Below are 56,987 nucleotides of genomic sequence, written 5' to 3' on the forward strand. Positions count from 1 at the left end.
GATGGCGGCCTAGGCGGCAAAGGCGGCGTGGGTGGCACTGTTGGTTTCGCCGGCCGCGGCGGCAACTCCTATGGCGGTGGCGTTGGTGGCAACGGCGGCAACGGTGGCCACGCCGGTAATGGCGGTAAGGGTGGCGACGGCGGTAACGCCGGATTTGGCGCTTCCGGCGGGCGCGGCGGTACCGGCGGCGGGGCCGGGGCGGTAACTGCTGGGGGTGGGATCGGACTTCCCGGCGGAGCCCCCGGTGAGTTTGCCGTTCCTGGAAGCCGTGGGCTGGACGGTAAGTGGGGTCAGAACGGCTAAGCGGCACTGACATCGATACGCCCACGCGACTCGAGATTGGCGGTAACCGGATGTGTTTGAGTCACTGAGTCAATGATTACCGTGCAACGACGGTTGGTTAATCCGACGTGTTAGTGAGCGGTTCTGACGCGCGCCGGCCACGGCAGCAAAATGGGTTGATCGCTTCCGCGTCGGTGGGACTGAGGGCGACGGCGGCAGATGGCGCTGAAGGGCACCGAGGTGCAGGGTGCCGTGTCCTACGTGTTGTAGGCACCCCTTGCCTGCGGTGTGTTCTGGGGACGGTTGTTGTTACGGGCTCACCCGTACCGGCGTCGATAGGGTAGCGGCATGACCCGGGTCCGACCGTTCCTCATGTTCCAGGGCGGCACCGCTGCCGCCGCGATCGAGCTGTACCTGGCCGCGTTCCCCGGCGCTTCAGTCGTGTCCTCGACCCCGCACCCCGAACCGGCCACCGGCATCATGCTGGCCGAGCTCGATCTGGCCGGGCTACGAGTGCTGGTCAGCGACAGTGCGGTCAAGCACGGCTTCGACTTCACCCCGTCCAGCTCGCTGTTCGTGGATGTCGCCGACCGCGCGGAGCTGGAACGGCTGGTAGCCGAACTGGGGGATGGCGGCGCCACCCTGATGCCGCTCGGCGACTACGGCTTCTCCACCGCGTTCGCTTGGGTCAACGACCGATTCGGGGTGTCCTGGCAGCTCAACCTGCCCTGAGCTGAGGAGCTTGTATTCACGCCGGCCAGCGCCAGCGATACCTGCAGTGGCTAGGTCTTAGGCCCAGGTGCCGACTTTTCGGCCGGGGGATGTTCCATTCCCGCGGGGCACGGTTCTCCGGCGGCGGTGTAGAAGGGTTGACCCGACGGGGCGTAGCAGGGCGGAAGGCCAGCGGTCTGCTGCGCGGCGATTTCGTCGTGGCTGGCGAGGGGCCGGTCGATCGCGCCGCCGACGGCACCGGCGGTGGCACCGGCGATGACGTCATTGGCGACGGCGCCCAGCAGGCCTGGACCGCAGGGGCCGGGCACGAAGATCGGGCCCAGGATGCCGGGGCAGATCCCGGCGTGTGCTTGAGGCGCCACCCCAGCCGGCGCAACGGCCAGGGCGGCAGCCGCTGAGGCGACCGCTGCCAAGAGACGTGTAATACGGCGTTTGCCGTGCATGGCATGCCTTCCTGGTGGGGGCTGATCGGCCGATAGATTACCCGACACCGGATCAGTCAGTAGGCGTCTCGGACGCCGTCGATTCTGAGCTCGCTGGATGCTGACCGAAACCGTATTCTCAACCTAGACAGCCGATTTCTCGACGACGCTGGCAGCACGCAGAATCAGCTCTCGCGAGCTTGGTCGGCATGCAATGCCTTGATGCGCCGCTGCTCGCGCAGGACTTCTTGGTAGCTCTCACGTTCGGCGACCAGCCACTCCGGCTTCTCCTCGAGCAGCGCAGCGATCTGCTCGGTGGTCAGCACATTGTCCACGCCGCTCCGGGTGAGGCCGGAGATCGAGATGCCCAGCTTGGCGGCCACCAGGTTCTTCGGGTGCGGCCCGTTCTTGCGCAGGTCTTTGAGCCATTGCGGCGGTTCGGCCTGCAAGGCGGCGAGCTCGGTGCGGGTGATCGCGTTCTCCTGGAACTCCGCGGGCGTCGCGGGCAGGTACACGTCCAGCTTCTTGGCCGCCGTGGCGGGTTTCATGGACTGCGCGTTCGGCCTGCTCATGGGGCCAGCCTATCGGTAGCCTGATGCGGTGAATTCGCCTTCCCTCACCCTCGGGTACGTCCCCGGCGGGACGCCGGCGAAGTGGGCACGCGTCTGGGCGGAGCGGCATCCGGACGTCCCGTTGCTGCTGCACACCGTTGAGGCCGCAGACGCGGCCGCCGCGGTGCGGGCCGGCACCGTCGATGTGGCGCTGCTGCGGCCGTCGTCCGACACCGCGGGGCTGGCTGTCATTCCGCTCTACGAGGAGACGACGGTGGCCGTGGTACCGAAGGACCACGTCTTCAACGCCGTCGATGAGATCACCTCGGCGGATCTCGGCGACGAGCCGCTACTGCTCCCGCTCGATGATGTGGTCGCCTGGGCGGACGCTCCCGGCAACCCGATCGACCATCGCCCTGAAACCACCAAGGACGCAGTAGAACTCGTGGCGGCCGGGTTGGGTGCGCTGATCGTTCCGCAGTCGCTGGCTCGGCTGTATCACCGTAAGGACCTCACCTACCGTCCGATCAGCGATGCGCCCACCTGTCCGGTGTCGCTTGCCTTCGCCGAAGGCCCGCAGACGGCGCTGGTTGAAGAGTTCGTCGGCATTGTGCGCGGCCGCAAACCCGGTTCGTCGCGAGGACAGAGCGAGCCGGCACCCAAACGCAGCGCGCGGGAGAAAACCCTCGCCAAGCAGGCGGCCCGGGCGGCCGCGGGCAAGGTCGCTCGCAAGCCGGGCGGGGCTGGTCGCGGTCGACGCTGAGGCGCCGACGCACTACCCGCGTCTGGGAATCTGCCGGCGCCCCACCGGCGTGGCGCGTCGTGAGATTCCCGCTCGGCGCGGGGGCCGCGGGGGCGCGTCGGCGCGTCGGCGCGGGGGAGCCGGGCCTCAGTGCGTGTGCGCCGGCCCCTCCTGGCCCTTGTACAGCCGGGCGAGCATCAGATCGCGGAATCGCGCGTTGTCGAGCAGCTTGAGTCCGGCGTTGGCCAGCGTTGGCTTACCGGCCAGCTTGTGAAAGAACCGGCCGCGCTTGTACTCCCGGCCCCAGGCCGCTTCCATCCGCTGCGCATAGTTGGTGAAATCGTCGGGTCCGCCGTTGGTCAGCGCCGCGACCGCGCACTCGCCGGCGGCCAACCCCGACTCCAGCGCCTTGGAGATCCCGGCACCCGAGGTCGGCCGGCCCGCACCCAAGGAGTCCCCGGTGAACAGCACGCCGGGCCGCCACGGCGGCCACGCGGTGAAGCCCATCGGCAGTCGCCAGGCTCGCACGGTCTTGGACTGCTTGAGTTCGGTGATCGACGGCAGTTCCCACTCGCGCGGCAGCGTCTCCAGGAATTCGCCGAGGAAGTGCGTGGCGTTGATGGCCTGCCAGTTCTTGTAGCTGTTGACGTAGCCCAAGCCGATGTTGACCCGGCCGCCGCCCAGCGGGAACACCCACCCATAGCCGGGCAGCTGGTCGCCTTGAAAAACCAGCTTCATGTAGATGTCGAGGGAGTCGACGTCCGGCCGGACGGCGGGCATTTCGGCGCGGATCGCGATCGCGGAGTAGCCGTTGTAGTCCGAGTCCAGCTTCAGCGCCCGCTTGATCGGCGAGTAGGCGCCGTCGGCGGCGATCACCGCATCCGCCAGCACCTTCTCACCGCCCTTGAGTAGCACCCCGGTCACCCGGCCGGTGCCGTCGAGTACCGGGCCGGCGGCTTCGGCGGACTGCCGAATCTCGGCTCCGGCCGATTCGGCGTGCTTGAGCAGCAACGTGTCCAATTCCGGGCGGCGGGCGACGTAGCCGTGGTTGGGCATGCCGGGTCGGCGCGGAAACGACAGCTCCCACTCGCTGGGGCTGAACACCTTCACCCGGTTGACCCGGTGGAACTTGTCCACCTGCTCGGCCAGGCCCATTTTCTGCAGGTAGCTGACGGCGCGCGCGGTCAGTCCGTCACCACAGGGCTTGTCCCGCGGGAACTCCGCCTTGTCCAAGACCACCACGCTCGCGCCGGCCTGCCTGGCTTGCCAAGCGGCCGCTGACCCTGCTGGACCTCCGCCGACAACTGCAAGGTCGAATCGCTGCACCACAGCGGCGATGGTAGCCGACGGCCGGTCTGCCCAGGTCAGCGACGGCAACGCTGTAAGGTGCTTGACGTGCGCGGAACGACGAGACCTAAGCCGACCGAAAACGGTGGGAAAAAGGTCGACGCGCGCAGCGAACGTTGGCGCGAACACCGCAAGAAGGTCCGCCGCGAGATCGTCGACGCCGCCTTCCGGTCCATCGACCGGCTCGGCCCCGAGGTCAGCGTGCGGGAGATCGCCGAGGAAGCCGGCACCGCCAAGCCCAAGATCTACCGGCATTTTGCCGATAAGGACGACCTGTTCGAGGCGGTCGGGGCTCGGCTGCGCGACGACCTGTGGACGGCGATCTTCGCCTCTATCGACATTGCCACCAACTCGCTGCGCGACATCGTCCAGCGCAGCGTCCAAGAGTACGTTGCCCTGGTCGACGAGCACCCCAATGTACTGCGGTTCTTCATCCAGGGTCGGGCGCGCGCGCAGTCCGAATCGAGGATGCGGGCACTCGAGGAAGGCCGGACCATCACCCTGGCGATGGCCGAGATGATCAACAACGAATTGCAGGACCTGGAGCTCAACCGAGGGGCGCTGGATCTGGCCGCATTCGCGGCTTTCGGTAGCGCTACCTCGGCCACCGATTGGTGGCTGGGGCCGGAATTGGACAGCCCGCGGCGCATGCCCCGCGACACGTTTGTGGACTACCTGACGACGATCATGATCAGCGTCGTCGGTGGCACCGCCCAGAACCTCGGCATCGTGATGGACCCCGATCAGCCGATCCGGTCGGCGGTCCGGCGTCAACCGGTCGCCTGATCAGCGATCCGCCCGAATCACGCCCGACAACCTGATAAATGCCGTATAAACGGCTGAATGACACACAATAACGTCTGGTGGATGGGGTCCGGACTGTTGTCGGCGGTCACCGCAGCAGCACTGGTCGTGCCGGCGCCGCAAGCGACCGCGGCGTCCGAGGTAACCGCGGCGTTGGCGGTCGCGCCGACAGCGTTGCCCACCTTTCCGTTCGGGGGACCGCCGGGTGACCCGTACGCATGCATGACGGTGGATGTGGTCGGGTGCTCGATCGTGTTCGGCGGCAGCGGCATTCCGATACCGCACCAGGACTACATCGACGCGGTCAACGAGCGCTTCATTCAGCCGTTGCATCCGGGGTTCACCCCGCAGGCCCTGTTCACTCCGGAGGGACTGCAGCCGTTTACCGGTGTCAAGACGTTGCCGCTGGACGTGTCGATGGCACAGGGATTGACCATGCTGCAGTTGGCCGTCCAGAACCAGTTCGACTTGGGTCATGCGGTTAACCTCTACGGCTATTCGCAAAGCGCCTCGATCGACACGCTGCTGATGCGGCAATATCTGGCGTTGCCCGCTGATCAGCGACCGGACGCTGACCAGCTGACGTTCACGTTGCTGGGCAACCCCAACAACCCCAACGGTGGGCTGATGCAGATCTTCAATCTGCCGGAGTTCGGTGGATCGGTGCCCATTGCGTCACTGGGTTTGACGCTCAATGGCGCAACCCCGGACGGTCCTTGGGAGACCAACAACTACACGCTGGAGTACGACGGGTTTGCCGACTTTCCGCGCTACTCGATGAATCTGCTTGCCGATCTGAATGCGGTAGCCGGAATCCTCTACACGCACAACCAATACCCGATGCTGCCGATGACTCCTGATGGCCAGCTCGCCAACGCGATTCTGTTGCCGGGCTCGGTGGACTACGTCGGCGAGCTGCCCGACGGCGTGACGGCCAGCACCGCGACCAACTACTGGATGATCCCCACCGAGAACCTTCCGCTGCTGGAGCCGTTCCGCGGCAGCCCATTCGGGAACGCGATCGCCGACCTGGTGCAGCCGTCGCTGCGGGTGCTGGTCAACCTGGGCTACGGGCAGATCGAACACGGCTGGGACACCGGGCCGGCAAACGTACCGACCACGATGGGGTTGTTCCCGGACGTCAACCCCATGGATGTCTTGACGGCCCTGGTCAACGGCGCGCAACAGGGCTGGCAGGATTTCGTTCACGACTTGGGTTCGCTGTCGTCGGCCGTTGCAGACGGGCCCGACCCGGGCGTGGACATGGCGGCGTTCACGATGCCCAGCCTTATCGACATCGCCAACGCGTTCAGCGGCTCGATCTCCGCCATCAATGGGGCGTTGATGGTGACCGGGGACATCCTCAATGCCCTGACGACCACCCTGCCGGCTGCCATGGCGCAGGTCTTCTTCTCCGAACTCTCCCAGGGGGACCTCGTCGACGCTTTCGGTCTTCCGCTGGGCGCGGCCACCGGGCTGGGCTCGCTGGCGGCGGGCTTCGAGTTGATCGGAATCATGCACGCGACGTCCCAGATTCAGGCCGAATTCGCGGGCCTGTTCGGCTGAGTTGGGCGGGCCTTAGAACCCGAGATCGAGCAACGCGCTGATGGCGTCCAGCGCCAGGGGTTTGGTGGCCTCCAAGAATTGGGTGGTGGTCGCCGTGATGAAGTCGGACAGCGCGGTGAACGCCTGCTGTAGCGGCTCGGGCAGCACTTGGTAGATCGCTGCGACGATGGCGTTGGGGATGATCAGCCCCTGATTGATCACGCCCGCGACCATGGTGGCCAGCTGGACGTATACCACCTCGGCGTCGGGCAGCAGGGGAGCGGTGTAGTCCGGCAGGGTGCCGTTGGCGTTGGCAGCGATCAGGTTGGCCAGCACCTCGGCAGCCAGCTTGGGCGTGCCGTCGTCGGTGAACAGCCCGAAATTGGCTTCGTGGTTGAGTGCCCCGGTCACCAAGTCTTGCGCGCTGTAGACAAATGCCGGCCCGGCGAACGGGAGCTTGGACCAGGCGACCAGGAAGTCTTCCAGGAAGTTGGCCTGTACGGTCTCGCTCACTCCGAACACCGGGGTGGTGGCATTGCCGTACTCGGTGGCCCAGATTTTCAGATCGCCGTCGCCGTTGGCGGCCATGATCGCATTCAATGCCTGGACTTGCTCCAGGGGTGAGTTGGTCACGCCCAGGCCCGCGGAGAACGGCAGCGTGTAGTGGTAGGGGTGGTAGCTCAGCGCGTCGAAATAGCCGTGGGCCCCGCTGGCGTACATCTGCTCGAGAAACTCTTGGGGACTGACGCTGAGCCCCGCGATGGTGGTGGTGGCGCCCAACGCTCCCGCCAGCACGGTGGCGTCGGGGTCGACCGCTTTGATCGCGGTGTAGGCGGCCTGCAGCACGGTGGTGTAGGTCTCGGCGCTGACCGGGGAGTAGAAGATCACCCCGTTGGGTTCGTTCCAGATCTCGTACGACGAGATCTCGCTGCCGTAGCGCTCGGCGACCTCGGCGGCGAAATTCGCGTACGCGGTCGGGTCGGGTGCGCCCGAGATGAGGGCGCCGTCCCAGGCGGGGTTGCCGGTGATGGCGGCGGTGATCGTGAAGCCCATCGAATGGGCCGTGTTGATCACGTTGTCCATCTGGGCCCAGTCGTAGGTGGTGGCCGTGGGTTGGATGTAGAGCCACGGCACGCCTAGGCGCAGATCGGTGACCCCGAGGTCGCGGATCTCGCTGAGTTGGGCGACGAGGTCGGACTGGTTCAGGTTGTACAGGTCAGAATCCGCCACCCCGAAGACCTGGCTGGTGACATCGCTGGTCGCTGCGTTGACGAGGGTGATCGTCTCCAGGTGGATCACCTGCGGTGCCGCGATCGGCGGCGCGGCGACGGGGTTGGCTGCCGGCACGCTGGCGGCGCCGGTCAGGGTTGAGACGGTCAGGATGGCCGCGGCAAACGCCGTTTGGATGCGACGCACAGTGATCAACTACAGGACCGCCTCGACAGTGATGGTTGGGGTTGAGCGTATCGCCGGTGCGGGGGAAATTTCAGGTCAAGCCGAAGACACTCTCAGGTGAGGCGGCACGGGCGTTGACGAGACTGCGGCCCGCCAAACACACTGAACACCAAGACCCCAACAGGGAGGGATAAGCGATGACGCTGACCGATCCCACCGCCGAGGACGCCGGGAGCCGGGCGCCGGTCCGCACCCGGGCACTGATCATCGGGACCGGGTTTTCCGGCCTGGGCATGGGCATTGCGCTGCAGAAGCAGGGTGTGGAGTTCCTCATCCTGGAAAAGGCCGACGAGATCGGCGGCACGTGGCGGGACAACACCTACCCGGGCCGCGCCTGCGACGTGCCGTCGCACCTCTATTCGTTCTCGTTCGAGCCGAAGGCCACCTGGAGTCGACTGTTCTCCCCGCAGCCGGAGATCCTGGACTACCTCAAGGACGTCACCGACAAGTACGGCCTGCGTCGCCAGATCCGATTCGGCTCGAAAGTGACCCGTGCGGCGTGGGACGACGACGAATTCCGCTGGCATGTATTCACCGAGGACGGCGGCGAATATGTGGCCCAGTTCCTGATCTCCGGCGTCGGTGGCCTGCATATCCCACGCCTGCCCGATATCGAGGGAATCGACGAATTCGCCGGTGCCGCATTCCACTCCGCGCAGTGGGACCACAACGTGGACCTGACCGGTAAGCGCGTCGCGGTGATCGGAACCGGCGCCAGTGCGATCCAGATCGTGCCCGCGATCGTCGACCAGGTGGCCGAATTGCAGCTCTACCAACGCACTCCGCCGTGGGTAGTGCCGGTGCCACATCACCCGCTGCCCAACGCGGTACGCCAGGCCTTCGCGGTGGTGCCCGGACTGCGGCTGTCGGTGCGGGCGGCCATCTACTGGGCACTGGAAGGTGTCGGATTCGCGATGACCAGGCGCCCCGGCCTACTGCGTCTGATCGAGGCCGTCGGCAAGCTCAACATCCGCCGACAGGTCCGCGATAAAGAGCTGCGGCGCAAGCTGACGCCGCGGTACCGGGCCGGTTGCAAGCGAATCCTCTACTCCGGCAACAACTACTACCGTGCGGTAGCCGATCCGAAGACAACCCTGATCACCGACCGGATCACTCGCATCACCCGGGACGGCATCGTCACCGCCGACAACGTGCAACACGCAGCCGACGTCATCATCTACGCCACCGGATTCCATGTCACCGACTCTTACACCTACGTTGGCGTCATCGGTCCCAACGGAGAGGACCTGGTGCAGCGCTGGAACCGCGAAGGGGTCCAGGCGCACCGCGGCATCGCCGTGGCCGACATGCCCAACCTGTTCTTCCTGCTCGGCCCCAACACCGCGCTCGGCCACACCTCGGTGGTGTTCATGATCGAGTCGCAGATCCGCTACGTCGCCAAGGCGATCGCCGCGGCCGACCAAGCCGGTGCGCAGGCGTTGGCGCCCAGCCGCGCCGCCCAGGACCGCTACAACGCCGAGTTGCAAGACAAGCTGGCCGGCTCGGTGTGGATCACCGGCGGCTGCAACAGCTGGTATCTCGACGAGCATGGTGTGAACCGGACTTTGTGGAGTGGCATGACCTGGCAGTACTGGCAGTCCACCCGCTCGTTGCGGGTGGGCGAGTACCGATTTTCCGGAGTGGGCTGACACGACACGCAGACCACAACTTCTTGTGTTGGCACGGGTTGTCGGCCCCCAGGGGTAGTGTCGGAGGCCTAGATTTCGGCGGGTGAAATGGGGTTCTGGTGTCCGAGAACATAAAGCTGATCGACCGCACTTCGGCGATCAACTGGAACCGGGTGCAAGACGACAAGGATGCCGAGGTCTGGGACCGCTTGACCGGCAATTTCTGGCTGCCGGAGAAGGTGCCGGTCTCCAACGACCTGCCGTCGTGGGGGACCCTGACCGATCACGAGAAGCAACTCACCATGCGGGTGTTCACCGGGCTGACGTTGCTGGACACCATCCAGGGCACCGTCGGCGCGGTCAGCCTGATTCCCGACTCGCTGACCCCGCACGAGCAGGCGGTCTATACCAACATCGCGTTCATGGAGTCGGTGCACGCCAAGAGCTACAGCCAGATTTTCTCCACGCTGTGTTCCACCAGTGAGATCGACGACGCGTTCCGCTGGTCGGAGGAGAACCCCAACCTGCAGCGCAAGGCCGAGATCGTCATGCAGTACTACCGGGGTGACGAGCCGCTCAAACGCAAGGTGGCTTCCACGCTGCTGGAGAGCTTCCTGTTCTACTCCGGCTTCTACCTGCCGATGTACTGGTCGAGCCGGGCCAAGCTGACCAACACCGCCGACATGATCCGGTTGATCATCCGCGACGAGGCGGTGCACGGCTACTACATCGGCTACAAGTATCAGCGCGGACTGGCCCTGGTCGACGAGGCCAAGCAGGCCGAGCTCAAGGAGTACACCTACGACCTGCTCTACGAGCTCTACGAGAACGAGGTCGAGTACACCCAGGATCTGTACGACGATGTCGGTCTGACCGAGGACGTCAAGAAGTTCCTGCGCTACAACGCCAATAAGGCGCTGATGAACCTCGGCTACGAGGCGCTGTTCCCGCGTGAAGAGACCGACGTGAACCCGGCGATCCTGTCGGCGCTGTCGCCCAACGCCGACGAGAACCACGACTTCTTCTCGGGTTCTGGATCGTCGTACGTGATCGGCAAAGCCGTCGTCACCGAAGACGAGGACTGGGAGTTCTGAGGTTCTGAACGGTTGCTTGCTCCAGGGCTTGCGGGGCAGCGGCCGCAAATTCGCGGAAACTTGACGGAAGCGCTGACGCTTCTCCGGTGGCCTGTCGCTCCGTTCCGGTAAAGTCTGCCCACTGACGTAGTGACCGGGGTGGCAGGGAAAGGGGCGGTCGTGGTCGAGATCGATCCCCCCCTCGTCGAAGTGGCTAGAACCTCACCCAACTTCGGTGCTTTGGCCACAATCGAGCCACTCCTAGCAGTCTATGGAGCTGGCGCGGAGTCGTCGCTCTATTCCGACCCCAACGGAGCCCTGATCAAGTGCCGCCAGTTCGGCGAGGTGATGGCCGAGCAACTCGTGATTCGCACCCGAACCAGGTGTGACGGCGATCGCCAGATCGATCGAATCGCAGCGCTCGAGCGTGCCGGGGTTCTCACCGCCGACACCGCAGGGGTCTTTCACGACATCCGGAAGCGCGGAAACGACGCAACCCACAGTCATCTGTTCGATATCCGGAGCGCCCTATCTGCGCTCGAATGTTGTTGGAAGTTAGGCGATCTCCTCCAGCGGGCGGTGTCCGGAGATAGAACACCTCGCAGCTTTATCGCCCCTGAGCCCGCAGCGGTGCCCGCAGCCGGAGCAGAGGACGAGCGCCTCGTTGTTGTGGAGATCGAGGCAACGTTGGCCAAGTCCCGAGCTGAATTGAGCGACACGCTGACAGTGCTGGACGCGACGCGCTCAGCGCAGGAGTCGGAAGCTCAAGCACGGCGGGCTGCCGAAACCGAATTAGCCCGCATCCGCGAGCGGGAAGCGGTGATGGCAGCCTCGATGGCCGAACTGCAAGCCCAGATCGCTGAGCTCGTGCAGGCCGGCGCGGTTGCTTCTGGCGTCGGGTCCGTTGTCGCCGGAGATCCGAAGACGTTCACGAACGAGTTCCGCCGCCGACCACCGCTGAACGAAGTTCAGTCGCGTCGTGTAATAGACGCGCAGTTGAAAGCCGCCGGCTGGCTTATTCAGGACTATGCGGCCATGAACCCGATGGCGGGCGGCGGTGTCGCTGTGCGCGAGTTCCATTTGGCGAGCGGCTTCGCAGATTACATCCTGTACGTCGACGGCCGAATCGTCGGCGTGATCGAAGCTAAACGCGAGGGCACGGCACTTGTCGGTGTCGAGCAACAGACCCGCAAGTACGCCGAGGGGCTTCGCGCCGAACACCAGATCGCCGCGCGGCGGCGCGGCGAGCCACTGCCGTTCCGCTACGAGGCGACGGGCGCCGAGACCCGGTTCACCAACCAACTTGACCCTAAACCACGGTCACGCGAGGTTTTCGCCTTCGTGCGACCCGAGACCATCCGCACCTGGATGCACGCCGCCGACGCGAATCCAGACGCGCCCACCTTCCGCGCACGCTTGTTGACTCTGCCGATGCTGGAACCGGACGGGCTGCGGCCCAATCAGATTCAAGCCGTCGAAGGCATCGAGAAGTCGCTGCAGCACAACCGTCCGCGAGGGTTGGTGCAGATGGCCACCGGCGCCGGAAAGACCTTCACCGCAGTGACATCGGCATACCGCTTGATCAAACACGCAGGGGCATCCAGGGTCTTGTTCCTCGTCGATCGGAACAACCTCGGTGAGCAGGCTGAAGCTGAGTTCGCGAACTACACGCCCCGCGACGACGGCCGACGCTTCGGCGACATCTACAACGTTCAGCGGCTGGCCGGCCGGGCCGTGCTCGGCTCCACCAACGTGGCGATCTCGACCATTCAGCGGCTGTTCATGCTGCTGCAAGGCCAGGAGATCCCCGATAACGACGACGACATCGATGGTGACGACGATCAAACGTTCCCGGTCGACGTGGTCTACAACCCGCAGGTGCCGCCGGAAGCCTTTGACCTGATCGTCGTGGATGAATGCCACCGGTCGATCTACGGCCGCTGGCGGGCGGTCCTCGACTATTTCGATGCCCCGATCATCGGTCTGACGGCAACCCCGACCAAGCAGACCCTGGGATTCTTCGACCAGAACCTGATCAGCGAGTACACCTACGAGGAATCGGTGATCGACGGGGTCAATGTTCCATTCGACGTGTACCGGATGCGGACACAGATCACTGAGCGGGGCAGCACCATCGAGGCCAAGACGGTCGTCCCGATGCGCGACCGCAAGACCCGCGTCCAGCGTTACGAAGAACTTGACGAGGACTACGCCTACACCGGAAATGCACTGGGCCGCGATGTGATCGCCGAAGACCAGATTCGCACCGTGTTGACCACCTTCCGAGACAGAATGTTCACCGAGATCTTCCCTGGCCGATCGGCGGTGCCGAAGACGCTGATTTTCGCCAAGACCGATGCGCATGCCGACGAGATCGTTCAACAGGTTCGCGAGGTGTTCAACGAGGGCGCCGATTTCGCCACCAAGATCACCTACAACGCGACGAACCCCAAGGATCGGCTCGCCGAGTTCCGCAACAGTCCGTCGCTGCGGGTCGCGGTGACGGTCGACATGATCGCAACGGGTACCGACGTGCGCGCCATCGAGTGCGTGTTCTTTATGCGGTCGGTTCGATCAGCGGTGTACTTCGAGCAGATGAAGGGACGCGGGGCACGGATCATCGATGTTGACGATTACGCTGCGCTGACCCCGGACGCGCGCCCGGGGTTCACCAAGGAACGATTCATTATCGTCGATGCGGTCGGTGTGACCGATTCCGACCTGGTTGACGCGACCCCGATGGAACGAGAACCGAGTGTCTCGCTGGAGCAGTTGCTCGCAAAGGCCGGCCGACTGACGCTCACTCCCGATGAAGCATCGACACTGGCGGTGCGTCTGGCGAAACTCGCCTCGCAGCTCACACCGGATGAGGCGGCGGAGACAGCAGAAGTTGCCGGCGGCACCGCGCTGCGTGACATTGCACGGCAGATTGCGGCCGCCAGCGACACCGACGCCGTCATCGCAGCGCAAGATCAGGGTGGTGGCGCCGCGGTCCGTGACCTGATCGACGGCGGGGTGGCCCCGCTGACCACGAATCCCGAGCTGCGGCAACGCATCCTCGACATCCGGCGGGCCAAGGATCTGCTGTTCGACCAGGTCAGCAAGGACGCCGTGACCGGTATCGCGCGGATTGACTACGCCGAAGCCTCGCGCGACCGCATCGAGTGCTTCCGCGAGTACCTGGCCGAACATCGCGATGAGATCGCAGCACTGCAAGTCATGCACGGCAGTGGATCGGGACGTCCTCGCTATCGCGATTTGAAAGCATTGGCAGAGAAGGTCGCTCGTGTTCCGGCGATCGGGAGCATCGAGTCGATCTGGAGGTCCTATGCCGAGCTGGGCGAGCTGGCCGACCCTGGTCACGAGGTCGGCATTCCGGATCTGGTGACGATCCTGCGCCACGAACTGACCAAAGATGGTGTGGATTCCAAGATCCCGCCTTTCGCGTCCGTCGTCGAGGCGAAGCTGGCCGCCTGGCTCGGTGAACAAGCGCGTCGTGGGGCGACCTATTCCGAGCAGCAGACGCGGTGGCTTTCCTCGATTGTTGACGTAATGAAGACGAACATCGGGGTTGACGTTGACGATCTGGATCAGCTTCCACTGTCATCACTGGGCGGAGTGGACCGCTTCGCGCAGGACTTTTCGGTGACGACGTTGGAGGAAGCGCAAGCCCTGCTTGATGAGCTCAATGCAGAGCTGATCGCGTGAGTGGCCTGCCGAAGGGCTGGGCGTGGACGACGCTGGGGGAGGTATGCGCACCGGTATCGAAAGCGGACCCAGCTACATTCGCGAGAGATCAGTTTCAGTATGTCGACATCGCGTCCATCAATGGTGAAACCCAAACCCTCTCAGAAGTTGCAATTGTTGACTGTGACAAGGCAGCGTCGCGTGCACGACAAATACTGCGTACCGGCGATACGGTGTTCTCGACAGTCCGGCCGTATCTGCGGAAAATCGCGTATATTCCGGAACGTCTCGACGGTGAGATCGCATCGACAGGTTTCTGCGTGCTCCGTCCTACAAGCGCGATCGACGGCCGATTCCTGTACTACACAGCCATCTCCGATTGGTTCATCGCTGAAGTCAGTGCGAAGCAGCGTGGCGTTAGCTATCCAGCGGTCCGTGCGGGCGAAGTGCTAGAGACTCCGATCCCACTACCGCCGCTTGCGGAACAGCTCCGGATAGTTGAGGTGCTGGAGGACCACCTGTCGCGGCTGGACGCGGCTGACGGGACGTTAGCAGCGGTCGCACGCCGTATCGATGCGTTGACCGACGCCCTCGCGATCGACGCCGTGGGCGTTGCTCCTGGGGCCATGTTGCCTCAGGATTGGGAGTGGCGGTCGCTGGAATCCCTCAGTAGCGGATCGTCCTATGGCACGTCAACGAAGTGTGATCCGCAGGGTCAGGGGACGCCTGTCGTACGTATACCGAACATTCGGGGCGGCGCACTGGACTTGGCCGATATGAAATATGCCGTAGATCTTGAGCTTCATCTGGACCAACTTCATCTCAAGGCTGGCGATCTTCTGTTCGTTCGCACCAACGGAAGCCCAACGTTGATTGGCCGCACCGGTGTAGTCAAAAGGGATGTGGCGATCGCGTTCGCGTCGTACCTCATTCGATTCCAGTTGGGTTCGGTCGATGTGGCTGATTGGGTCCATTTGGTTGTTTCATCGCCCCGGTGGCGGGAGCAGATTGTCAAAGCCGCGGCTTCGAGTGCGGGGCAGTACAACTTGAACCAGACTTTCCTGAAGCGATTGCAGATTCCGCTTCCTCCGGTTGATATGCGTACGGAAATTCTCACCGCTCACTCGGATGCTTACGGAGACTTGGCGCGACTGCTGCAAGACAGCCATATCGCACTTTCTCGCTCTGCCGCCCTCCGTCGCGCCGTCCTGCGGGCCGCGTTCAACGGCGAACTCGTCGACCAGGACCCGAACGACGAGCCGGCCGCGGTTGTTCTTGAGCGTCTTCGGGCGGAGTCGAAGCCGCCCCGGAAGCGCGCCGCAAAACGTACCGCTGCCGCATCGACCCGGGGTTGACGTGTTGCCGGCCCGGTGGGAGTCGATCACCGTCGATGACTGGCTGCGGGATGGCGATGGTCGTATCTCCGAGGAGCCATTGGGTGGTAAGGAGAAATTCTGGATCATCGGCCCCGACGGACACGAATACCTCTTCAAATACGCCCGTTGCGATGAGGACGGCACCAACGTCCGCGGCGAGGATTGGGCAGAATGGGCGGTTCATCAGCTGGCTGAGCTCATCGGCGTGCCGACGGCCGTCGTGCTCCCGGGTACACATGATGGCCGACGCGGCAGTCTGTCCCGTGCGGTGTGGCACGTGCGTGAGCGACTCATCCACGGCAACGAACTGCTCGCACGCCAGGACTCGGCTTACGACGCCGGCGCGCAGCGGGAGAACCCGGGCTACACCGTCGAAGCGGTGCATGGCGCGCTCGATGGGGTTGCGGCACCGGTGGCCTGCGAGGCGCCGGTCATGACCGGATTCGATGCCTGGGCTGGCTACCTGATGCTGGATGCCTGGGTGGCGGGCCGCGACCGCCATCATTTGAACTGGGCGGTGATCGATCACGGCGGCTCGCTGCGCCTGGCGCCGTCATTCGACCACGGCAACGCCCTGGGATTCCAAGAACCTGAACATCAGGTTGTCGGGCTCGCGAGCGACGATGCCCGGCTCGCCCGATGGAGCCGGAGAGGCGCCAGCTTCCACTTCGCCGGTAGGCCACCGCTGGTAGAGGTGGCCAATTCAGCATTACGGCTGGCCGGCGGTGGGGTTGAGGCCCATTGGCGCAGTAAAATCGCGGAGGTCACCGTGGACGACATCACGGCAGTCTTCGACCAAGTTCCGGACGCCTTGATGTCAGACCAGGGACGTACATTCCGAATCAAGCTGCTCACCCACAACCAGGAAAGGATCGTCGATGACCGCTAGCTCATCCTTACGCGTTGCTGCCGCACCGGCCATCGATGCGAGGCGGCGGCTTTTCCTGATCTGGCAGAACCCAGAAACCAGGCAGTTCATCCGCGTTGGCATCCTCAGTGAGCTGGTGGATGGCCGGTATGCGTTCGCATACACCGATGGAGCGCAGTCCGACGGCTTTAACCCACTAGTGCAGTTTCCGGACGTGAACGAGACCTACGTCTCAGGTGCGCTGCCCGCGTTCTTCGACAACCGGGTGATGTCTCGGCAGCGGCAGTCGTACCCGGACTATTTGAGCGCGATCGGTATCGACGCTGCTGAACTAGACACCCCGATGGAGTTGTTGGCCCGCACCGGTGGCCCCCGCGCGACCGACACCTTTCACCTGGTTGACGACCTCGCTGCTGACCACGATGGCCGGGTAGTCAGCCGGTTCCTCGCTTCAGGCGTACGCCATGTCGACGGCGCGGCGGATGCGCTCAGCCGCGTTCGGCCGGGTGATCGGTTGGAGCTTCGTGCCGACCGCGACAACGCGGTCAACCCGCGTGCCCAACTGGTCTGCGAGCAGAGCGGTGATGCCCTCGGCTACGTTCCGGACTGGCTCCTCGATGACCTGGATAGCCTCCTGGCGAGGGCGGACTCGCACCGTATTGTCGCGGAGCGCGTTAACCCGCGGGAACATCCGCACCTGCGCCTGCTATGCCGCATCGAGGCTCACGTTTAGCTGGTCAGTTACCCTCGGCTGGTGCCGAACCATGCCGAACTGCGTCGTCTCGTCGACAAGTTGTGGAGCTACTGCGACGTTCTTCGCGATGCTGGTGTGTCCAACATCGACTACGTCGAACAACTCAGCTACTTGCTGTTTCTCAAGATGGCCGATGAGCGGCAGAAGGGGCTGCGTCGCGAACAGATTTTGCCGGCGGGGCTTGACATCTCCTGGGACCGCCTCCTCGAACTCGACGGCTCGGCTCTCGAAGACGAGTATCGGCGGGTTCTCAGCGAACTCGGCAAGGAAGCCACCAACCTCGGCGTGATCTTCCGGAAGGCGCAGAATCGGATTCAAGAGCCGGCGTTGCTGCGCAAACTGATCGTCGACCTGATCGGTTCGGAAACCTGGTCGATCGGTGGGGACCTCAACGGTGACGCGTATGAGGGGCTGCTCCAGAAATCCGCATCGGACGTTAAATCCGGTGCAGGGCAATATTTCACGCCTCGTACTTTGATTCACGCGATGGTTGACGTGATGCGACCCGCCCCGACCGATACCATCATCGACCCCGCGTGTGGCACCGGCGGCTTCCTTCTCGCTGCGGTTGAGTATCTGAATACTCACTACGCCGCGTCCATGACCCCTGAGCAACGGAGGGCGCTGAGCGAGGGGCGCACAGTCCATGGCGTCGAACTGGTCGACGCCACCGCCCGGCTTGGCACCATGAACATGTACCTGCACGGCATCGGTCAGGCCACCGGAGAGCCCGTGATCGCCGTCCGGGACGCGTTGGCCACCAAGGCTGATCCGGTGTCGATGGTGCTTGCAAATCCACCCTTTGGTCGCAAATCGTCGGTCACCGTCGTCGGCGCCGACGGTCGGGCAGAACGCGAAGACATTGCCTACAGCCGTCCCGACTTCTGGGTGACGACCACCAACAAACAGCTCAACTTCGTCCAGCACATCGCAACGGGGCTGAAGATCGATGGTCGTGCTGCCATTGTCGTCCCCGACAACGTTCTGTTCGAGGGCGGCGCCGGCGAGACGGTCCGCCGACGACTTCTCGCCGAGTATGACGTTCACACCCTGCTGCGGTTGCCCACCGGAATCTTCTACGCCGGCGGTGTCAAGGCCAACGTACTGTTCTTTGACCGCAAGCAGGCACGTCCAGGAAAGCCCTGGACCGACAAGCTGTGGGTCTACGACCTGCGCACCGGGTCACACTTCACCCTCAAGCAGCGACCGATGCGCGACGAGCACCTTATCCCGTTCATTGAGTCATTTAACGCTGACAACCGTGGCGCCCGCGCCGTCTCCGAGCGTTTTCAGTCCTACGCGTATGACGAACTGATCGCACGCGACAAAGTGAATCTCGACATCACCTGGTTGAAGGATCCCTCTGCAGGCGACCTGGACGACGGGGTACCGCCGGAAATCATCGCGCAAGAAATCGTCGACGACCTCACCGCGGCACTCGCTGAGTTCAGCGCGGTAGCTGACGCGCTCGCTGCGCGGGCAGCAGGTATGACCGTTACTGAGTGATCGACAACGCAGTGGTTGCATAATCCGGTGGTGAGCACGGATAGACCCGGTAGCGTCGCCGGCCCGGGTGTGCAGCTGGCCCTGGCCACCTGGGTCTCGGTGATCTGCTTCTGGGCGTGGACCTTGATCGGTCCGCTGTCGACGCGGTACGCCAGCCAACTGTCGCTCAGCTCCAACCGTGAGGCGCTGATGGTTGCCACCCCGATCCTGGTCGGGGCGCTGGGCCGGATCGCCACCGGACCGATGACCGACCGCTTCGGGGGCCGCACCATGTTCATCGGGGTCTCGCTGGCCTCGATTCTCCCGGTGCTGGTGGTCGGGTATGCGGCGAAGATCGGTTCCTACCCGCTGATGCTGGTGGCGGGGTTCTTCCTCGGAGCGGCTGGCACCGTCTTTGCTATCGGAATCCCGTTCGCCAACAACTGGTTTGCCCCACAGCGCCGCGGCTTCGCCACCGGGGTGTTCGGCATGGGCATGGTAGGTACCGCGGTCTCGGCGTTCTTCACCCCGCGGCTCGTGAAGTGGCTGGGGCTGCTCACCACCCACCTGATAGTCGCGGTGGCCCTGGCGATTTCGGCACTGCTGTGTGTGGTGCTGATGCATAACGGCCCGCGCTTCGTGCCCAACGCCACCCCGGTGCTGCCGAAGCTCAAGGCCGCCGCACGGCTGCGGGTGACGTGGGAGATGTCGCTGCTGTACGGGCTGGTTTTCGGCGGCTTTGTGGCCTTCTGCAGCTATCTGCCCATCTACATCAAGAAGGTCTACGACTTCTCCGCCGTCGGCGCCGGGGAGCGCACCGCGGCGTTCGCCTTGGCCGCAGTGCTGGCCCGGCTGCTCGGCGGGACGCTGGCCGATCACATCGCGCCCAAGTACGTCGTGTTGGCCTCGCTGGCCGGTATCGCGGTGCAGACGCTGATCTCGGTGTTCAAACCGCCGGCCGATATCTGGTCGGGCCTGACCTTTCTGCCGCTTGCCGTCGCACTCGGTGTCGGCACCGGTGGGGTGTTCGCCTGGGTGTCCCGCCGTGCCCCGGCCGGTTCGGTCGGCTCGGTCACCGGGATCGTCGCCGCGGTCGGCGGCCTGGGCGGTTACTTCCCGCCCCTGGTGATGGGCGCTACCTACGATCCGGCACGCAACAGCTACGCGGTGGGACTGCTGCTGCTGGTGGCCACCGCGGTGATCCTGTTTGGCTACACCGCGGTATTCCTGCGCGCGCAAGAACCGATCGCTGCACCATCACCGTCGAGTTGAGGGAGACCTGATGACGACCAACGCCGATCCCACCACGCCGCGACGTTCTCGGGCGTGGACCACCGGAGCCGTGATCACCGCCGTGCTGGGACTGTTCTTCGCGTTCGACAGCATCCCAAAGATCCTCGGCTTGCCGTTTGCCCGGGAAGCCACCGAAGGACTGGGGTTTTCCCCCGACAAGACCGCGGTGATCGGCTGGGTGCTGCTGGTATGTCTGGTGGTCTTCCTGATTCCGCGCACCGCCGTGTTGGGTGCGCTGGGCCTGACCGCGTATCTGGGTGGTGCGGTGACGATCAACATGCATGCCGACAAGCCGTTGGCCGGCTTCGTGTTGTCCGGGGTGTATGTCGGGGTGTTGATGTGGATCGGCCTCATCTTGCGGCGACCGGAACTGTTGCGGGTGTTGGGGCTTCGGCGCGACTGAGCGCCTCAGCGGGGCGGTAGCTGCTCCAGCAGCTCGTCGAGGAATCCGCCCGCCTCACGCCCGGCCGCCTCGACGTCGGCCGCGGCGATCGCGTCCACCAAGCCGCGATGCCGGATCTGGTCCGCCTGCACCGGTTTTCCGCTCGTCGTGGCCACACTGGCCATCAGCGCCTCGGTGAGCCCGCAGTACAACTCGGTCAACACCGGATTGTGCGAGCAGCGGACCACCGCGAGATGGAACTCGGTGTCGGCCCGGACGAACTCGTCGTGTCGGCCCTGCTGCTGGTGGTTATCGCGGCGATCCAATAGTGCGCGTAGCTCGGCCAGATCCTCGTCGGTGCGGGCGGCTGCGGCCAGGCGTGCCCCTTCCACCTCCAGGCAACGCCGCACCTGGAGCACGTCGCGCAGCTGCGGGCCGCACAGCCGGCGCACCGCGCCGGACACCTCGCTGGTGGCGCGCACGTAGGTGCCATCGCCCTGGCGGACCTCGAGGATGCCGCTGTGGGCCAGCGCCCGGACCGCCTCACGCACGGTATTGCGGCCGACGCCGAGGGCGTCGGCGAGCTCTGACTCGGTGGGAATTCGCGAATCGACCGGCCATTCCCCGCCGGCCACCGAGGCGCGAATCTGCTCAATCACCTGATCTACCAAACCGGTGCGGCGGGTGGTGACCAACGGCACAGCATTCTCCCTTCATCCAATCATAGGATGTATGCGATCCTACTTTAGGTGACCCGCACCGCCCGCAACGAAACACTCGCCCAGTACGAGCACGACCTTGAACTGGAGCTCGAGGGCGCCGCCGAATTCCGGCCGGCGACGATGGCGGCCGGCGGTGCACTGCTGACCGTCGCGGTGGTCTTGACCGCGCTGAACCTGCGCCCCGCGATCACCAGTGTGGGGCCGCTGCTCCCGGAGATGCGTGGAGCGTTGGGCGCCTCGGACACCTGGGCCGGCATCCTGACCACGTTGCCCGGCCTGTGCTTCGCCGCAGCCGGGCTGGCCGCACCGTGGTTGTCACGGCGGATCGGGCTGGGGCGCACGGTGTCGGCGGCGCTGCTCATACTCGTTGCGGGACTGTTGATCCGGGTCTGCGACGGGCCCCTCGTGGTGCTCGGCGGAACACTGGTGGCCACCGCGGGAATCGCGTTGATCAACGTACTGATCCCGGTGATCATCCGAGGCTCCTTCCCGGCGCAGGTCGGGCTGATGACGGGGATCTACACCGCGGCGCTCCAGGGGGGCGGGGCATTGGGTTCCGCGGTCACCCCGGTGCTCGACCACGCGCTGGGAGGTTGGCGATCGGCCCTGGCTGCCTGGAGTGCGCTGGCGTTGGTGGCGCTGGCGGCGTGGGTGGTGGGGGCCCGCGGATTCGACCGGCCTGGCGCCGCCGCACCCGCGGCGGCGACGAGCGGCCGGTCGCTGCTGCGCAGCAAGCTGGCCTGGACCGTCACGCTGTTCTTCGGCACCCAGGCGTTCATTGCCTACGTGGTGATGGGCTGGCTACCGGCAGTGCTCATCGACCACGGAACCAGCGAAACGGGTGCGGGCCTGCTGCTCGGCCTGATTTCGCTGATCGCCGTCCCGATCAGCCTGATCGTCTCGCCGCTGGCCGCCCGTCACGACAGCCAAAGCGGATGGATCGTCGGGCTCGGAGGACTCGGCATCGCCGGAATACTCGGTCTGCTGATCGCCCCCGCGGCCGCACCGCTGCTGTGGAGCGTGCTGGTGGGCCTGGGGATGAGCGTGTTTTCGTTGGCGCTCACCGTGATTGCGCTGCGAGCCCGCGACGCGCAGGACACGGCGAGCCTGTCGGGGATGGCGCAGGGCTTCGGCTACCTGCTTGCCGGCATCGGCCCGTTCCTGTTCGGTCTGTTGCACCACGTCAGTGGTGGATGGACCGTGCCGTGGCTGATGATGCTGGCGGTCTACCTGGTCCAGATACTGGCCGGCGCACTGGCCGGGCGCGACCGCTACGTGTGAATCAACCCTCGCCGAAGATAGATCCGATGCTATTGTTGTATATATGGCGAGAACGCTTGTGGATATCGACGATGATGCGCTCGTAGCGGCGGCGAAGGTACTGAACACTTCGACCAAGAAGGACACCATCAACACCGCGTTGCGGGAGGTCGCGGCGCGCGACGTGCGTGCGCGGATGCTGGATCGTTTCGCCGACGATCCGCAGTACTGGAAGCAGCAGCAGCAAGCCCGTGAACGGGCGTGGCACCGCGACGTCGAATGAATCAGGTCTATCTCGCCGATACGACCGTCTGGCACTGGGCACGTCACCCCGTCGCCCGCGCCGCGTTGCAGGACGAACTCGATCGCGGCACCGTGGCGACGTGCGCAATCATCGATGCCGAGCTGACCGTCTCGGCTCGAAGTGAACGTGAGGCCATCGAGATGGCGGAGGAGCGCCGTGCCCTGCGTTGGTTGCCGAGTCCGGACGAGATCTGGGATGACGTACTGACGACCCAGCTGGCGCTGGTCAAAGAATCGTTACATCGATCCGTGAAACTGCCGGATCTGATCATTGCGGCGGTTGCGCGTCGCCACGAGGCGACGGTGCTGCATTACGACCATGACTACGATGCCATTGCTGCGGTGACCGAACAGTCGATGCGGTGGCTGGTGCAGCCCGGAACGCTAACTTGACGTCGCCCCTCCGTTGCCAACCCTCGCCGAACGTGCACTGAGACCGGGGAATTCGCGAATTTTTCGGTCTCAGTGCACGTTCGGTGAGGGGCTGGGAAGGCCTGAGTGCTAGGGCTTCCGCAACGACTCGGTGTCGATGACGAAGCGGTAGCGCACGTCGGAGGCCAGGACCCGCTCATAGGCGGTGTTGATGTAGTCCGGTTCGATGACCTCGATCTCGGGGCGCACGTCGTGCTCGGCGCAGAAGTCCAACATCTCCTGCGTCTCGGCGATGCCGCCGATCATCGATCCCGAGAGGCTGCGCCGCATGCCCGCCAGCGGAAACGGCGGCACGGACATGTCGTGCTCGGGCATGCCCAGCTCCACCAACGTGCCGTCGACCTTCAGCAGATTCAGGTAGGCGCCCAGGTCCAGGTTGGCCGAGACGGTGTTGAGGATGACGTCGAAGTTCATCCGCAGCTTCTTGAAGGTGTCGGGGTCGCTGGTGGCGTAGTAGTGCTGCGCACCCAGACGCAAGCCGTCTTCCATCTTCTTCAGCGATTGCGACAGCACCGTGACCTCGGCACCCATCGCGACGCCGAGCTTGACGCCCATGTGGCCCAAGCCGCCCAGCCCGATCACCGCGATCCGCTTGCCGGGGCCGGCATTCCAGTGCCGCAGCGGCGAATACAGGGTGATACCGGCGCACAGCAGCGGCGCGGCGGCATCGAGTGGGATGCCGTCGGGGATACGCAACACGTAGCTCTCATCGACGACGATCGCGCCGCTGTAGCCGCCATAGGTCGGCTGGCCGTCGCGGCCCACCGCGTTGTAGGTGCCCACCATTCCGCTACCGGTGCAGTACTGCTCCAGTCCGGCCTGGCAACTGGCACACTCGCGGCAGGAGTCGACGAAGCAGCCGACGCCGACGTGGTCACCGACCTTGAATTTCGTCACCTCGGATCCGACCGCGGTCACCACGCCGGCGATCTCGTGGCCGGGCACCACCGGGTAGCGCGGGCGGCCCCACTCACCCTTGACGGTGTGGATGTCGGAGTGACAGATACCGGCGAACGCGATGTCGAACGCAACGTCGTGCGGACCGGGGTCCCGTCGGGTGATGGTGGTCTTGCTCAGCGGCGCGTCGGGCGCGGTGGCGGCATAGGCGGAAACGGTGCTCATCGTCGAATAAACCTCTTCGGATCTGCGCGGGAATCAAAAAATATAGTCTAGCAAAGTTCTTTGCCATGATGCGGTGACCCTGCTCACCGAGGGAGCCGCAGGGATTCCGCGGTACGTCGCTGGCTAGTTAATAGGCGCGTTCACCCAGCGCAGGTCTTCGGCCACGCCGCGTGCGGCGACCGGCCCCTGCCCGGTCTGCCACACCTCGTTGTTGACGACGAAGACCCGGCTGTCACGGTTGGCCGCCAGCCGTCGCCAAGCGACACTGTCGAATACGGTGGCTGCCCGCGCTTTCACTGCCGGCGAGGCAAAGGACACGTAGACGATGTCGCCGTCGGCCGCCGAGAAATCCGCCCGGCCGGCCAGATCGGCATCGTTAGCTGGGATCTCGAGGTAGGGCCGATCGGTGAACCGCTGCAACGGGGGGCGGTCGACCCCGACGGCCTCGAGCACGCTGGCGGCGAAGCCGGAGGCCCCGTACACCCGCACGCTGTTGTCGGTGAGCTCCACCACCGACACCTGGAAATGGGTCGCGTCGGCGGCCTCGCGGGTTTCGGTCGCATACGCGCTGAACTTCTCCAGCACGTCGTCGGCGGCGCCGGTGCGCGCGGTCGCGGCGCCGACAGCGCGCACGTTGTCCTCCCACGCGGCGCCCGGCGCCCCGGTGAACACGGTGGGGGCGATCGCGGCCAACTCCGCATACCCGGGCGTCAGGCCCTGCGCGCCCAGGATCAGATCCGGATGCAGCTCGGCGATAGCGCCGGTGTCGGGGTTGCTGCGCGAGCCTACTGCCGGGACACCGTGCATGACCGCGCCCAAGTAGGACGGCTGCTTGTCTGCGCCATCCGGTAGCGCGGCGCCGACCACGCGGGACTGCAGGCCCAGGGCACACAGCGTGTCGAGCTGGTCGCCAGAGAGCACCACGATGCGCTCGGCCTGCTCGGGAACTTCGATGCTCGCCGGTTCCACCTCGGCCGCATTGTGGACCCAGCGCATGGTGGGTCCGGGGTCCGGGTGCGCCGGCTCGGCCGCGCAGGACTCGTCGGGGCGACGATCATTGCCGAGCACGCCAGCGCCGGCGACCATGGTCGTCGTGGTGGAGATCGAGGTCGGGGCGGTTTCTGCGCCATCGCCCGCGCATCCGGCCGTCGTGAGCAAGGTCACGGCAAGCGCTACTGCGGACGCCGCCCGCCGGTCCACCGTGGTCACGCCGTGACGTTAACACCCACGGCGGAGCGCCCCGGCAGGAGACGAATACGACAGTTTGTAGGAGGCCTATACCGACGGGGCGACGCTCGGGGTTAGGATTCGAGCAAGTTTCCGGGATGCCCACGTTTGGAGGAATTTTGACCGCCGAAGCACCCCCGCGCGCAGAACTCGAGCCCACTCGACCGTTCCCCGCGCTGACGGGCCCCAAGGGCAGCCTGCTCTACAAGCTGATCACCACCACCGATCACAAGCTGATCGGCATCATGTACTGCGTGGCCTGCATGGTCCTGTTCTTCATCGGCGGCCTGCTTGCCCTGCTGATGCGTTCCGAGCTGGCGGTGCCGGGCCTGCAGTTCCTGTCCAATGAGCAGTTCAACCAGCTGTTCACCATGCACGGCACGGTGATGCTGCTGTTCTATGCCACCCCGATCGTGTTCGGGTTCTCCAACCTGGTGCTGCCGTTGCAGATCGGCGCCCCGGACGTGGCCTTCCCGCGGCTCAACGCGTTCTCGTTCTGGCTGTTCCTGTTCGGTGCGACCATCGCCCTGGCCGGCTTCATCACCCCCGGCGGTGCCGCCGACTTCGGCTGGACCGCCTACACCCCGCTCAGCGACGCGGTGCACTCGCCGGGTGCCGGCGGGGATCTGTGGATCATGGGCCTGGCCGTCGGTGGTCTGGGCACCATCCTGGGTGCGGTGAACATGATCACCACCGTGGTCTGCATGCGTGCCCCCGGTATGACGATGTTCCGGCTACCGATCTTCACCTGGAACATCCTGGTCACCTCGATCCTGGTGCTGATCGTGTTCCCGCTGCTGACCGCGGCGTTGTTCGGCTTGGCCGTCGACCGCCACCTGGGCGGGCACGTCTACGACGCCGCCAACGGCGGGGTGCTGCTGTGGCAGCACCTGTTCTGGTTCTTCGGGCACCCCGAGGTGTACATCATTGCGCTGCCGTTCTTCGGCATCGTCAGTGAAGTGTTCCCGGTCTTCGCCCGCAAGCCGATCTTCGGCTACGTCACCCTGGTCTACGCGACGTTGAGCATCGCCGGGCTGTCGACGGCGGTGTGGGCGCACCACATGTTCGCCACCGGCGCGGTGCTGCTGCCGTTCTTCTCGCTGCTGACGCTGATGATCGCGATCCCGACCGGGCTGAAGTTCTTCAACTGGATCGGCACTCTGTGGCGGGGCCAGCTGACCTTCGAGACGCCGATGCTGTTCGCGCTGGGCTTCATCGTCACGTTCCTGGCCGGTGGCCTGACCGGTGTGATGCTGGCCAGCCCGCCGCTGGACTTCCACGTCAGCGATAGTTACTTCCTGATCGCGCACTTCCACTACGTACTGTTCGGCACCATCGTGTTCGCGACCTTCTCCGGCATCTACTTCTGGTTCCCGAAGATGACCGGCCGGCTGCTCGACGAGCGGCTGGGCAAGCTGCACTTCTGGTTGACGTTCATCGGGTTCCACACCACGTTCCTGATCCAGCACTGGCTGGGCAACATGGGTATGCCGCGCCGCTACGCCGACTACCTGCCCACCGACGGCTTCACCGCGTTCAACATCGTCTCCACGGTCGGGGCCTTCATCCTGGGCTTGTCCATGATCGTTTTCACCTGGAACGTCTTCAAGAGCTGGCGCTACGGCGAGGTCGTCACGGTCGACGACCCGTGGGGCTACGGCAACTCCCTGGAGTGGGCGACCAGCTGCCCGCCGCCGCGGCACAACTTCACCGAGCTGCCCCGGATCCGTTCGGAGCGTCCGGCTTTCGAGCTGCACTACCCGCACATGATCGATCGGCTGCGTGCCGAGGCGCACGTCGGCCGTCACCCCGGCGACGAGCTGTACGAGTCCGCACCGGCCTGATGGGCCCGATGGAGCAGCGGCGGCACCCGGTCGAGTCGAGGGGCCGCCGAGGGTGAGCGCGACCAAGGTGCCGGTGTTGATCACCGTCACCGGTGTCGATCAACCGGGCGTGACCTCGGCGCTGTTCGAGGTGCTGTCGCGCTACCGGGTCGAACTGCTCAACGTCGAGCAGGTGGTGGTCCGCGGCCGACTGACCCTGGGTGTGCTGGTCTCGGTGCCGTCCGCGGTGGCCGAGGGCGGCGCGTTGGCCGACGACGTCGCCGCCGCCATTCACGGTGTGGGACTTGACGTCACGATCGAACGCAGCGACGACGCGCCGATCATCGCTGCGCCGTCCACCCACCGGATCGTGGTGCTGGGCCGGCCGGTGGAAGCCACCGCGCTCGGAGCGCTGGCCCACGAGATCGCCGAGATCGGCGCCAACATCGACATGATCCGGGGCGTTTCGGACTATCCGGTGACCGGGTTGGAACTGCGGGTCTCGGTGCCGGTCGGCGCCGCTGGCCGGTTGCAGTCCGCGCTGAGCAGGGTCGCCGCGCAGCAACAAGTCGACGTGGCATTCCAGGATGCCAGCCTGTCGCGGCGGACCAAACGCCTGATCGTCTTCGATGTCGACTCCACCTTGATCCAGGGGGAGGTCATCGAGATGCTCGCGGAGCGCGCCGGTGCCGGGGATGCGGTCGCGGCGATCACCGAGGCCGCTATGCGCGGCGAGCTTGACTTCGCCGAGTCGCTGCATCATCGGGTGTCCACTCTCGCCGGCCTGCCCGTCGGCGTTGTCGACGAGGTGGCCGCGCAGATCGAGCTGACTCCCGGTGCCCGCACCACGGTGCGCACGCTTCGGCGGCTCGGCTTCAAATGCGGTGTGGTGTCCGGCGGTTTCCGCCAGGTGATCGAGCCGCTGGCGGCTGAACTGCAGCTGGACTTCGTCGCCGCCAACGAGTTGGAGATCCTCGACGGCAAGCTCACCGGCCGGGTGGTCGGGCCGGTGGTCGATCGGGCTGGTAAAGCCGAGGCGCTGCGGGAGTTCGCCGACCGAGCCGGCGTGCCGATGGAGCAGACCGTGGCGGTCGGCGACGGCGCCAACGACATCGACATGCTCTCCGCGGCGGGGCTGGGTGTGGCATTCAACGCCAAACCGGCGCTGCGCGAGGTCGCCGATGCATCGCTGAGCTACCCCTACCTGGACACGGTGCTGTTCCTGCTCGGTGTCACCCGTGCCGAGATCGAGGCCGCCGACGCACCCCGCCGGTACCGGCACCCCGGTCGGTCGGCGCGGGCCGGGCGTACGGCACGATAGGGCCGTGCCCGACGCCGGACGCCCCGCCCCTACGCCAGGGGCCGACCAGGATCTGTTGATCCACTTCGAGGGCGTCTCACTGTGCCGGGACGGGCGGACGCTGGTGGGGCCGCTGGACTGGTCGGTTGAACTCGACGAACGCTGGGTGATCATCGGACCCAACGGGGCCGGCAAGACGTCGCTGCTGCGGATCGCCGCCGCCACCGAACACCCCTCGTCGGGCGCGGCCTATGTGCTCGGTGAGCGCCTGGGTCGAGTCGACACCACCGAATTGCGGGCCAGGGTGGGTTTGAGCTCCTCGTCGCTGGCGCAGCGCATACCCGGCCAGGAAATGGTCCGCGACCTGGTTATCTCGGCGGGCTACGCGGTGCTGGGACGGTGGCGGGAACGTTACGAGGACGTCGATCACAACCGGGCGGTCGACTTGCTGGAAAGCCTGGGTGCCGAGCACCTGGCCGACCGGACCTACGGCACTTTGAGCGAGGGCGAACGCAAACGGGTGTTGATCGCCCGCGCCCTGATGACCGACCCCGAGCTGCTGCTGCTCGACGAACCTGCCGCCGGCCTGGACCTGGGCGGGCGCGAGGAACTTGTCGCCCGGCTGGGCGATCTGGCCGCCGACCCGGACGCCCCGGCGATCGTGCTGGTGACCCACCACGTCGAGGAGATCCCGGTCGGCTTCAGCCACTGCCTGCTGCTGGCCGAGGGCCGCGCGGTGGCCGCCGGCCTCCTCGCCGACGTACTGACCGCCGAGAACCTGTCGGCCGCATTCGGCCAGTCGATCTCGCTGGACGTCATCGACGGGCGCTACTTCGCTCGCCGGACCCGCACCCGAGCAGCCCACCGGAGGCGCGAATGAACGACCAGCAGACACCCCCGCTGCCGCCGCGGCCCGCCGCGACCGTGATGCTGCTGCGGGAGGCCACCAGCGGTGCCGGGGGCCTGGATGTGTTCCTGATGCGCCGCCACGCCGCGATGGAGTTCGCCGCCGGAGTGATGGTGTTCCCGGGGCGCTGGTGTGCGCGGCGGCACGCGAGACGTTCGAGGAATCCGGGGTGCTGTTCGCCGGCCCCGCCGCCGATTCGGAGCGGGTGGTCGCCGACGCGTCGGTCTATGCCGATTCCCGGCGTGCGCTGGCCGCGGGGGAGTTGTCTTTTGCCGACTTTCTGCGCACCGAGAAGCTGGTGCTGCACACCGAACTGCTGCGGCCGTGGGCGAACTGGGTGACGCCGGAGGCCGAGCGCACCCGCCGCTATGACACCTACTTCTTCGTGGCCGCACTGCCGGTCGGTCAGCGTGCCGACGGCGAGAACACCGAGTCGGATCGGGCCGGCTGGCTCACTCCCGAAGCCGCGATCGAAGACTTCTCGGCCGGGCGCAGTTTCCTGCTGCCGCCCACCTGGACCCAGCTGGATTCATTGGCCGGCCGTACCGTCGAGGCGGTGCTGGCGGTGGATCGCCAGATCGTGGTGGTGCAACCGAACCTGGCTCGCCGCGGCGACAATTGGGAGATCGAGTTCTTCAATTCCGAGCGCTACAACGCGGCACGCGGCAAGCGGTGGCCCGGGTGAGCGAGTTCGTATCGGTCCACACGTCCGCCGACGAGCCCGGGGTGGCCACCCTGGTGTTGTCGCGGGGGCCGACCAATGCCATGACCCGGCAGGTCTACCGGGAGATCGTCGAAGCTGCGGCCGAGGTGTCCGCACGGGACGACGTCGATGCCGTGGTGCTGTTCGGTGGGCATGAGATCTTCTGCGCCGGCGACGACGTGCCCGAACTGCGCACCCTGATCGCCGCCGAGGCCGAGGTGTTTGCCCGTCTCCGCCAGGACGCCGTGGCGGCGGTGGAGGTGATCGCCAAGCCGACCGTGGCGGCCGTCACCGGCTACGCGCTGGGCAGCGGTCTGGCGTTGGCGCTGGCCGCGGACTGGCGGGTCAGCGGTGACAACGTCAAGTTCGGGGCCACTGAGATCCTGGCCGGCCTGGTAGCCGACGGTGCCGGACTTGCCCGGTTGACCCGGGTGATCGGTGCCAGCCGCGCCAAGGAACTGGCCTACAGCGGACGGTTCTTCGATGCCGAGGAGGCGCTCGCCCTGGGGCTGGTCGAGGAGATGGTGGCCCCCGACGGGGTCTACGACGCGGCGATCGCCTGGGCGCGCCGCTTCGTCGGCTCCCCGCGATCGGCGCTGGCCGCGGCCAAGGCCTCGATCGATGCCGTCGCGACGCTGCGTCCGGTCGAGCGGGCCGCCGCCGCCCACCGCCGCTATGCCGAGGTGTTCGCCGCCGGCATCGGTGGTACCGCGGCCGCCCACTGAATCGCCCCACCGGCGCGTTTCGGGGCCGATAACGGCCCGTTTTCATTCTCTTATCAGCTAACGTACAGTTGCGCGGCGGAAACCCGTGGTCGACGCCGGCCTGGAAAGAGATCCTGAGATCTAGGAAGAGATCATGCAGCCATTTCCCGCCCGTCCCTGGACCACCGCGGTCGTCGCGCTCCTGGGCGCGGGTGCCGTCGCGGCCACTCCGCTGGTGACGCCGCTATCCGGCGCCGTCGCAATCGATGTCCTGCTCGCCGCCCAGGACATCACGATCGACCTGGTGCGACACGGTGAATCGGTAGACAACGTCGACGGCATTCTGGGAACGGTCCCGCCGGGGGCTGAGCTCACCGCGCTCGGGCAGCAGCAGGCGGCGGCAGTGGCTCCGCTGATCGCCGCTGAATTCCCGGGTGGGATCGCCGGTATCTACGCATCGGAGTTCATTCGTGCGCAGCACACCGCGCAGCCGCTCGCCGATCTTCTGGACAAGGACATCACCGTCCTTCCCGGCCTCAACGAAATCAATGCGGGCTGGTTCGACGGCCAACACCTCAATGTTCTCACCGAGATCGCCTACGCCTTACCGACGTTTATGTGGGTCATGGGTCAGTACTGGGTGCCCATGCTGGGATCCACCGTCGACCCCAACGGGGCGGCGTTCGACGACCGCGTCACCGACGCGATCGAAACCATCTACGGCAACACTGTCTCCGACTCGAACAACCCGCCGACCGACGTGGCGTTCGCGCACGCCGGGATGATCGCGATCTGGACGTTGATGAACGTCAAGAACCCCGACTTCGGGCTGGTCATCAACGAGTTGCTGGACACTCACAGCCCGCTGGCCAACACCGGGCAGGTCGTCATCGAGGGCAACCCCACCGACGGCTGGACGCTGGTCAGCTGGCAAGGTCACCCGGTATCGGCCACGCCGGACCTGCTCACCGGGCTCTTCGTAGACTGGCGGGACTTGAACACCGCGCCGCAGATCGCCACCTGGCACGTTCTCGAGGCGCTGCAGGGCGGTGACCAGGCCGCGATCTCGGCGGCGCTGCAGACCGGGTTCGATCAGGTCCTGACGGCCTTCGCCACGTTCCCGCAAGCCGTCATCGACACCATCACCAACGCGCTGAGCGGTTAGCACGCGACGGGCCGAATTCAGCGAGTCATGCATTGACATAGGAAAAACATCAAGTTACCTTCAGCGAAGGCTTTGCGCTACGCGTCGTAGCGTAACTGAAAGTAGGGACTCGCCGAAGGAGAAGGTCATGCACCACACCCGCCCCTGGATCACCACCGGAGTCGCCGTGATCGGCGCCAGCCTCGTGGCCGTCACCCCGGTGGCTCCGATAGCCCGACCGCTGTCGCCGGTCGCCCTGTCCAAGATCCAGCTGACCGCCACCGACATGATCCTCGACCTGGTGCGCCACGGCCAGTCCGAAGACAATGTGCACGGCATCATCGGCACGGTGCCGCCGGGTGCGCCGCTCACCGACGAGGGCGCCGCGCAGGCCGCCTACCTGGCCGACTCCAGCAATCCGCAGCATCTCGCCGATCCGAGCTTCTACGACGGGATCTATGCGTCGGAGTTAATCCGGACCCAGCAGACCGCGGAGCACTGGCTGACTGCGGCCGGTGCCCCGGACACACCGGTGACGGACCTGTCGGGGCTCAACGAGCTCAATGCCGGCATCTTCGAGGGCGCGTCGGAGTCCAACCGGCTGGTTGCTCTGATGTATCTGGTAGCGCCGTTGTCGTGGATCTTCGGGCAATACTGGGTGCCCCAGTTGGGCTCGACGATCGACCCGAACGGGATGGCCTTCGACGACCGGTACTCCGACGCCGTCGACCAGATCTACAACAACGGCGGCGCTGTCGGAGAAGACGGAAACCTGCACGACGTGGCGTTCTCCCACGCGGCGGCGATCACCACCTGGGTGATGATGAACGTCAAGAACCCCGACTTCGAGCTCTACTTCAAGTCGCTGCTGCAGGGACTGCTGCCCAACACCGGCCAGGTTGTGGTCGAGGGCAACCCGACCGACGGCTGGACCTTGGTCAGTTGGAATGGGCACCACGTAGCGGAGAACCCGGGGCTGCTCACCGGGCTGTTCGTCGACTTCCGCGACGTGATGGTCGCGCCTCAGCTGGCGAGCTGGCACATCATGGAAGCACTCCAGGGTGGGAACCCGGCCGATATCAGCGCCGCGCTGCAGACCGGCTTCCATGACGTGCTCGGGGCATTCGCCGCGTTCCCGCAGTCGGTGATCGACACCATCACCGGATCTCTGGGCGACGCCGCCAGTGGCAGCGCCCAGGCGACCGGCGACGCGCTCGGTGACGCGCTGGCGTCCATCGCGATCTGAGTCCGAGCAGCCGCGAAGCCGGGTGTGGCGCCCCTCGCCACGCCCGGCTTCGTCGCTCGCAATCCCCGTTAGGACACCCTGATCGATTCCCACTAGGCTGACCCACCATGACCGGTACGGACCCGACGCCGAATCCGCACGCCACCGCCGAGCAGGTGGAGGCCGCCCGGCTCGACAGCAAGCTCGCCCAGGTGCTCTACCACGACTGGGAAGCCGAGCAGTACGACGAGAAGTGGTCGATCTCCTACGACGAGCGCTGTATCGACTACGCCCGCGGCCGCTTCGACGTCATCGTGCCCGCTGCCGGCCGAGACGATCTGCCCTATGAGCGTGCGCTCGAGCTGGGCTGCGGCACCGGGTTCTTCCTGCTCAACCTGATGCAGTCCGGTGTGGCACGACGAGGATCGGTCACCGACCTGTCACCCGGCATGGTCAAAGTCGCCACCCGCAACGGCAAGAGCCTCGGCCTGGACGTCGACGGTCGCGTCGCCGACGCCGAGGGCATCCCGTACGAGGACAACACCTTCGATCTGGTGGTCGGCCATGCGGTGCTGCACCACATCCCCGACGTCGAACTGTCGCTGCGCGAGGTGATCCGGGTGCTCAAGCCCGGCGGCCGGTTCGTCTTCGCCGGCGAACCCACCACCGTCGGCAACTTCTACGCCCGCCGGCTGGCCGACCTGACCTGGAAGACCACGGTCGCCGCGATGAAGCTGCCCGGAATGGGCTCCTGGCGCCGGCCGCAGGAAGAGCTCGACGAGAATTCGCGGGCGGCTGCCCTGGAATGGATCGTCGACCTGCACACCTTCGAGCCGAGTGATCTGGAACGGATGGCGACCAACGCCGGAGCCGTGGACGTGCGCACCGCCAGCGAAGAGTTCACCGCCGCCATGCTGGGCTGGCCGGTCCGCACCTTCGAGTCGACGGTGCCGCCGGGCAAGCTCGGTTGGGGCTGGGCGCGGTTCGCCTTCCGCAGCTGGACGGCCCTGAGCTGGGTGGACTCCAACCTGCTGAGCCGCGTGGTGCCGAAGGGCTGGTTCTACAACGTGATGGTCACCGGGGTCAAACCGTCCTAGAGTTTCGCGCCGACGATGTCGCCTACCTGAGCTCGACGGCCGGTACCGCCGCCCTGGCCGAGGTCGCCGGCTTCGCGCTGACCGACGCCACCCGCGTCGCCGACATCGCCGCACTGCGCGGCCGCTTCGGCGACCGGACACCCGCACTGGTCGAGACCGTGCTCTTGCGCCGGCGTGCCGCCGCCAAGCTGGCCGAGCTGCCCGGGACGTCGCAGTGGCTGTTCACCGACGAGGCACTGCAGCAGGCCAGCGCCGCACCGGTCGCGCGGCACCGGGCGCGCCGGATCGCAGCGGCCGCGCCGCACGGCGCCGTGCATGACGTGACCTGCTCGGTCGGCACCGAGCTGGCGGCGCTGTCGGAGGTGTGCGAGCGCGTGCTGGGCAGCGACCTCGACCCGGTACGGCTGGCGATGGCGTGCCACAACCTGGGCGGGGCGGCAGTGGTGCGGGCCGACGCGCTGGCGCCGGTCAGTCGCGGCACGGTGGTGCTGGCCGACCCGGGTCGCCGCGGCGGCGGCCGACGACGCTTCGACCCCGCCGACTACCAGCCTGCCCTGGACCGGCTGCTGGACGTCTACGCAGACCGTGACATCGTCGTAAAAGTCGCTCCGGGAATCGATTTCGGGAAGGTTGAACTGCTCGGCTTCGATGGCGAGATCGAAGTCACCTCGTGGCGTGCCTCGGTACGGGAAGCCTGCCTGTGGTCACCCGGTTTGGCTGGGCCCGGGGTGCGCCGACGGGCCACGATCCTGGACCGCGACGAGCAGATCACCGACGCGGACCCGGCCGACTGCGACGTGCGCCCGGCCGGGCGGTGGATCGTCGACCCCGACGGCGCGGTGGTGCGGGCCGGACTGGTCCGTCACTACGGTGCCCGACACGGGTTGTGGCAGCTCGACCCCGATATCGCTTACCTGTCCGGCGACGAACTGCCGGACGGGATGCGCGGATTCGAGGTGCTCGAGACCCTGGCCTACAGCGAGAAGCGGCTGCGCCAGGTTCTGACGGCACACGACTGCGGCAGCCTGGAAATCCTGGTTCGGGGCGTGCGGGAAGTGCAGGCCGACCCCGACGGCCTGCGCCGCCGCTTACGGCTGCGCGGGAGTCTGGCCCTCTCGGTCGTGATCACCCGGATCGGGACGGATGCCGCGGCGCGGGCCATTGCGTTCGTCTGCCGTCCGTCCCGCTGAGCGGCCCGGTAGGCTTACGGCTTCAGGTCATTCCTGCTTGCTGCGGCAAGGCGAGACAAAGCGAGACGAACCGACAATGCGCATTCTGGTTGCCGCCCTCGTGGCGGGCGGTGCAGTAAGCAGCTGGCTGGGCATGACGGGCATGCCCTCGGTGGCTGCCGTGTCGCCCTGCGCCGAGCTGGGCGGGACGCTCGAATCCGGGCAATGCCACGTTCACGCCTCGACCGCCAGCTACACCCTGGACATGAAATTCCCGGTCGACTACCCCGACCAGCAGACCCTGACCGACTACCTGGTGCAGAACCGCGACGGATTCCTGACCGTGGCCAAGTCGCCCGGGTCGCGCGACATGCCCTATGAAATGGACGCCACCTCCGAGCAGCACCGTTCCGGCCAGGCGCCCAAGGGAACGCAAAGCGTCGTGCTCAAGATCTTCCAGGACCTCGGCGGCCCGCAGCCGTCCACCTGGTACCAGTCCTTCAACTACGACCTGGCCACCCGCAAGCCGATCACCTTCGAGACCCTGTTCGCGCCCAACAGCAAGCCGCTGGAGGCCATCTTTCCGGTGGTCCAGCGCGATCTCGAGCGCCAGACCGGCGTGCCGGCGATCCTGATCTCGTCGGGTTCGGGAATGGATCCGTCGCACTACCAGAACTTCGCCATCACCAACGACGAGGTGATCTTCTACTTCGCCCCCGGCGAGCTGCTGCCGATGAGCGCGGGCGCCACCTCGGTGAAGGTGCCGCGCACGGCGATCCCGGCGCTGGCGATCTGAATTACCGCATCTGCAGGGCAGCCCGCTGTTGAGTTGTCAATGATCGTGTTCAGTTGTGGGACATGTGATGTCTTGCCCGGTTATGCCGCGGTGGGCAGATTCGTCAGGGTGCGGCGTGCTTGTGAGCGCAGGTGTTGGGGCTGGCGGTCGGGGTGTGCCGGGTCCGGTGGCGGGATGAACCAGGGGTGGCGGTCGGTGCCGAGGTAGACCTGCCAGTTGCTGTGGTGAATCCGGGTGTGGTGGCGTCGGCATAGCAGAACGCCGTTGTCGAGGCTGGTCACTCCGTTGTCGGTCCACGCGCGGATGTGGTGGGCGTCGCACCATGACACCGGTTTTCCGCATCCGGGGAAGGCGCATCCGCCGTCGCGGACGGTCAGGGCTTTGCGGATCTTGGGGGGAAACAATCGTTGGCTGCGGCCGACGTCTAAGGGTGCGCCGTTGCCGTCGAGGTGCACGGAGTCGAGGGTGCAGTCGCAGGAGACCAGATCGGCGGTCAGGGTGCTGACCGGGCCGGTGAATCCCAACATATCCACTGCCGGCTCTGTTCGTGGCGTCGCGGCGGCGTGCTGGGTAGAGGTGGGAGGCCGGATCAGGGTGACGTGTGGCAGTACCCCGCCGGAGGCCGGGCGAGACGATCCGGATAGGTAGTGGCGTATCAGTTGGCCGAAGCCGTCGGCGCGGCGTCGGGCTGCCGGCCGCGGGTCCGGGGATCCGTCCGGGGCCGGCACCGGACGGCATAACGGGTCCAGCGCCGCCTGCAGTTCCTCTCCGGTCAGCACATCGAGGTCGAAACTTCCCGTGATCCGGCCGTCGTCGCCCGGGATCAGTGTCATCTCGTTGAGTTCGGTGTTCTCGGCCACCGGCACCGTATCGTCGGGTGGTGTGGCCGGCGCCGTGGCGATGGCGATGGCCCGGGCTTTGTTGTTCACCGCGGCCGGGGTGGTCTGGACCATCAGTTTCGTGACCACTTGGGCCAGCTCGGCGTCGGACAATGGGACCCGATTGGTGATGTGTGTGATCCCCTTGCCGATCGCGTCGGCGAACTCGATCCCCACGGCGCCCAGGCGTTGGGCCCGGGTGAGGGCCGGCAGCAGGTGGGCGGCTCGGCCCACCCGCGCTGACCGGTATGCCGGGGCCGGGGCGACACCGAGGCCGGTCAGCAGGCCAGCGCCGGAGCGCAGGTGCTTGCGCGCGGGGATGCCGAGGCGTTCGGAGGCCGCAACCGCCGAGGCGATCACATGGTCGAGAAGATTACGCAGGGTGACCGCGGCATCCAGGACTGCCAGAAGCGGGGGCTCATCGAGCACCCGGCGGGGGGCGTCGAGCAGATGAAACAGGGTCCGCGCGCCGTCATCGTCGGGAACGGGGGCAGGACTCAGGGCGTCGATCAGCTGATTGACGAACGCATCGAGATCGGGGTGGCCATCAACAGTGCCAGAACTCCCCGAAGGGGCAGGCAGCGTGTCCGCGGCGGGGGGAGGCGGGGTGACGTGAGCAAGCTCGGGCGATGGCGCGGCACCGGCTGCGTCGGCCTCTCGTCGCGAGAGTAAATCGAACATATGTTCGATCATACTCGTTTATTGGAACTCCGCAACCCCCCCAGCGGCGGCACGGTCAATGCCTCCGGACCTGGACGCGTAACCGAACAATGAGGTCTCCGACTGCCATGCTGTTAGACCGTCATCGGTTGCGATCCGATCATTCGACGAGGTCATCGTGTGGCGGCTGAATGGCATGGTTGTGAGCGACGGGCGGCCGATTCGGTGGGTCGCCGTGCCAGGGCAGCGCTGACAGTTGCCGCACACTGCGCCGGCCGCCGAAGGCCCGCAGCGCATCGAAATCGGAGAGCTCGATCGCCAGCTGATCGGTCGCGGTATCGGGATCGCCGAGTCGCACCGTACCGATCGACGGGGTGGTGAGCCGCATGGCAACTCGGCCGGCGCCCCGGAAGGCCAGGTCATACATCGTCGTCAAGAATCCGAGCGCGACCTGGTAGCCCAGGTCAGCGGTCCGCGAGCCCGGTTCACCCAACGCGCCGCGAATGTCGTGTTCGTGGGTGAGGACGTCGAAAATGAGCTGCCCGGCGGCCAGTTCCGGGGTGGCCTGGGCCAGTTGTGTCGCCACCGGGTCGACCGACTCGCCCCACAAGTCCAGCAGCTCGTCGATACTGTGCCGGCCCAGGCGCTCGATCTGCGCCTGGGTCCATGCCGGCGATGCCACACCGTCCAGGTTGGCGACGACCACATCTTGGGCGACGCCAACCAGGTGGGCGACCGTCTGGCCGACGGTCCAGTCGGGGCAGGCCGGCACCGCCAGCTCGGCGACCTCAGCACGGCCGCGAAGCAGCGCATCGATGCGTCCGTAGATGAGGTGGTACGCCGTCGCAGCATCAGAGCAGGGCAGAAGTCGGGGAGCCGCTTCGTCGTCGGGGTTTCTGGAGTCCATGGCGAGCGACCGTACTGCAAAAATAAGAAAAGTAAATGTACTCTAAAGTAACGCTAAATCCGGCACGGGCTGGCGGGGGGTTGACGTCGGGGCTGGACGCTGATTCGCGCTAGGCGGGGGCGAAGCTGAACACCTGACCGGCACTGGTGGCCACCACTACCCGCCGGTCGCGGCCGACTGCCACGCCGACCGGAAACCCGCGTGACTCGGGCAGCGGATAGCTGTTGATGGTGTGGCCGTCGGCCGGGTCGAACACCAGCAACGACAAGCCGGCCGGGCCCACACTGGTGCCGGCGGCAACGGTGTAGCCGACCTTTCCGGCCAGGCTCGAGGAGGACAGCGGAGCGGCGTCCTCGCGGCGCCACAGTTGCTCGGCGTGCTCGCCGCGGTCGGCGAAGGCCACCAGCTCGGTGTCCGGGCCGCCGCCTGACACGATCAACCCGTCGGGCGTCACCGCCGGTGGGGTTTGCGCCAGGAACTTCAGCGGCACCGACCATTTGGTCTTGCCGTCGGCGGCGTCGATCGCCCACAGCCGTTGGTCGCGCCCGTTGACGTAGACGGTCGAACCATCGGCGGACAGCACCGGGCTGGACAGCACCCCGGCGGCGACGGCGTCGCTGGTCCACTCCTGGGTGAGCAGCGGGGTGCCGCCCCGGTGATATTTGAGGCCGACCAGTACGGCCTCCTTGGCGCCCGGCTGCCACAGGTTCACCACCACGGTGTTGCTCGCCGGGGAGAACGCGGGGGCGGCGGCCACCGGGCAGTCCGGTCGGGCGGGGGCGCAGTCGGACAGTCCGCGGCGATAGTCGGTCGGGTCGACGCCGTCCACCAGGTCCAGCGGGGTGCCGACGACGGTGCCGCGGTGGGTGTCGAAAACCAGCACCTGACCCAGGTGTGTTACCACCAGCAGCAGGCCGTCACCGAGGATTCGCGGTGTCGAGGGCATCCCGATCACCGGTGCGCGCCAGCGGATCCACTGCGTGGGCGGAAACGACAGCATGGCACCCGGCTGGCCGACGTAGACGTTGTCGAAACCGTCGAAGAGCGCGCCGAAGAACCCGCCGCCCTGATGCAACCGGGTGCACCAGCGTTGGCGGCCGTGGTCGGCGTTCTCCCACTGCATCAACGAGCAGCCGGCCTCGGTCTGGGCGTTGAGCATCATCCAGCCGTTGGCGCCCAGCGCGGGCCCGGCGCCCAATTCGCCCTTGACCGAGCGCACCCAGTCCAGTTGCAGGTCCCTGGCCCCCGCCGTGGCGGTGAAGCTGCTGTTGGCGGCGTCGGCGTAGGGGGCGGGCCAGCCCGGTGCGGGGGCGGCATCCACCCACGAATCGGTGTTGGCGCAACCGCCCAGAAGCCCTGCCACCGCCAGCATTGCGATTCCGGCCAGGACCCCACGTCGCCGCAACACAGTGGCAATCCCCAATCCTCGGCCGGGTGTGGTGAACGAGTCCAGGTGAGGGTAGCGCGTGGCGGGAGTCCGCTCGCGTAGGCTTTCCGGCCATGACGACCATGTGGGGCGCTCCGATCCACAAGCGCTGGCGGGGTTCGCGGCTGCGCGATCCGCGCCAGGCCAAATTCCTCACGCTGGCCTCGCTGCGCTGGGTGCTGGCCAATCGGGCCTACACACCCTGGTATCTGGTGCGCTACTGGCGGCTGCTGAAGTTCAAGCTGGCCAACCCGCACATCGTCACCCGCGGCATGGTCTTTCTGGGCAAGGGAGTGGAGATCCAGGCCACCCCGGAGATGTCGTACATGGAGATCGGCCGGTGGGTGCACATCGGCGACAAGAACACCATCCGGGCGCACGAAGGCTCCCTGCGATTCGGCGACAAAGTGGTGCTGGGCCGTGACAACGTCATCAACACCTATCTCGACATCGAGCTCGGGGATTCGGTGCTGATGGCCGACTGGTGCTACGTCTGCGACTTCGACCACAAGATGGACGACATCAACGTGCCGATCAAAGACCAGGGCATCATCAAGAGCCCGGTGCGGATCGGGCCGGACACCTGGATCGCGGCCAAGGTCACCATCCTGCGCGACACCAGCATCGGCCGGGGCTGTGTCCTGGGCGCTCACGCCGTGGTCAAGGGCGTCATCCCGGACTACTCCATCGCGGTGGGGGCGCCGGCCAAGGTGGTCAAGAATCGCAAACTGGCCTGGGAGACCTCGGCCGCCGAGCGGGCCGAGCTGGCCGCGGCGCTGGCCGACATCGAGCGCAAGAAGGCCGCGCACTGACGGCCGAGTAGTTCTTTGACAAAATTTGTCATGGGTCATTGGCATTTCTCGATGGGCACCATGAACATCTCGCTACCCGATTCACTCAAAGAATTCGTGGAACGGTATCGGTTCTCCCCGCTACGGCTACGAGCTCGATGTTCCGGGCTTAGGTGGAAAGACCTTGGAACACTTCCCGTTTACCGTTACGTACATCGAGCGCGGCGCCCATATCGATGTTCTGCGTGTCCTGCATCAGCGTCGTGACATTCCCGAACTGTTGCGCGAACCTGATCAGGACTAGTGTGTCTCGATCGCCAGACGGCCGCCGACGTATCCGGGCCGAGCATTCACCCCTGCTCGGAGTTCTCAGCCGAACTCAAGGAGCGTATAGGCGCCCCGAAAGTTCTTCGTGGGTCCCCACTGCCAGAAGGCCGGAAACAACGTTCCGAAGAACAGGCCGCGCCCCTTCGGCATCGGCACATCGTGCACGGCGCTGATACCCGGCACCGTCCCGGTCAGTCCGGCGAGCTGACGCGCCGACAGGCTGAACGGCATCGGGGGCACGCGATAGTGCCTGGATGAACGCATCCCGCGTGGAGCCAGTCTCTTGACGAGCGTCGGTGGGACATCGAAGAACATCTGACCGCCGGGGAAACGATCGGCGCACGCCGCGATCAGGTCCATCGCCTGGCGCGGTTGCAAATACATCAGCAGGCCTTCGGCGGTGATGAAGACGCCGGCGCTGGAGTCGACGTGTGCCATCCAGCTGTAGTCCAACGCCGACTGCGCGAGATTGGTGATGCGCGGTGACGTTGGCAGCAACTGTTCGCGAAGCCGCATCACAGGCTCCAAATCCACTGATAACCAATTGAATCGCGGATCTGTCAAAGCAGCGTTCAAGCGCCAGAAGCTGGTTTGGAAGCCCTCGGCAAGCGCGACAACCGTCGCATCAGGGCGCTCCTGCAGATAGGTCGTCGCGCATCGATCAACGGCCAGTGACCGCAACGCCATCTCCTGGCCGCGACGTCCGAACTTGTCGAAGTCGAAGGCGATGGACCCGACGAGTCGAATCGCCTCCGGATCATCGATGATGGCGTCGGAGTGCGTCGCTTGATATGCCCGTCCGTTGAGCGTCATCAGGGCGGTTTCCGAAACTCCATTCAGCGCACTGGCGTCGACTTTGGATTCGGCTGGACGGTCCATCGCGCCCATGGTAGTCGGAGAACACCGTTGGGCCGGCCTGTCCCGATCAGGGCTTCAGTGCGGGCAGCACCCGCTCGACCAGCAGCCGCAGGCTCTCCCAGCCCTCGTCGAGCGGCAGCCCGCCGATCAACGGGTGCAGGGTCACCCCGGTGCGGCCGGCGCGACACTGCGCTATCAGGTCTTCTGGGGTCAGCACTTCGACCTTGGCCGACGTGCGCAGCTCGGCGATCGTGGCGGCTGGGCTCTCGTTGGGGCGAGGCACTCCCGGCACCGCCCACGAGGAGTATTCGGTTGCCTCGTGCAGGAAATGGTCGCTGCAGCGGGCCCACGTCGCCTCCGGGTCGGTGGTCAGATGCGTGACGGTGTTGCCGTTTTCGGGACAGAACACAAATCCCTGTTTGCCGTTGCGCGCCAGTTCATCCCGATACACCGCTTCGATTTCCCGAACCGGGCCGCCCGGCGAGCTGCCGCGGCGCTCATCCCGCCGATGAAGAACACCGGATGCGGTTTGGAATACGGCTTGGGCGTCACATCGATCAACTGGCCGTGGTACCCAAACGGCTCGTCGCGCCAGGCTTTGAGCAGCACGTCGAGACATTCGTCCATCAACCGCCCACGCCGCCGGAAGTCCTTACCGACGGCGTGATATTCCTCTGGGCGGTAACCGATTCCGGCTACGAAACTGACTCGTCCAGCGGACAGCTGATCGAGAACCGCAATGTCCTCGGCAAGACGCACCGGGTCATACAGCGGCACCAGCAGCGCATTGATGCTGATGCGGATGCTCGTCGTGCGGCCCGCGACGGCCGCGGCCAGCAACAGGGGGGTGGGCAGCCATCCGGTAGCCGCGAGATGATGCTCTTCGCAGCCGACGGCGGTGACGCCATGGGCGTCGGCGTAGGACGCCATCTCCAGCGCCGCCCGATACCGGTCGGCATTCCCGGCGCCGGGGACGTTGGTCATGTTCAGGCGCAGCGCGCTCAATAATGCCATGGGACGGACCGGTCACCTCCTGGGCGACACCGTAGCGCATGACGAGATCCGGCGATTCATAACGCCGCTGATCGCCGTACCACCCGATATCGATGTGCTGCAACGGGTTATCACGCACCGGCCGAGGTATTCGGCGTCGCCGTAGGCGCGAAGAAGGCGCGCAACGCAGCTGCCTCGCCGTCGATCTCGACCAGCGCGGCGACATCATCGAGCGACAACACGCCTGCCGCGAGCCCGAGGGCGAGAGGCGCCTCGGTGTGCAGCACCGCGTCGAGGTCACGCCCGTCGGGCGGCTCGGCCTCGATGCCAGACCCGGTGGCTCGCAACTGCACCATCAGGCCGTCCACGGCGATCCCCACCACCGCGGTCCGATCCGCCGGCACGCGGCCGGCGAACAGCGCCGGAAGTGCGACGAACAGCCATTCGGAACGGAACTCGTCGCCCTGGGGTCCGCGGATCATCAGCGGCGTCGACCAGCGGACCAGGGCGTAGATGGGTTCCCGGAGTTGTTCACCCCAGGCGGTGAGCGCGTAGGCGACCGCGCCGCCGGACAATCGCCGCTCGACCACGCCGGCGGTCTCCAGATCGCGGAGCCGGTCGGTGAGCAGGTTGGTCGCGATGCCGGACAGCCCGTCGCGCAGTTCGCCGTAGCGGGCGGGGCCCAGTAGGAGCTGGCGGACGATCAACAGGTTCCAGCGGTCACCCACCACATCCAGGGCCCGGGCCAGCCCGCAGTACTGGCCGTAGTCTCGACTCATCATCACCTACTTGTTAATCTAAACCAAAGGTGATTATATCAAGTCAACGAAGGGAACGGCATGACTGTTGCGCAGCGACCCGCTTGGGTCGACGACCAGATGTTGCCGTTTCAGAGCCGGTTCGTCGACGTCGGCGGGAATCTCGTCCATTCGATGCTGATCATCTGGGGCGACGGTGATTTCGCGTTCGGGGACAACGAACTGCGGCGCTGGGAACAGGCCCTCACAGATCAGCAGACCGTGATCGGCAACGGCGCCGGCCATTTCGTCCCCTCCGATGCCTCCGAGCATTTCGTGGCGGCGATCCGCGACTGGCACACACCGTCGGGGCCATAGTGGCTTACGACGCGCAACTGGCGGCGAGGGTGCGGGAGATCTTCGCCGCCGGCGGCCCGCCGGTCTTTGAGAAGGCGATGTTCGGGGGCTTGGCATTTATGGTCGCCGGCAAGATCGCGGTCGCCGCCATGGCCGACGGCCTGCTGGTGCGCGTCGGCGCTCAACGCGCCGAAAAGCTGCTGAAAACCACTGCCGCGCAGCACATGGCGATGGGCGGGCGGACCATGCGGGGCTGGGTCCACATCGACGGCGAACACCTGCGTTCCCCGCGTCGGCTCAGCTACTGGATCGACATCGGAATCGCTTCCGCGACAGGCGCTTAGAGTGAGACTGCTGCGCCGCGGCCGCCTAACACAACGTGGGTGGATTCGCGGTAATGGTCACCATTCACCGAACTGGTGACGCCACTTTGTCCGGGCTCGAGCACCGCGTCGCCGGGGTAGGCAGGCCGAGGGGAGAGGAAGGGGATCGCTACCCGAACACCCTGGGCATCCAACACCGCCGGACGAACCGACATCGTCGCCGGATCGATCGGAACCGCAGCCACGAGCGACGATGCGGTCGCCGTCGCCCGCTTGGTCTCCACCAAGATCGTCTCCACCGAGTGATCGACCCGGACATTGGTTGGCGAATCGATGTGCGGCTGGGTTTCCTGGTGGCGGTTATCAGCCGAGCCGTCAACGCGGCTCTGATGATCACGCAGCGTCAATGCGGTCCGCGATAGCTTGCACCACTTCATTCGATATCCGCTCTGAGTCGGAGAAGTGCTGGACGGACACATCGATCAATACCGACGCCTTCCAGCGATACGTTACGCGGCAGACCTCGAAACAGACGGCGACGGTCGACGGGTCCGGCCGTTGCAGCGTGAATCCGTACCCATCAGCATGGAGCGCAGAACATGCTGCCAGGTCGGACACGATGCCCTCGAAAGCGTGTTGCGCGGCAACAGCATCCGCGTAGACGCCAACCGCTTGCTTGACGCCGCGGTTGCTGGCGCCGCTGAACCTGACAGAATGGAATTGCTTCCACCCGTCGCCAAACGCGGCCTGCTGATTAAAGACGACGCGACATGCAGTTGGCGCATCGGCGTCGAGATTGTCCGGCCTACTCGCGTCGAACCGCGGGTCGGCAGTGAGGTCATCGAAGCCGGTGATGCGGCGGACATCTGCGACGCCGATAGTCAGATCGCCGGCGTCAATCGATGCAGATGGTGTCGCGTTCGCGGTGACACCGCTTCCGTGGCTGTTGCAGCCGGCCAGAGCAACGAGTGCAGCGCAAACTGCGACAGTAACAGAGGTGGTTCGACTCGAGGGGGCTCGCATTTTCCGGGCGCCTACTCTCCTAGTCTCCGATGTGAACTGATCGATGCTGCCAATTGATGTCAAATGGACTGACCTCCACGGGCTCCCCCGACTGATGGGCTTGGACAACCAACCCGTTCCCGGCATACACCGCCACGTGCTCCGAGTGGCCGGGTGACCCGAAATAGATCAAGTCGCCAGGTTTGAGTTCAGCATCGGAGACGACCTTGCCGCCGCCGCCCGGAGTCGTCAACGCCCCATACTGTCCGACAGTGTTGCCGAGATTGCCTTTGCTGATGTCTAGCCCGCCATGGCCTTCGGAGGCAGCGAATCGTGCCAGGCCAGCACAGTCAAAGCCGATGCGATTGCCGTCCTGGAACGTTTCCGACCTGTCACCCTTCTCGGGCCAGCCACGCGAGGCCCCGGTGGTACCTTCGAGGTGCCCACCACCCCAGGCATACGAGACACCTTGCTGTTTGGCAGCAGCGTCAACAGTTTTCAGGCCGGGGTCCGATACGGCATCCGGGTTCGGTAATACCATGCCCGGAGTAATTGTGCCACTAGACGCCCCGCTCCTTTGTGATAAGTAATCCTGCCAGGCCTTATCACGAGCCGGGCCGGGCCCACCTGTATAGCCCGGAGGGTTGTCAGCCAACGTCACCTTGTCCGACGACCCGGGAGGCACCTGCATACTCGGAGAGTCGGCTGGGGAACCGGCCAGCGTCGGCGACTGTCCACTCTGGTATCCCGGATCTCCCGCGTGCGGTCCGGGAACGGTATTCGGAGTCGCACGCGCCGAAGGTAATTGGTGTCCCTGGGCATTGACTTTGGTGTCACCGACCACGGCGCGGATAGCGGTGGCCAGGTCACGGTCGGTCCGGTCGGCCTCGGCCATCAGTGTGGTCAGCCGGCGCTGCAGGGTGTCGAAGGTGCTGCGCCGCTCGGAGCTGACCTGCCCGCTGAGTTGCCCGGTCGGGCTGATCGACCAATTGTTGCTGGCTGCCATCGATTTGATCGACGACCATTCGGTCTTGCAGGCCGCTACCTCATTGCGGGCGTTGTAGAACGCGGTGGCGATCGCCGTCGCGTCGGCCTGATCATCGTCGATGTCGGCGCGGTGGCGACCCAAGTCCAGCCGAAACGCATCCCCGGACTTGCCCTGCCAGTCCCGCAGTTGGTCACCGGAATCACCGAGCGCCGCACCGAAATCAGCCTTACGGGCCGCACGCTCGGTGGCGATCTCGAACACCGTGTCCAGGATCTGCAGATCCCACTTCTCAATACCGTCGGTGGTGATCGCCATCGGCTACGACCCGCCCGATCCCCGGGCAGTCAGCGCGGCGAACATCCGGGCGTGCTCGTCCTCCATTGCCATGAAATGGCGGCCACCGTCGCGCATCGCCGCAGCCAACCCAGACACCCGAGCATGCAACCGCGCATCGGTGGCCTCCCAGTGCGCACTCAACTGCGTCAGCGCTACCGCGGACTGACCCGCCCACGCCGTGGCACACTCCTGCAGCCACCCGGCATGACGGCCCGCGAACCTGCACGCCACATCGGTAACCTCACCCACCCGAACACCCTGGGCATCCAACACCGCCGGACGAACCGAAATCGTCGCCGGATCGATCGGAACCGCAGCCACACCCACACCCCTGTTGATACGCCAGGCAGAAAGCTAACAACAGACCGGTAAGTCACGCAAAAGAACGGGGCCGTGCCGTCCAGCTACTCGGCCACCGACGGCACCGCGGTCCGGCACGGCGCGAACTCCTCGACAGCCCGGGGGGTGCCGCAGCTGCACAGGATCGCGGCGCGACTTGTCATCTTGCCGGGCCTACCGGTCCGGCAGCGCGTGCTCGATGATCGGCCGACGCGGCTGCGGTTCCCGCTCGCGGCGCTTGGCGGCCAGGTACACCTGGGCGGTCTGATCGGCGACGGTGTGCCAGTCGAAGTCGGCGGACAGCCGGTCCCGGGCGGCCACGGCGCGGCGCTGGGCGGCGGCGGGGTCGTCGAGCACGCTGCACACCGCGGAGGCCAGGGCGGGCACGTCGCGCGGCGGGCAGGACACGCCGGTTTCGCCGTCGATCACGGCCTCGCCCAGCCCGCCCACGCCTGCTACCACCAGCGGGGTTCCGGCAGCAGCGGCCTCCAGTGCCGCTAAACCGAACGGCTCGTAGTGGCTGGGCAGCACCGCGGCGTCGGCCCGGTGTAGCAATGCCAGCAATTCCTCGTGGTCCAGCCGCCCGACGAACCGGGTCGCCTTGAGTACCCGGTGCTTTCGGGCGCACTCGATCAGCCAGTCCTGCTGGGTGCCGTCGCCGGCGATGGTCAGCGTAGTTCCCGGGTGGGCGCGCCGGATCCGCGGCAACGCCGCGATGGCGTCGTGCACGCCCTTCTCGTATTCCAGCCGGCCGACGAACGCCAGCTCCGGCGGCCCGGTGCGCGGCCGGCGATGCTCGAAAGGCCAACGGGCCGCGTCGATCCCGTTGCGGATCACGGTGGTCTCGGCCAGCCCGGGGCCGAACAGGTCGCTGATCTCGTCGCGCATGGAGGCCGAACAGGTGATCAGCGAATCGGATTCACGCACCAGCCACGATTCCACCGCGTGCACCTGGCGGCTCAGTGCGCCCGACACCCAGCCGGAGTGCCGGCCGGCCTCGGTGGCGTGAATCGTGGAAACCAAAGGGACATCATAGAATTCGGCCAGTGCGATCGCCGGGTGCGCCACCAGCCAGTCGTGGGCGTGCACCAGATCGGGACGCCACAGGGTCTGGCCGCCGTCGGTCTTCACCGACAGTCCGGCGCGCACCATGGAGTGGCCCATCGCCAGCGTCCAGGCCATCATGTCTGCGCCGAAGGAGAATTCGTGCGGATCCTGCGCCGCGGCGACCACCCGCACGCCCTCGCTGATCTCGTCGGACGACGGGTGGGTGCTCGGGTCGGTGCCGGAGGGGCGCCGGCACAGCACGACGACGTCGTGCCCGGCCGCGGCCAGCGCGGTCGACAGGTGGTGGACGTGCCGGCCGAGCCCGCCGATCACCACCGGGGGGTACTCCCACGACACCATCAGGATCTTCACGCGGTTGGTCCATTCTCCGGCGAGCGTGCGTGTCCCCGGCCGACACGCCGAGGCAAACACCGGGTTTGCGCACGCTCGTGCGGGAGTGGGGTCCGCTGGACGGGGGTCACCGTGGCAGCCTACGGGCATCCAGCGCGCCGAACAGACCGTCGGCCCGATTCCAGCCCTCGGCCAGGCGCTGCGCGGCGGAGCGGTGGGGCCCGGACGATCCCGCCAGCGCGTCGGCGATCTCCCGGGTGGCGTGGGCGTGCAGATTCGCCCGGTGCCGGGCGTAGTCGGCGGCAGAGTCCTTGCTGACCATGAACGGCCAGTCGCTGGACACCGTGAGCAGCGCCTCCCGCAGGATCTGGTCGGCGACCCGGTCGCGGGGGACGGGGCCCGAGGGCGACGCAGCCTGCGACAGCGCCTTGTCGACGGCGCTCAGCGCGGTGTCGACCACCTCGGCGTTGAGCTGCACCAGGTCGGCGACCTTCGCCCCGGACCACACCTTCCAGTCCTTGCCGGAACCCCATGAGCCCGGCGGCAGTTCGACGGCGTCACCGACGAACCCGGCGTTGATCGCATCCGACAGTGTCCCGACGGCAACACCGGCCTCCGGCAGCGCGCGCAACACCCGGGCCAGCCACTGCGGCCCCTCGTGCCACCAGTGGCCGAACAGCTCGGTGTCGAAGGCGGCGACCACGTGTGCCGGGCGCCCGATCCGCTCGGACTCGGCCAGCAGGCGTTTGCGGACCACCTCGACGAAGTCGGCGACGTGGGCGTCGATCGCGGCGTCGGCACGCCGCGGGTCATACGGCGCTTTCTGCTCGGGGGCGACGTTGCGTCCGGTGACCCGGGACGGCTTGAGGCCGGTGCGGTGGTCGTAGGTGTGGAAATCCCGGTAGGCGGCGTGCCCCGGGTAGCCCGACTTCGGCGACCACACCCGATAGCTGACCGCCAGGTCGCGGCCGAACGCGATCACGTCGGTGTCGCCGACCGGGCGGCCCAGTGCGGTGTCGCCGTGCAGCGACGGGCCGTCCACCATGAAGTGCGAGACCCCCGCGGCGGCATAGCCGTCCTCGAGGCCGGGTGCGTAGGCGCATTCGGGAGCCCAGATCCCGGTCGGGGTGTGGGCCAGCCGGGCCCGGGCGTCAGCGAGGCCCTCGCGCAGCGCGAACTCACGCAGCCGCGGCGCCAGCAACGGCTGGAACGGATGCGCCAGCGGGCCGCCGAGCAGTTCCACCGTTTCGGCCTGCACCAGCTCGCGCAGCAACGGGCTGGCGCCGTGCCGCCACAGCAGCGCGAACTCCTCGAGCGCCTGCTCGGCCGCGGCGCACTCGTGCAGCCCGAATGCGCGGATGTCGGCCAGGGTGGTGGCCTGGGTGGCGCGCAGCTGCCAGTTCGCCAGCCAGTGGTGCATGCCGTCCAGGCAGTACGGGTCGTCGAGCTGGGCGGCGACCACCGGCGTCACCCCGAGGGTGAGCAGGTTGCGGCGGCCCTCGGCGGCCAGCGTCCGCAGCACTCGCACCAGCGGCAGATAGGCCGCCGACCACGATTGGTAGAGCCATTCCTCGCCGACCGGCCAGCGGCCGTGGTGGGCCAGCCAGGGCAGATGGGTGTGCAGCACCAGGGTGAACAGCCCCGGCACCGAGCCGTTGGGTTCGTCGCTCACGGGCGCACCGCGATCGCCACCAGATCCAGGCTGTCGTTGATATCCGGGCTATCGCGTTCCGCGGCATCCAGGATGTCGAAATCTTCGCTGGTGACAGCCGCGACATCGGCCAGCAGTGCGGGCGGCCAAGGCGCATCGGCGACCGCCCGGGCGATCTGGGCGTCGATGATCGAGCCGCCGTGCCGGGCGTCCATCTCCTGCAACACCGGCCCGTGGAAGACCCCGAGCATGGCGTCCATGACAAAGCGGGCGTCGACCAGCAGTTCGGTGAGCTCGGCGGCGTTGAGTTCGCGGGTGTGGAAGGGGTTGATCGGGGTGTCGCGGCCGGGGGAGAAGGTGATCCGGTTCGGGGTCGACACCATCAGCAGCCCGCCCGGCCGCAGCACCCGGGCGCATTCGGCGATGAACTGTGGCTGGTCCCAGAGATGCTCGATGACCTGGAAGTTGACGACGACGTCAACGCTGCCGTCGGGCAGCGGCAGGTCGGCCAGATTGCCCTGGACGGCCTCCACCCGCGGGTAGCGGTCCCGGACGTGCGCCACCGCGGCGTCGTCGTAGTCCAGCCCGATCACCCGTCGCGCCACTTGCGAGATCAGATCGGCGCCGTACCCCTCGCCGCAGCCGGCCTCCAGGACGTCGCGGCGGCTGCAGCGCGGCGCCAGCTGTTGGTAGACCACCTCGTGACGGCGGAACCAGTAGTTCTCGACGTCGAGTCCGGGAATGGTGCGCTCGCCCGTCAGCATCAAGGTGGTGTCTGCGGGGGAGTCGGGGCCGTCAGTAGATTTCATCGCACAGGCAGGCTAACGCGAATAGCACGGTCCGCGAACCGGCTACCCCACATGGCATTATCACGACCCGCTACGCTGTACACGCGAACCGCACTAAGTTACCGGTGAGTAACATTCTCGTGCGGCTGCGTGAATCGCTACCGAAGTCTTGTGGCCCGCCGCTGCAGGACCCCTTCGAGGAGGACGAACCACACTCATGACGAACATCGTGGTCCTGATCAAACAGGTCCCAGACACCTGGTCGGAACGCAAGCTCACCGATGGTGACTTCACGCTGGACCGTGACGCCGCCGACGCCGTGCTCGATGAGATCAACGAGCGGGCCGTCGAAGAAGCATTGCTGATCCGCGAGAAGGAAGGTGCGGAGGGCACGGTCACCGTGCTGACCGCCGGACCCGAGCGGGCCACCGAGGCGATCCGCAAGGCGCTGTCGATGGGGGCCGACAAGGCCGTGCACATCCTGGACGACGGCATGAAGGGTTCCGACGTCGTCCAGACCGGCTGGGCGCTGGCCCGGGCGCTGGGCGCCATCGAGGGCACCGAGCTGGTCATCGCCGGCAACGAGTCGACCGACGGTGTCGGCGGTGCGGTTCCGGCGATCATCGCCGAATACCTCGGCCTGCCGCAGCTGACCCACCTGCGCAAGCTGACCGTCGAGGGCGGCAAGGTCACCGGTGAGCGTGAGACCGACGACGGTGTGTTCAGCCTGGAGGCCTCGCTGCCGGCGGTGGTGAGTGTCAACGAGAAGATCAACGAGCCGCGTTTCCCGTCCTTCAAGGGCATCATGGCCGCCAAGAAGAAGGAAGTCACCGTGCTCACCCTGGCCGAGATCGGGGTCGAGGCCGACGAGGTGGGTGTCGCCAACGCCGGCTCCAAGGTGACCGCTTCGACGCCGAAGCCGCCGAAGACCGCCGGCGAGAAGGTGACCGACGAGGGCGACGGCGGCACCAAGATCGCCGAGTACCTGGTCGGCCAGAAGATCATCTAGGCGATCCCCGGACTTAAGAGAAAGACGGAAGACAAACATGGCTGAAGTACTGGTGCTCGTCGAGCACGCTGATGGAGCGCTGAAGAAGGTCAGCTCCGAACTGATCACCGCCGCGCGCGTGCTCGGCGAGCCGTCCGCGGTCGTCGTCGGTGGCCCCGGCACTGCCGCCCCGCTGGTCGACGGGCTGAAGGCGGCCGGTGCCGCCAAGATCTACGTCGCCGAGTCCGACGTGGTGGACAACTACCTGGTCGCCCCGATCGTCGACGTGCTGGCCGCGCTGACCGAATCGGCGACCCCGGCCGCGGTGCTGATCGCCGCCAACGCCGAGGGCAAAGAGGTGGCCGGCCGGCTGGCGGCCCGGATCGGATCCGGTCTGCTGGTCGACGTGGTCGAGGTCAAGGAAGGCGCCAAGGTGGTGCACTCCATCTTCGGTGGTGCCTACACCGTCGACGCCGAGCCCACCGGCGACACCCCGGTGATCACCGTGCGGGCGGGTGCCGTGGAGCCGGCCCCGAGCGCCGGTGCGGGCGAGCAGGTCACCGTCGAGGTGCCCGCGCCCGCCGAGAACGCCACCAAGATCACCTCGCGTGAGCCCGCGGTGGCAGGGGATCGTCCGGAGCTGACCGAGGCCGCCATCGTGGTGGCCGGCGGTCGTGGCGTCGGCAGTGCGGAGAGCTTCTCGGTGGTCGAGGAGCTGGCCGACTCGCTCGGTGCGGCCGTGGGCGCCTCGCGTGCCGCGGTGGACTCGGGCTACTACCCGGGCCAGTTCCAGATCGGCCAGACCGGCAAGACGGTCTCGCCGCAGCTCTACATCGCACTGGGCATCTCCGGCGCCATCCAGCACCGGGCCGGCATGCAGACGTCCAAGACCATCGTCGTGGTCAACAAGGACGAGGAAGCGCCGATCTTCGAGATCGCCGACTTCGGCATCGTCGGCGACCTGTTCAAGGTCGCGCCGCAGCTCACCGAGGCGGTCAAGGCCCGCAAGGGCTAGTTTTCCGCTGCGCGAACAGACGCAGAATCGCGTTAGACGTACCCCGTTACGTGCGATTCTGCGTCTGTTCGGCGTTGGGGGTCCGGTCGTATCCTCGGTGAACATGAAGATCACCGTGATCGGTGCCAGCGGGCAGATCGGCACCAAGGTCGTCGAGCTGTTGCGCGCCGCCGGCCAGGAGACCGTGGCGGCCGCCCGCAGTTCGGGTGTCGACGTGCTCACCGGAGACGGCCTGGCGGATGCCCTGTCGGGCGCCGATGTGCTGGTCGACGTGGTCAACTCGCCGGATTACGCCGACGGCCCGGTGCTGGAGTTCTTCACCACGTCCACCACCAACCTGGTGACGGCGGCGAAAGCTGCCGACGTCGGCCACTACGTGGTGCTGTCCATCGTGAACTGCGACGGCCTGCCCGACAGCGGCTACATGCGCGCCAAGGTCGCCCAGGAACGCATCATCGCCGGCTCCGGATTGCCCTACACCATCGTCCGCGCCACCCAGTTCCACGAGTTCGCCGACGGCATCATCGCCTCGCTGACGGTCGACGGCGAAGTCCGGGTGCCGGAAGGTCTGATCCAGCCGGTCGCCGGTGCTGAGGTGGCCGCCGAGGTAGCCCGCGCCGCGCAGGCCGCGCCGGTCGACGGGATCGTCGACATCGGTGGCCCGGAGAAGCTGACCTTTGCCGAGCTGGCCGCTCTGGTGCTGGTCCACCGGGGCGAGAATCTCCCGATCGTCGTCGACCCCGAAGCGGTCTATTTCGGCACCAAGGTCGGCGACACCGGCCTGGTCACCGGCGACGACGCGACCTTGGGGACCACCCGGCTGGTCGACTGGCAGGCGACACAGCGAACGACCTGACAGGGCGGATCGCCCTGGTGACCGTAGCGGCAATCTCAACGCCGCTGCGCCGTAGTTCGCTGCGCACAATTCGTCACCAAGCGTGCACCGACATGTCATGCCGTGCTTGCCTCGTCGCCGCCTGGCTGCGCGACCGTGGCGAGTGTGAGCACTGGTTCTGTTCTCATCGCCCCTGAGCCCGCCACCGATTCTCCCGCTTCTGGGACCGACAACCCCCGCTACTCGCTGCTGTTGTCCACCGAGCCCGCCATGATCGAAGCCGCGCAGCGGATGCGATTCGAGGTGTTCAGCACCGAGCCGGGCTTTACCCTGACCGACACCGACGGCCGCCCCGGCCTGGACGCCGACCATTTCGACGAATACTGCGACCACCTGCTGGTCCGCGACGATGACTCCGGTGCACTGGTCGGCTGCTACCGAATGCTTCCTCCCACCGGGGCCATCGCCGCCGGAGGTCTTTACAGCGCAAGTGAATTCGATGTCACCGCGCTGGATCCGCTGCGGCCGTCGCTGGTGGAGATGGGCCGCGCTGTGGTCCGGCCGGGGCACCGCAACGGTGCGGTCGTGCTGCTGATGTGGGCCGGAATCCTGGCCTACCTGGACCGCTACCAGTACGACTACATCGCCGGCTGCGTCTCGGTGCCGGTGTGCGGCGAGGGCGCCCCCGGTAGTCAGATCCGCGGCGTGCGTGATTTCGTGCGGCGCCGTCACGCCTCCCCGCACCGGGTGACCCCGTATCGGCCGGTGGTGGTCGACGGCAAGAGCCTCGACGAGATCGCGCCGCCGACGCGCCCCACCATGCCGCCGCTGCTGCGGGGCTACCTGCGCCTGGGCGCGCGGGTCTGCGGTGAGCCGGCCCACGATCCCGCTTTCGGGGTGGGGGACTTCCCGGCCCTGTTGCGCCGCAGTGAGGCCGATACCCGCTACCTGCGCCGGCTGCGGTCAGTGTCCGCGGCGTCGGTGGTGGCGGGGGCCTGCCCGGGCGGGGGGGGGCGGGGGGGTCCGCCCCCGCCGACGAGCTCGCATCGCCTGTTGAGCAGCGCGGCCGCCCGCCGCAGCTCCGGGGCGGCTGCAGGTGCCCGGTACTCTGGGCAGGTCATGGTCTATCTGGATCACGCCGCTACCACCCCGATGCACCCGCAGGCCATCGAGGCGATGGCAGCTGTGCTGGGAACCGTCGGTAACGCCTCCTCACTGCACGCCGCCGGCCGCGCCGCGCGCCGCCGGATGGAGGAGTCCCGGGAGTCCATCGCCGCACGGCTGGGTGCGCGCCCCTCTGAGGTGGTGTTCACCGCCGGCGGCACCGACGGCGACAACCTGGCCGTCAAGGGCATCTACTGGGCCCGCCGCGACGCCGATGTGCAGCGGCGCCGGATCATCACCACCGAGGTCGAGCACCACGCGGTGCTGGACTCGGTGGGCTGGCTTGCCGAACATGAGGGCGCCGAGATCACCTGGCTGCCCACCGACGCCGACGGGTCGGTGTCACCGGACGCCCTGCGTGAGGAATTGGACGGCGGTCGGGCCGACGACGTCGCCCTGGTGTCGGTGATGTGGGCCAACAATGAGGTCGGAACGGTCCTGCCGGTCGCTGAACTGGCCGCGATAGCCGCGCAGTTCGGGGTGCCGATGCACTCCGACGCCGTCCAGGCCGTCGGGCAGCTGCCGGTCGACTTCGGTGCCAGCGGGTTGTCCGCGCTGAGCCTGACCGCCCATAAGTTCGGTGGACCGTGTGGGACCGGGGCACTGCTGATTCGTCGTGACGTGACCTGTGTCCCGCTCACGCATGGTGGGGGACAGGAGCGTGACATCCGTTCCGGCACACCCGATGTTGCCGGGTCAGTCGGGATGGCTGCGGCGCTCCAGGTCGCCGTGGGCTCGTTGGAGGATACCGCCGATCGGGTTGCGGGCCTGCGCGACCGGCTCATCGACGGAGTGCTCGCCCGGATCGACAACACCCGCGTCAACGGGTCGCGCACCCACCGGTTGCCCGGCAATGCGCACTTCACCTTCGCCGGCTGCGAAGGCGACTCTCTACTGATGCTGTTGGACGCCAACGGCATCGAATGCTCCACCGGATCTGCCTGCACCGCCGGTGTACCGCAGCCCTCCCACGTGCTGACCGCGATGGGTGCCGACCCGGTTGCGGCCCGCGGATCGTTGCGACTGTCGTTGGGGCACAACAGCGTCGACGGTGACGTCGACGCCGTGCTGGCGGTGCTGCCCGGCGCGGTGGACCGGGCACGGCAGGCGATGCTGGCCGCCGCGGGAGTGAGCGCGATGAGGGTAGCCCGGTGAAGGTCGTCGCCGCGATGAGCGGCGGAGTGGACTCCTCGGTGGCGGCGGCCCGCATGGTCGATGCCGGGCACGACGTGGTCGGCGTGCATCTGGCCCTGTCGCGCAACCCGGGCACCCTGCGCACCGGCTCGCGGGGGTGCTGCTCGCGGGAAGACTCCGACGACGCCCGCCGCGTCGCCGACGTGCTGGGCATTCCGTTCTACGTGTGGGACTTCTCCGAACAGTTCAAGGACGAGGTGATCGACGACTTCGTCGAGTCCTACGCCCGCGGCGAGACCCCCAACCCGTGCATGCGGTGCAACGAGAAGATCAAGTTCTCCGCGGTGGCCGCCCGCGCCCTCGCACTGGGCTTCGACATGGTGGCCACCGGTCACTATGCCCGGCTCACCGACGGTCGACTGCGCCGCGCGGTGGACGCCGACAAGGACCAGTCCTACGTACTCGCGGTGCTCTCCGCCGAACAGCTCCGGCACGCGGCGTTCCCGATCGGGGACACCCCGAAGCCACAGATTCGCGCCGAAGCCGCCGAACGCGGCCTGGCGGTGGCGAACAAGCCCGACAGCCACGACATCTGCTTCATCCCGACCGGTGACACCCGCACCTTCCTCGGCGGCCACATCGGGGTACGGCCCGGGGCCGTGGTGGACACCGGAGGCTCGGTGCTGGCGCAGCACGACGGGGTGCACGGTTTCACCATCGGCCAGCGCAAGG

The 56,987-nt window shown here is 66.5% G+C and carries 55 protein-coding genes and 3 pseudogenes (1 of these 58 cut by a window edge); 37 read left to right on the plus strand and 21 right to left on the minus strand.

What is annotated here, in order from left to right:
* Both BN4346_RS49490 and BN4346_RS32955 read left to right on the plus strand, forming a co-directional pair.
* A partial coding sequence (locus BN4346_RS49490) for a hypothetical protein (RefSeq protein ID WP_208863232.1) occupies nucleotides 1-303 on the plus strand: 303 nt, incomplete at its 5' end.
* Between the two features lie 327 nt (nucleotides 304-630).
* Nucleotides 631-1,014, plus strand: coding sequence for a VOC family protein (locus tag BN4346_RS32955; protein ID WP_067971183.1), 384 nt, complete (start codon nucleotides 631-633; stop codon nucleotides 1,012-1,014).
* Nucleotides 1,015-1,064: 50 nt separating this feature from the next.
* Here the strand turns inward: BN4346_RS32955 and BN4346_RS32960 are convergent, their stop codons facing one another.
* Together BN4346_RS32960 and BN4346_RS32965 are read right to left on the minus strand one after the other, a co-directional pair.
* The gene (locus BN4346_RS32960; RefSeq protein ID WP_154677580.1) at nucleotides 1,065-1,427 is read right to left on the minus strand and encodes a hypothetical protein; all 363 of its coding nucleotides are present in this window, start codon (nucleotides 1,425-1,427) and stop codon (nucleotides 1,065-1,067) included.
* Between the two features lie 194 nt (nucleotides 1,428-1,621).
* Nucleotides 1,622-2,008, minus strand: coding sequence for a DUF5997 family protein (locus BN4346_RS32965; protein WP_067971188.1), 387 nt, complete (start codon nucleotides 2,006-2,008; stop codon nucleotides 1,622-1,624).
* 28 nt (nucleotides 2,009-2,036) lie between these two features.
* Between BN4346_RS32965 and BN4346_RS32970 the strand changes: the two genes are divergently transcribed.
* Nucleotides 2,037-2,750, plus strand: a complete 714-nt coding sequence (locus BN4346_RS32970; RefSeq protein ID WP_067971190.1) for a LysR family substrate-binding domain-containing protein — start codon at nucleotides 2,037-2,039, stop codon at nucleotides 2,748-2,750.
* 126 nt (nucleotides 2,751-2,876) lie between these two features.
* Here the strand turns inward: BN4346_RS32970 and BN4346_RS32975 are convergent, their stop codons facing one another.
* Nucleotides 2,877-4,058, minus strand: a complete 1,182-nt coding sequence (locus tag BN4346_RS32975) for an NAD(P)/FAD-dependent oxidoreductase (protein WP_067972281.1) — start codon at nucleotides 4,056-4,058, stop codon at nucleotides 2,877-2,879.
* Nucleotides 4,059-4,115: 57 nt separating this feature from the next.
* Here BN4346_RS32975 and BN4346_RS32980 point away from each other — a divergent pair, with 57 nt between their 5' ends.
* The gene (locus BN4346_RS32980; protein ID WP_407695072.1) at nucleotides 4,116-4,862 is read left to right on the plus strand and encodes a TetR/AcrR family transcriptional regulator; all 747 of its coding nucleotides are present in this window, start codon (nucleotides 4,116-4,118) and stop codon (nucleotides 4,860-4,862) included.
* A 57-nt stretch (nucleotides 4,863-4,919) separates the two neighbouring features.
* Nucleotides 4,920-6,446, plus strand: coding sequence for a PE-PPE domain-containing protein (locus BN4346_RS32985; RefSeq protein ID WP_078058577.1), 1,527 nt, complete (start codon nucleotides 4,920-4,922; stop codon nucleotides 6,444-6,446).
* A 12-nt stretch (nucleotides 6,447-6,458) separates the two neighbouring features.
* Here BN4346_RS32985 and BN4346_RS32990 read toward each other — a convergent pair whose 3' ends face one another.
* Nucleotides 6,459-7,841: a cellulase family glycosylhydrolase gene (locus tag BN4346_RS32990; RefSeq protein WP_067971196.1), complete on the minus strand. Its 1,383-nt coding sequence runs from the start codon at nucleotides 7,839-7,841 to the stop codon at nucleotides 6,459-6,461.
* A gap of 176 nt (nucleotides 7,842-8,017) precedes the next feature.
* On the opposite strand from BN4346_RS32990, the gene BN4346_RS32995 reads away from it, so the two are divergent.
* From BN4346_RS32995 to BN4346_RS33035, 10 genes and pseudogenes are all read left to right on the plus strand, one after another.
* Complete coding sequence (locus BN4346_RS32995; protein ID WP_067971198.1) at nucleotides 8,018-9,529, plus strand: flavin-containing monooxygenase; 1,512 nt, start codon at nucleotides 8,018-8,020, stop codon at nucleotides 9,527-9,529.
* Between the two features lie 98 nt (nucleotides 9,530-9,627).
* Entirely contained in the window at nucleotides 9,628-10,602 is a 975-nt protein-coding gene (gene nrdF / locus BN4346_RS33000; protein WP_096867504.1) for a class 1b ribonucleoside-diphosphate reductase subunit beta, read from the plus strand.
* A 189-nt stretch (nucleotides 10,603-10,791) separates the two neighbouring features.
* A pseudogene (locus BN4346_RS49895) lies at nucleotides 10,792-11,079 on the plus strand (DUF4145 domain-containing protein); the annotation flags it as partial.
* Between the two features lie 132 nt (nucleotides 11,080-11,211).
* Nucleotides 11,212-14,289, plus strand: a complete 3,078-nt coding sequence (locus BN4346_RS33005) for a DEAD/DEAH box helicase family protein (protein WP_235653605.1) — start codon at nucleotides 11,212-11,214, stop codon at nucleotides 14,287-14,289.
* Complete coding sequence (locus BN4346_RS33010) at nucleotides 14,286-15,623, plus strand: restriction endonuclease subunit S (RefSeq protein ID WP_078058579.1); 1,338 nt, start codon at nucleotides 14,286-14,288, stop codon at nucleotides 15,621-15,623. Before BN4346_RS33005 ends, BN4346_RS33010 begins: the two co-directional genes overlap by 4 nt.
* A gap of 4 nt (nucleotides 15,624-15,627) precedes the next feature.
* Complete coding sequence (locus tag BN4346_RS33015) at nucleotides 15,628-16,533, plus strand: HipA domain-containing protein (RefSeq protein ID WP_154677581.1); 906 nt, start codon at nucleotides 15,628-15,630, stop codon at nucleotides 16,531-16,533.
* Nucleotides 16,523-17,245, plus strand: a complete 723-nt coding sequence (locus BN4346_RS33020; RefSeq protein WP_067971203.1) for an HIRAN domain-containing protein — start codon at nucleotides 16,523-16,525, stop codon at nucleotides 17,243-17,245. Before BN4346_RS33015 ends, BN4346_RS33020 begins: the two co-directional genes overlap by 11 nt.
* A gap of 21 nt (nucleotides 17,246-17,266) precedes the next feature.
* Nucleotides 17,267-18,772, plus strand: coding sequence for a type I restriction-modification system subunit M (locus tag BN4346_RS33025; protein WP_208863233.1), 1,506 nt, complete (start codon nucleotides 17,267-17,269; stop codon nucleotides 18,770-18,772).
* A 30-nt stretch (nucleotides 18,773-18,802) separates the two neighbouring features.
* A complete protein-coding gene (locus BN4346_RS33030; protein WP_067972290.1) occupies nucleotides 18,803-20,023 on the plus strand; it encodes an MFS transporter in 1,221 nt (406 codons plus the stop codon).
* 10 nt (nucleotides 20,024-20,033) lie between these two features.
* A complete protein-coding gene (locus tag BN4346_RS33035; protein WP_067971207.1) occupies nucleotides 20,034-20,447 on the plus strand; it encodes a DoxX family protein in 414 nt (137 codons plus the stop codon).
* A 5-nt stretch (nucleotides 20,448-20,452) separates the two neighbouring features.
* Here the strand turns inward: BN4346_RS33035 and BN4346_RS33040 are convergent, their stop codons facing one another.
* Complete coding sequence (locus BN4346_RS33040) at nucleotides 20,453-21,127, minus strand: FadR/GntR family transcriptional regulator (RefSeq protein ID WP_067971210.1); 675 nt, start codon at nucleotides 21,125-21,127, stop codon at nucleotides 20,453-20,455.
* A gap of 48 nt (nucleotides 21,128-21,175) precedes the next feature.
* Here BN4346_RS33040 and BN4346_RS33045 point away from each other — a divergent pair, with 48 nt between their 5' ends.
* From BN4346_RS33045 to BN4346_RS33055, 3 genes are read left to right on the plus strand one after another with little or no spacing between them, the layout of a single operon-like run.
* On the plus strand, nucleotides 21,176-22,429 hold the full coding sequence (locus BN4346_RS33045) for a CynX/NimT family MFS transporter (protein ID WP_096867506.1): 1,254 nt from the start codon (nucleotides 21,176-21,178) through the stop codon (nucleotides 22,427-22,429).
* A 43-nt stretch (nucleotides 22,430-22,472) separates the two neighbouring features.
* Nucleotides 22,473-22,691 carry a type II toxin-antitoxin system VapB family antitoxin gene (locus BN4346_RS47260; RefSeq protein ID WP_109562138.1) on the plus strand — a complete coding sequence of 73 codons (219 nt, stop codon included), beginning with the start codon at nucleotides 22,473-22,475 and terminating at the stop codon, nucleotides 22,689-22,691.
* Nucleotides 22,688-23,104, plus strand: a complete 417-nt coding sequence (locus BN4346_RS33055) for a PIN domain-containing protein (RefSeq protein ID WP_067971212.1) — start codon at nucleotides 22,688-22,690, stop codon at nucleotides 23,102-23,104. Before BN4346_RS47260 ends, BN4346_RS33055 begins: the two co-directional genes overlap by 4 nt.
* A gap of 108 nt (nucleotides 23,105-23,212) precedes the next feature.
* On the opposite strand, the gene BN4346_RS33060 is transcribed toward BN4346_RS33055, so the two are convergent.
* Together BN4346_RS33060 and BN4346_RS33065 are read right to left on the minus strand one after the other, a co-directional pair.
* Complete coding sequence (locus BN4346_RS33060) at nucleotides 23,213-24,265, minus strand: NAD(P)-dependent alcohol dehydrogenase (protein WP_067971213.1); 1,053 nt, start codon at nucleotides 24,263-24,265, stop codon at nucleotides 23,213-23,215.
* Nucleotides 24,266-24,388: 123 nt separating this feature from the next.
* A complete protein-coding gene (locus BN4346_RS33065; RefSeq protein ID WP_067971215.1) occupies nucleotides 24,389-25,474 on the minus strand; it encodes an iron-siderophore ABC transporter substrate-binding protein in 1,086 nt (361 codons plus the stop codon).
* A 137-nt stretch (nucleotides 25,475-25,611) separates the two neighbouring features.
* Between BN4346_RS33065 and ctaD the strand changes: the two genes are divergently transcribed.
* The 10 genes and pseudogenes from ctaD (at nucleotide 25,612) to BN4346_RS33115 (ending at nucleotide 36,360) form a co-directional block, all read left to right on the plus strand.
* Nucleotides 25,612-27,336 carry an aa3-type cytochrome oxidase subunit I gene (gene ctaD / locus BN4346_RS33070; RefSeq protein ID WP_067972297.1) on the plus strand — a complete coding sequence of 575 codons (1,725 nt, stop codon included), beginning with the start codon at nucleotides 25,612-25,614 and terminating at the stop codon, nucleotides 27,334-27,336.
* A gap of 52 nt (nucleotides 27,337-27,388) precedes the next feature.
* On the plus strand, nucleotides 27,389-28,636 hold the full coding sequence (gene serB / locus BN4346_RS33075; RefSeq protein ID WP_067971216.1) for a phosphoserine phosphatase SerB: 1,248 nt from the start codon (nucleotides 27,389-27,391) through the stop codon (nucleotides 28,634-28,636).
* Between the two features lie 4 nt (nucleotides 28,637-28,640).
* Complete coding sequence (locus tag BN4346_RS33080; RefSeq protein WP_067971217.1) at nucleotides 28,641-29,495, plus strand: ABC transporter ATP-binding protein; 855 nt, start codon at nucleotides 28,641-28,643, stop codon at nucleotides 29,493-29,495.
* Nucleotides 29,492-30,207: pseudogene (locus tag BN4346_RS33085) on the plus strand (NUDIX hydrolase). The gene BN4346_RS33080 and the pseudogene BN4346_RS33085 overlap by 4 nt, the downstream one beginning before the upstream one ends.
* A complete protein-coding gene (locus BN4346_RS33090) occupies nucleotides 30,195-30,950 on the plus strand; it encodes an enoyl-CoA hydratase (RefSeq protein ID WP_067971219.1) in 756 nt (251 codons plus the stop codon). Before BN4346_RS33085 ends, BN4346_RS33090 begins: the two are co-directional and overlap by 13 nt.
* Before the next feature lie 133 nt (nucleotides 30,951-31,083).
* On the plus strand, nucleotides 31,084-32,094 hold the full coding sequence (locus BN4346_RS33095; RefSeq protein WP_067971221.1) for a histidine phosphatase family protein: 1,011 nt from the start codon (nucleotides 31,084-31,086) through the stop codon (nucleotides 32,092-32,094).
* Between the two features lie 127 nt (nucleotides 32,095-32,221).
* The gene (locus BN4346_RS33100; protein WP_067971223.1) at nucleotides 32,222-33,319 is read left to right on the plus strand and encodes a histidine phosphatase family protein; all 1,098 of its coding nucleotides are present in this window, start codon (nucleotides 32,222-32,224) and stop codon (nucleotides 33,317-33,319) included.
* 107 nt (nucleotides 33,320-33,426) lie between these two features.
* Nucleotides 33,427-34,395, plus strand: coding sequence for a class I SAM-dependent methyltransferase (locus BN4346_RS33105; protein WP_067971225.1), 969 nt, complete (start codon nucleotides 33,427-33,429; stop codon nucleotides 34,393-34,395).
* The gene (locus BN4346_RS33110; protein ID WP_078058625.1) at nucleotides 34,353-35,585 is read left to right on the plus strand and encodes a THUMP-like domain-containing protein; all 1,233 of its coding nucleotides are present in this window, start codon (nucleotides 34,353-34,355) and stop codon (nucleotides 35,583-35,585) included. The genes BN4346_RS33105 and BN4346_RS33110 overlap by 43 nt, the downstream gene beginning before the upstream one ends.
* Before the next feature lie 76 nt (nucleotides 35,586-35,661).
* Nucleotides 35,662-36,360 carry an esterase gene (locus BN4346_RS33115; protein ID WP_067971227.1) on the plus strand — a complete coding sequence of 233 codons (699 nt, stop codon included), beginning with the start codon at nucleotides 35,662-35,664 and terminating at the stop codon, nucleotides 36,358-36,360.
* 80 nt (nucleotides 36,361-36,440) lie between these two features.
* On the opposite strand, the gene BN4346_RS33120 is transcribed toward BN4346_RS33115, so the two are convergent.
* From BN4346_RS33120 to BN4346_RS33130, 3 genes are all read right to left on the minus strand, one after another.
* On the minus strand, nucleotides 36,441-37,919 hold the full coding sequence (locus BN4346_RS33120; protein WP_078058626.1) for an HNH endonuclease signature motif containing protein: 1,479 nt from the start codon (nucleotides 37,917-37,919) through the stop codon (nucleotides 36,441-36,443).
* Between the two features lie 139 nt (nucleotides 37,920-38,058).
* Nucleotides 38,059-38,805 (minus strand): maleylpyruvate isomerase family mycothiol-dependent enzyme, encoded by a 747-nt coding sequence (locus BN4346_RS33125; protein ID WP_067971229.1) that lies wholly within the window; start codon nucleotides 38,803-38,805, stop codon nucleotides 38,059-38,061.
* A 109-nt stretch (nucleotides 38,806-38,914) separates the two neighbouring features.
* Complete coding sequence (locus BN4346_RS33130; RefSeq protein ID WP_067972306.1) at nucleotides 38,915-40,177, minus strand: outer membrane protein assembly factor BamB family protein; 1,263 nt, start codon at nucleotides 40,175-40,177, stop codon at nucleotides 38,915-38,917.
* 128 nt (nucleotides 40,178-40,305) lie between these two features.
* On the opposite strand from BN4346_RS33130, the gene BN4346_RS33135 reads away from it, so the two are divergent.
* Nucleotides 40,306-41,043: an acyltransferase gene (locus tag BN4346_RS33135; RefSeq protein WP_067971232.1), complete on the plus strand. Its 738-nt coding sequence runs from the start codon at nucleotides 40,306-40,308 to the stop codon at nucleotides 41,041-41,043.
* Between the two features lie 348 nt (nucleotides 41,044-41,391).
* Here BN4346_RS33135 and BN4346_RS33140 read toward each other — a convergent pair whose 3' ends face one another.
* The 4 genes from BN4346_RS33140 to BN4346_RS33150 form a co-directional block, all read right to left on the minus strand.
* Complete coding sequence (locus BN4346_RS33140; protein WP_067971233.1) at nucleotides 41,392-42,237, minus strand: class I SAM-dependent methyltransferase; 846 nt, start codon at nucleotides 42,235-42,237, stop codon at nucleotides 41,392-41,394.
* A gap of 37 nt (nucleotides 42,238-42,274) precedes the next feature.
* On the minus strand, nucleotides 42,275-42,616 hold the full coding sequence (locus BN4346_RS48955) for a hypothetical protein (RefSeq protein ID WP_235653606.1): 342 nt from the start codon (nucleotides 42,614-42,616) through the stop codon (nucleotides 42,275-42,277).
* On the minus strand, nucleotides 42,577-43,221 hold the full coding sequence (locus BN4346_RS33145) for an LLM class flavin-dependent oxidoreductase (protein WP_235653607.1): 645 nt from the start codon (nucleotides 43,219-43,221) through the stop codon (nucleotides 42,577-42,579). Before BN4346_RS33145 ends, BN4346_RS48955 begins: the two co-directional genes overlap by 40 nt.
* Before the next feature lie 110 nt (nucleotides 43,222-43,331).
* Entirely contained in the window at nucleotides 43,332-43,979 is a 648-nt protein-coding gene (locus BN4346_RS33150; RefSeq protein ID WP_067972311.1) for a winged helix-turn-helix transcriptional regulator, read from the minus strand.
* Between the two features lie 60 nt (nucleotides 43,980-44,039).
* Here BN4346_RS33150 and BN4346_RS33160 point away from each other — a divergent pair, with 60 nt between their 5' ends.
* Both BN4346_RS33160 and BN4346_RS33165 read left to right on the plus strand, forming a co-directional pair.
* Nucleotides 44,040-44,315 (plus strand): alpha/beta fold hydrolase, encoded by a 276-nt coding sequence (locus tag BN4346_RS33160; RefSeq protein ID WP_067971234.1) that lies wholly within the window; start codon nucleotides 44,040-44,042, stop codon nucleotides 44,313-44,315.
* Entirely contained in the window at nucleotides 44,315-44,638 is a 324-nt protein-coding gene (locus BN4346_RS33165) for a TfoX/Sxy family protein (protein WP_067971235.1), read from the plus strand. Before BN4346_RS33160 ends, BN4346_RS33165 begins: the two co-directional genes overlap by 1 nt.
* Here BN4346_RS33165 and BN4346_RS33170 read toward each other — a convergent pair.
* The 7 genes from BN4346_RS33170 to BN4346_RS33200 all read right to left on the minus strand — a co-directional run bounded on the left by BN4346_RS33170 (nucleotide 44,635) and on the right by BN4346_RS33200 (nucleotide 51,140).
* Nucleotides 44,635-45,024, minus strand: coding sequence for a hypothetical protein (locus tag BN4346_RS33170; protein WP_067971239.1), 390 nt, complete (start codon nucleotides 45,022-45,024; stop codon nucleotides 44,635-44,637). The genes BN4346_RS33165 and BN4346_RS33170 overlap by 4 nt on opposite strands.
* Nucleotides 45,011-45,640, minus strand: a complete 630-nt coding sequence (locus BN4346_RS33175) for a sensor domain-containing protein (RefSeq protein WP_067971240.1) — start codon at nucleotides 45,638-45,640, stop codon at nucleotides 45,011-45,013. Before BN4346_RS33175 ends, BN4346_RS33170 begins: the two co-directional genes overlap by 14 nt.
* Before the next feature lie 19 nt (nucleotides 45,641-45,659).
* Complete coding sequence (locus BN4346_RS33180) at nucleotides 45,660-46,922, minus strand: C40 family peptidase (RefSeq protein WP_067971241.1); 1,263 nt, start codon at nucleotides 46,920-46,922, stop codon at nucleotides 45,660-45,662.
* Between the two features lie 3 nt (nucleotides 46,923-46,925).
* On the minus strand, nucleotides 46,926-47,264 hold the full coding sequence (locus BN4346_RS33185) for a hypothetical protein (protein ID WP_154677582.1): 339 nt from the start codon (nucleotides 47,262-47,264) through the stop codon (nucleotides 46,926-46,928).
* Nucleotides 47,265-47,456: 192 nt separating this feature from the next.
* Nucleotides 47,457-48,701 carry a glycosyltransferase family 4 protein gene (locus BN4346_RS33190; protein ID WP_067971244.1) on the minus strand — a complete coding sequence of 415 codons (1,245 nt, stop codon included), beginning with the start codon at nucleotides 48,699-48,701 and terminating at the stop codon, nucleotides 47,457-47,459.
* A gap of 106 nt (nucleotides 48,702-48,807) precedes the next feature.
* Complete coding sequence (locus BN4346_RS33195; protein ID WP_067971247.1) at nucleotides 48,808-50,352, minus strand: 1,4-alpha-glucan branching protein domain-containing protein; 1,545 nt, start codon at nucleotides 50,350-50,352, stop codon at nucleotides 48,808-48,810.
* Nucleotides 50,349-51,140 (minus strand): class I SAM-dependent methyltransferase, encoded by a 792-nt coding sequence (locus BN4346_RS33200; RefSeq protein ID WP_067971248.1) that lies wholly within the window; start codon nucleotides 51,138-51,140, stop codon nucleotides 50,349-50,351. Before BN4346_RS33200 ends, BN4346_RS33195 begins: the two co-directional genes overlap by 4 nt.
* Nucleotides 51,141-51,336: 196 nt before the next feature.
* On the opposite strand from BN4346_RS33200, the gene BN4346_RS33205 reads away from it, so the two are divergent.
* The 6 genes and pseudogenes from BN4346_RS33205 to mnmA form a co-directional block, all read left to right on the plus strand.
* A complete protein-coding gene (locus BN4346_RS33205; protein ID WP_067971250.1) occupies nucleotides 51,337-52,128 on the plus strand; it encodes an electron transfer flavoprotein subunit beta/FixA family protein in 792 nt (263 codons plus the stop codon).
* Between the two features lie 37 nt (nucleotides 52,129-52,165).
* Complete coding sequence (locus BN4346_RS33210; protein ID WP_067971256.1) at nucleotides 52,166-53,122, plus strand: electron transfer flavoprotein subunit alpha/FixB family protein; 957 nt, start codon at nucleotides 52,166-52,168, stop codon at nucleotides 53,120-53,122.
* Between the two features lie 103 nt (nucleotides 53,123-53,225).
* A complete protein-coding gene (locus BN4346_RS33215) occupies nucleotides 53,226-53,978 on the plus strand; it encodes an SDR family oxidoreductase (protein ID WP_067971258.1) in 753 nt (250 codons plus the stop codon).
* 270 nt (nucleotides 53,979-54,248) lie between these two features.
* Nucleotides 54,249-54,548, plus strand: a pseudogene (locus BN4346_RS48960) (GNAT family N-acetyltransferase); the annotation flags it as partial.
* 528 nt (nucleotides 54,549-55,076) lie between these two features.
* Nucleotides 55,077-56,276, plus strand: a complete 1,200-nt coding sequence (locus BN4346_RS48965; RefSeq protein ID WP_067972314.1) for a cysteine desulfurase family protein — start codon at nucleotides 55,077-55,079, stop codon at nucleotides 56,274-56,276.
* Nucleotides 56,273-56,987 carry the 5' portion of a tRNA 2-thiouridine(34) synthase MnmA gene (gene mnmA, locus BN4346_RS33225; RefSeq protein WP_067971260.1) on the plus strand. It continues 365 nt past the right edge of the window, so 715 of the gene's 1,080 nt are visible here — the first part of the coding sequence; the start codon lies at nucleotides 56,273-56,275; its stop codon lies off the right edge, out of view. The genes BN4346_RS48965 and mnmA overlap by 4 nt, the downstream gene beginning before the upstream one ends.

The sequence above is a fragment of the Mycolicibacter icosiumassiliensis genome, assembly GCF_900078685.2.
In the GTDB taxonomy this organism is placed as follows: domain Bacteria; phylum Actinomycetota; class Actinomycetes; order Mycobacteriales; family Mycobacteriaceae; genus Mycobacterium; species Mycobacterium icosiumassiliensis.

Bases quoted from the DNA above. Each gene is read 5' to 3' on its own strand.
- BN4346_RS33205 (WP_067971250.1), top strand. From the start codon at position 51,337: ATGACGAACATCGTGGTCCTGATCAAACAGGTCCCAGACACCTGGTCG.
- BN4346_RS33140 (WP_067971233.1), bottom strand. From the start codon at position 42,237: ATGGGCGCGATGGACCGTCCAGCCGAATCCAAAGTCGACGCCAGTGCG.
- BN4346_RS32995 (WP_067971198.1), top strand. From the start codon at position 8,018: ATGACGCTGACCGATCCCACCGCCGAGGACGCCGGGAGCCGGGCGCCG.
- BN4346_RS33125 (WP_067971229.1), bottom strand. From the start codon at position 38,805: ATGGACTCCAGAAACCCCGACGACGAAGCGGCTCCCCGACTTCTGCCC.
- BN4346_RS33035 (WP_067971207.1), top strand. From the start codon at position 20,034: ATGACGACCAACGCCGATCCCACCACGCCGCGACGTTCTCGGGCGTGG.
- BN4346_RS47260 (WP_109562138.1), top strand. From the start codon at position 22,473: ATGGCGAGAACGCTTGTGGATATCGACGATGATGCGCTCGTAGCGGCG.
- BN4346_RS33145 (WP_235653607.1), bottom strand. From the start codon at position 43,221: ATGGCATTATTGAGCGCGCTGCGCCTGAACATGACCAACGTCCCCGGC.
- BN4346_RS33160 (WP_067971234.1), top strand. From the start codon at position 44,040: ATGACTGTTGCGCAGCGACCCGCTTGGGTCGACGACCAGATGTTGCCG.
- BN4346_RS33130 (WP_067972306.1), bottom strand. From the start codon at position 40,177: ATGCTGGCGGTGGCAGGGCTTCTGGGCGGTTGCGCCAACACCGATTCG.
- BN4346_RS33120 (WP_078058626.1), bottom strand. From the start codon at position 37,919: ATGTTCGATTTACTCTCGCGACGAGAGGCCGACGCAGCCGGTGCCGCG.
- BN4346_RS33105 (WP_067971225.1), top strand. From the start codon at position 33,427: ATGACCGGTACGGACCCGACGCCGAATCCGCACGCCACCGCCGAGCAG.
- BN4346_RS32955 (WP_067971183.1), top strand. From the start codon at position 631: ATGACCCGGGTCCGACCGTTCCTCATGTTCCAGGGCGGCACCGCTGCC.
- BN4346_RS33215 (WP_067971258.1), top strand. From the start codon at position 53,226: ATGAAGATCACCGTGATCGGTGCCAGCGGGCAGATCGGCACCAAGGTC.
- BN4346_RS32965 (WP_067971188.1), bottom strand. From the start codon at position 2,008: ATGAGCAGGCCGAACGCGCAGTCCATGAAACCCGCCACGGCGGCCAAG.
- BN4346_RS33095 (WP_067971221.1), top strand. From the start codon at position 31,084: ATGCAGCCATTTCCCGCCCGTCCCTGGACCACCGCGGTCGTCGCGCTC.
- BN4346_RS33180 (WP_067971241.1), bottom strand. From the start codon at position 46,922: ATGGCGATCACCACCGACGGTATTGAGAAGTGGGATCTGCAGATCCTG.
- BN4346_RS33175 (WP_067971240.1), bottom strand. From the start codon at position 45,640: ATGCGAGCCCCCTCGAGTCGAACCACCTCTGTTACTGTCGCAGTTTGC.
- BN4346_RS33115 (WP_067971227.1), top strand. From the start codon at position 35,662: ATGCGCATTCTGGTTGCCGCCCTCGTGGCGGGCGGTGCAGTAAGCAGC.
- BN4346_RS33055 (WP_067971212.1), top strand. From the start codon at position 22,688: ATGAATCAGGTCTATCTCGCCGATACGACCGTCTGGCACTGGGCACGT.
- BN4346_RS33210 (WP_067971256.1), top strand. From the start codon at position 52,166: ATGGCTGAAGTACTGGTGCTCGTCGAGCACGCTGATGGAGCGCTGAAG.
- BN4346_RS33060 (WP_067971213.1), bottom strand. From the start codon at position 24,265: ATGAGCACCGTTTCCGCCTATGCCGCCACCGCGCCCGACGCGCCGCTG.
- BN4346_RS32985 (WP_078058577.1), top strand. From the start codon at position 4,920: ATGACACACAATAACGTCTGGTGGATGGGGTCCGGACTGTTGTCGGCG.
- BN4346_RS33100 (WP_067971223.1), top strand. From the start codon at position 32,222: ATGCACCACACCCGCCCCTGGATCACCACCGGAGTCGCCGTGATCGGC.
- BN4346_RS33135 (WP_067971232.1), top strand. From the start codon at position 40,306: ATGACGACCATGTGGGGCGCTCCGATCCACAAGCGCTGGCGGGGTTCG.
- BN4346_RS48965 (WP_067972314.1), top strand. From the start codon at position 55,077: ATGGTCTATCTGGATCACGCCGCTACCACCCCGATGCACCCGCAGGCC.
- BN4346_RS33020 (WP_067971203.1), top strand. From the start codon at position 16,523: ATGACCGCTAGCTCATCCTTACGCGTTGCTGCCGCACCGGCCATCGAT.
- BN4346_RS33200 (WP_067971248.1), bottom strand. From the start codon at position 51,140: ATGAAATCTACTGACGGCCCCGACTCCCCCGCAGACACCACCTTGATG.
- BN4346_RS33150 (WP_067972311.1), bottom strand. From the start codon at position 43,979: ATGAGTCGAGACTACGGCCAGTACTGCGGGCTGGCCCGGGCCCTGGAT.